The 53,302-nt window shown below is 65.3% G+C and carries 63 protein-coding genes, 4 tRNA genes and 4 pseudogenes (1 of these 71 cut by a window edge); 39 read left to right on the top strand and 32 right to left on the bottom strand.

Translation table 11 applies throughout. From position 1 onward, the window contains the following. Positions 1–164: pseudogene (locus DB708_RS12610) on the bottom strand (alpha/beta hydrolase); the annotation flags it as partial. A gap of 19 nt (positions 165–183) precedes the next feature. Next, complete coding sequence (locus DB708_RS12615; RefSeq protein ID WP_108922298.1) at positions 184–963, bottom strand: pyrimidine reductase family protein; 780 nt, start codon at positions 961–963, stop codon at positions 184–186. Positions 964–997: 34 nt separating this feature from the next. Between DB708_RS12615 and zapE the strand changes: the two genes are divergently transcribed. Further along, a complete protein-coding gene (zapE, locus tag DB708_RS12620; protein WP_108922299.1) occupies positions 998–2,098 on the top strand; it encodes a cell division protein ZapE in 1,101 nt (366 codons plus the stop codon). Here the strand turns inward: zapE and DB708_RS12625 are convergent. Beyond that, positions 2,076–2,624, bottom strand: coding sequence for a GNAT family N-acetyltransferase (locus DB708_RS12625; protein ID WP_108922300.1), 549 nt, complete (start codon positions 2,622–2,624; stop codon positions 2,076–2,078). The two genes, zapE and DB708_RS12625, sit on opposite strands and share 23 nt — an antisense overlap. Then, the gene (locus tag DB708_RS12630; RefSeq protein WP_108922301.1) at positions 2,612–3,136 is read right to left on the bottom strand and encodes a hypothetical protein; all 525 of its coding nucleotides are present in this window, start codon (positions 3,134–3,136) and stop codon (positions 2,612–2,614) included. The genes DB708_RS12625 and DB708_RS12630 overlap by 13 nt, the downstream gene beginning before the upstream one ends. Before the next feature lie 168 nt (positions 3,137–3,304). Here DB708_RS12630 and DB708_RS12635 point away from each other — a divergent pair, with 168 nt between their 5' ends. Continuing rightward, positions 3,305–3,634 (top strand): DUF732 domain-containing protein, encoded by a 330-nt coding sequence (locus DB708_RS12635; protein WP_108922302.1) that lies wholly within the window; start codon positions 3,305–3,307, stop codon positions 3,632–3,634. An 8-nt stretch (positions 3,635–3,642) separates the two neighbouring features. On the opposite strand, the gene DB708_RS12640 is transcribed toward DB708_RS12635, so the two are convergent. Beyond that, positions 3,643–4,251: a hypothetical protein gene (locus DB708_RS12640; protein ID WP_108922303.1), complete on the bottom strand. Its 609-nt coding sequence runs from the start codon at positions 4,249–4,251 to the stop codon at positions 3,643–3,645. Between the two features lie 90 nt (positions 4,252–4,341). Here DB708_RS12640 and DB708_RS12645 point away from each other — a divergent pair, with 90 nt between their 5' ends. From DB708_RS12645 to DB708_RS12655, 3 genes are all read left to right on the top strand, one after another. Next, positions 4,342–4,716, top strand: a complete 375-nt coding sequence (locus DB708_RS12645; protein ID WP_108922304.1) for a DUF732 domain-containing protein — start codon at positions 4,342–4,344, stop codon at positions 4,714–4,716. A gap of 32 nt (positions 4,717–4,748) precedes the next feature. Beyond that, positions 4,749–5,684 carry a cytochrome c oxidase assembly protein gene (locus DB708_RS12650; protein WP_108922305.1) on the top strand — a complete coding sequence of 312 codons (936 nt, stop codon included), beginning with the start codon at positions 4,749–4,751 and terminating at the stop codon, positions 5,682–5,684. Between the two features lie 189 nt (positions 5,685–5,873). Further along, positions 5,874–6,524 carry a hypothetical protein gene (locus DB708_RS12655; RefSeq protein WP_133251005.1) on the top strand — a complete coding sequence of 217 codons (651 nt, stop codon included), beginning with the start codon at positions 5,874–5,876 and terminating at the stop codon, positions 6,522–6,524. 35 nt (positions 6,525–6,559) lie between these two features. Here the strand turns inward: DB708_RS12655 and DB708_RS12660 are convergent, their stop codons facing one another. From DB708_RS12660 to DB708_RS12670, 3 genes are read right to left on the bottom strand one after another with little or no spacing between them, the layout of a single operon-like run. Continuing rightward, a complete protein-coding gene (locus tag DB708_RS12660) occupies positions 6,560–7,267 on the bottom strand; it encodes a cation transporter (RefSeq protein WP_108922307.1) in 708 nt (235 codons plus the stop codon). Further along, positions 7,264–7,611, bottom strand: a complete 348-nt coding sequence (cmtR, locus tag DB708_RS12665; RefSeq protein WP_108922309.1) for a Cd(II)/Pb(II)-sensing metalloregulatory transcriptional regulator CmtR — start codon at positions 7,609–7,611, stop codon at positions 7,264–7,266. The genes DB708_RS12660 and cmtR overlap by 4 nt, the downstream gene beginning before the upstream one ends. Positions 7,612–7,659: 48 nt before the next feature. Beyond that, a complete protein-coding gene (locus tag DB708_RS12670; RefSeq protein WP_108924139.1) occupies positions 7,660–8,820 on the bottom strand; it encodes a glycosyltransferase in 1,161 nt (386 codons plus the stop codon). 162 nt (positions 8,821–8,982) lie between these two features. Between DB708_RS12670 and DB708_RS12675 the strand changes: the two genes are divergently transcribed. Next, positions 8,983–9,666 carry a GAP family protein gene (locus DB708_RS12675; protein ID WP_108922311.1) on the top strand — a complete coding sequence of 228 codons (684 nt, stop codon included), beginning with the start codon at positions 8,983–8,985 and terminating at the stop codon, positions 9,664–9,666. Between the two features lie 70 nt (positions 9,667–9,736). Next, positions 9,737–10,834 (top strand): glycosyltransferase family 4 protein, encoded by a 1,098-nt coding sequence (locus DB708_RS12680; protein WP_108922313.1) that lies wholly within the window; start codon positions 9,737–9,739, stop codon positions 10,832–10,834. On the opposite strand, the gene DB708_RS12685 is transcribed toward DB708_RS12680, so the two are convergent. Continuing rightward, a complete protein-coding gene (locus tag DB708_RS12685; protein ID WP_108922315.1) occupies positions 10,831–11,862 on the bottom strand; it encodes a polysaccharide deacetylase family protein in 1,032 nt (343 codons plus the stop codon). The two genes, DB708_RS12680 and DB708_RS12685, sit on opposite strands and share 4 nt — an antisense overlap. Before the next feature lie 128 nt (positions 11,863–11,990). On the opposite strand from DB708_RS12685, the gene DB708_RS12690 reads away from it, so the two are divergent. From DB708_RS12690 to DB708_RS12700, 3 genes are all read left to right on the top strand, one after another. Continuing rightward, positions 11,991–12,323, top strand: coding sequence for a DUF732 domain-containing protein (locus DB708_RS12690; protein WP_165839814.1), 333 nt, complete (start codon positions 11,991–11,993; stop codon positions 12,321–12,323). Positions 12,324–12,488: 165 nt separating this feature from the next. After that, positions 12,489–12,962: a GtrA family protein gene (locus tag DB708_RS12695; RefSeq protein ID WP_235616751.1), complete on the top strand. Its 474-nt coding sequence runs from the start codon at positions 12,489–12,491 to the stop codon at positions 12,960–12,962. A gap of 65 nt (positions 12,963–13,027) precedes the next feature. Continuing rightward, positions 13,028–13,381, top strand: a complete 354-nt coding sequence (locus DB708_RS12700) for a VOC family protein (protein ID WP_108922321.1) — start codon at positions 13,028–13,030, stop codon at positions 13,379–13,381. Between the two features lie 10 nt (positions 13,382–13,391). Here the strand turns inward: DB708_RS12700 and phoU (DB708_RS12705) are convergent, their stop codons facing one another. The 3 genes from phoU (DB708_RS12705) to phoU (DB708_RS12720) all read right to left on the bottom strand — a co-directional run bounded on the left by phoU (DB708_RS12705) (position 13,392) and on the right by phoU (DB708_RS12720) (position 16,386). After that, positions 13,392–14,066, bottom strand: a complete 675-nt coding sequence (phoU, locus tag DB708_RS12705) for a phosphate signaling complex protein PhoU (protein WP_108922323.1) — start codon at positions 14,064–14,066, stop codon at positions 13,392–13,394. Between the two features lie 5 nt (positions 14,067–14,071). After that, positions 14,072–14,374 (bottom strand): DUF3349 domain-containing protein, encoded by a 303-nt coding sequence (locus DB708_RS12710; protein WP_108922325.1) that lies wholly within the window; start codon positions 14,372–14,374, stop codon positions 14,072–14,074. A 1,367-nt stretch (positions 14,375–15,741) separates the two neighbouring features. Beyond that, positions 15,742–16,386 carry a phosphate signaling complex protein PhoU gene (gene phoU / locus DB708_RS12720; protein WP_108922329.1) on the bottom strand — a complete coding sequence of 215 codons (645 nt, stop codon included), beginning with the start codon at positions 16,384–16,386 and terminating at the stop codon, positions 15,742–15,744. Positions 16,387–16,502: 116 nt separating this feature from the next. On the opposite strand from phoU (DB708_RS12720), the gene DB708_RS12725 reads away from it, so the two are divergent. The 3 genes from DB708_RS12725 (at position 16,503) to DB708_RS28080 (ending at position 19,202) form a co-directional block, all read left to right on the top strand. Beyond that, on the top strand, positions 16,503–16,802 hold the full coding sequence (locus DB708_RS12725) for a DUF3349 domain-containing protein (protein ID WP_108922331.1): 300 nt from the start codon (positions 16,503–16,505) through the stop codon (positions 16,800–16,802). Between the two features lie 58 nt (positions 16,803–16,860). Continuing rightward, positions 16,861–17,688 carry an enoyl-CoA hydratase-related protein gene (locus DB708_RS12730; protein WP_261859513.1) on the top strand — a complete coding sequence of 276 codons (828 nt, stop codon included), beginning with the start codon at positions 16,861–16,863 and terminating at the stop codon, positions 17,686–17,688. A gap of 275 nt (positions 17,689–17,963) precedes the next feature. Beyond that, positions 17,964–19,202, top strand: coding sequence for a PPE family protein (locus DB708_RS28080; protein ID WP_108922335.1), 1,239 nt, complete (start codon positions 17,964–17,966; stop codon positions 19,200–19,202). 61 nt (positions 19,203–19,263) lie between these two features. Here the strand turns inward: DB708_RS28080 and DB708_RS12740 are convergent, their stop codons facing one another. Then, positions 19,264–20,190, bottom strand: a complete 927-nt coding sequence (locus DB708_RS12740) for a hypothetical protein (protein WP_108922337.1) — start codon at positions 20,188–20,190, stop codon at positions 19,264–19,266. Positions 20,191–20,464: 274 nt separating this feature from the next. On the opposite strand from DB708_RS12740, the gene DB708_RS28365 reads away from it, so the two are divergent. After that, positions 20,465–20,665 (top strand): ORC-CDC6 family AAA ATPase, encoded by a 201-nt coding sequence (locus DB708_RS28365; RefSeq protein ID WP_420873717.1) that lies wholly within the window; start codon positions 20,465–20,467, stop codon positions 20,663–20,665. Positions 20,666–20,842: 177 nt separating this feature from the next. Here the strand turns inward: DB708_RS28365 and DB708_RS12745 are convergent. From DB708_RS12745 to DB708_RS12755, 3 genes are all read right to left on the bottom strand, one after another. After that, positions 20,843–20,917, bottom strand: a tRNA-Val gene (locus DB708_RS12745). Positions 20,918–20,930: 13 nt separating this feature from the next. Next, positions 20,931–21,004: transfer RNA gene (locus DB708_RS12750), tRNA-Cys, on the bottom strand. Positions 21,005–21,032: 28 nt separating this feature from the next. Next, positions 21,033–21,105: transfer RNA gene (locus tag DB708_RS12755), tRNA-Gly, on the bottom strand. Between the two features lie 180 nt (positions 21,106–21,285). Here DB708_RS12755 and DB708_RS12760 point away from each other — a divergent pair. The 4 genes and pseudogenes from DB708_RS12760 (at position 21,286) to DB708_RS12775 (ending at position 22,962) form a co-directional block, all read left to right on the top strand. Continuing rightward, a tRNA-Val gene (locus tag DB708_RS12760) sits at positions 21,286–21,357 on the top strand. Positions 21,358–21,507: 150 nt separating this feature from the next. Continuing rightward, a complete protein-coding gene (locus tag DB708_RS12765; protein ID WP_108922339.1) occupies positions 21,508–21,726 on the top strand; it encodes a hypothetical protein in 219 nt (72 codons plus the stop codon). A gap of 50 nt (positions 21,727–21,776) precedes the next feature. Continuing rightward, positions 21,777–22,067 (top strand): hypothetical protein, encoded by a 291-nt coding sequence (locus DB708_RS12770; protein ID WP_108924141.1) that lies wholly within the window; start codon positions 21,777–21,779, stop codon positions 22,065–22,067. Between the two features lie 56 nt (positions 22,068–22,123). Further along, a pseudogene (locus DB708_RS12775) lies at positions 22,124–22,962 on the top strand (enoyl-CoA hydratase/isomerase family protein). 13 nt (positions 22,963–22,975) lie between these two features. Here the strand turns inward: DB708_RS12775 and DB708_RS12780 are convergent. Together DB708_RS12780 and DB708_RS12785 are read right to left on the bottom strand one after the other, a co-directional pair. After that, positions 22,976–23,776 (bottom strand): MBL fold metallo-hydrolase, encoded by an 801-nt coding sequence (locus tag DB708_RS12780; RefSeq protein ID WP_108922341.1) that lies wholly within the window; start codon positions 23,774–23,776, stop codon positions 22,976–22,978. Positions 23,777–23,989: 213 nt separating this feature from the next. Next, a complete protein-coding gene (locus tag DB708_RS12785) occupies positions 23,990–25,558 on the bottom strand; it encodes a long-chain-fatty-acid--CoA ligase (RefSeq protein ID WP_108922343.1) in 1,569 nt (522 codons plus the stop codon). Positions 25,559–25,715: 157 nt separating this feature from the next. Between DB708_RS12785 and DB708_RS12790 the strand changes: the two genes are divergently transcribed. Next, entirely contained in the window at positions 25,716–26,900 is a 1,185-nt protein-coding gene (locus DB708_RS12790) for an acyl-CoA dehydrogenase family protein (protein WP_108922345.1), read from the top strand. A gap of 9 nt (positions 26,901–26,909) precedes the next feature. On the opposite strand, the gene DB708_RS12795 is transcribed toward DB708_RS12790, so the two are convergent. Beyond that, positions 26,910–27,839, bottom strand: a complete 930-nt coding sequence (locus tag DB708_RS12795; RefSeq protein WP_201263510.1) for a LysR family transcriptional regulator — start codon at positions 27,837–27,839, stop codon at positions 26,910–26,912. 103 nt (positions 27,840–27,942) lie between these two features. Between DB708_RS12795 and DB708_RS12800 the strand changes: the two genes are divergently transcribed. The 3 genes from DB708_RS12800 to DB708_RS12810 all read left to right on the top strand — a co-directional run bounded on the left by DB708_RS12800 (position 27,943) and on the right by DB708_RS12810 (position 30,535). Next, positions 27,943–28,731, top strand: coding sequence for an SDR family NAD(P)-dependent oxidoreductase (locus DB708_RS12800; RefSeq protein ID WP_108922347.1), 789 nt, complete (start codon positions 27,943–27,945; stop codon positions 28,729–28,731). An 18-nt stretch (positions 28,732–28,749) separates the two neighbouring features. Then, entirely contained in the window at positions 28,750–29,691 is a 942-nt protein-coding gene (locus DB708_RS12805) for a catalase family peroxidase (protein ID WP_108922349.1), read from the top strand. A gap of 61 nt (positions 29,692–29,752) precedes the next feature. Next, positions 29,753–30,535, top strand: coding sequence for a sulfite exporter TauE/SafE family protein (locus DB708_RS12810; protein WP_108922351.1), 783 nt, complete (start codon positions 29,753–29,755; stop codon positions 30,533–30,535). A gap of 6 nt (positions 30,536–30,541) precedes the next feature. Here the strand turns inward: DB708_RS12810 and DB708_RS12815 are convergent, their stop codons facing one another. Together DB708_RS12815 and DB708_RS12820 are read right to left on the bottom strand one after the other, a co-directional pair. Then, complete coding sequence (locus DB708_RS12815) at positions 30,542–31,636, bottom strand: glutamate--cysteine ligase 2 (protein ID WP_108922353.1); 1,095 nt, start codon at positions 31,634–31,636, stop codon at positions 30,542–30,544. 54 nt (positions 31,637–31,690) lie between these two features. Beyond that, positions 31,691–32,122, bottom strand: a complete 432-nt coding sequence (locus tag DB708_RS12820) for an anti-sigma factor antagonist (RefSeq protein ID WP_108922355.1) — start codon at positions 32,120–32,122, stop codon at positions 31,691–31,693. A 152-nt stretch (positions 32,123–32,274) separates the two neighbouring features. On the opposite strand from DB708_RS12820, the gene DB708_RS12825 reads away from it, so the two are divergent. Next, entirely contained in the window at positions 32,275–32,895 is a 621-nt protein-coding gene (locus tag DB708_RS12825; protein WP_108922357.1) for a TetR/AcrR family transcriptional regulator, read from the top strand. Here DB708_RS12825 and DB708_RS12830 read toward each other — a convergent pair whose 3' ends face one another. Together DB708_RS12830 and DB708_RS12835 are read right to left on the bottom strand one after the other, a co-directional pair. Next, complete coding sequence (locus tag DB708_RS12830; RefSeq protein ID WP_108922359.1) at positions 32,896–33,561, bottom strand: DedA family protein; 666 nt, start codon at positions 33,559–33,561, stop codon at positions 32,896–32,898. It lies immediately after the preceding gene. Continuing rightward, positions 33,558–34,412, bottom strand: coding sequence for an SGNH/GDSL hydrolase family protein (locus tag DB708_RS12835; protein ID WP_108922361.1), 855 nt, complete (start codon positions 34,410–34,412; stop codon positions 33,558–33,560). Before DB708_RS12835 ends, DB708_RS12830 begins: the two co-directional genes overlap by 4 nt. Positions 34,413–34,514: 102 nt before the next feature. Here DB708_RS12835 and DB708_RS12840 point away from each other — a divergent pair. The 3 genes and pseudogenes from DB708_RS12840 to DB708_RS12850 all read left to right on the top strand — a co-directional run bounded on the left by DB708_RS12840 (position 34,515) and on the right by DB708_RS12850 (position 38,079). Further along, a pseudogene (locus tag DB708_RS12840) lies at positions 34,515–36,153 on the top strand (acyl-CoA synthetase). Then, positions 36,154–37,236: a permease gene (locus DB708_RS12845; RefSeq protein ID WP_108922363.1), complete on the top strand. Its 1,083-nt coding sequence runs from the start codon at positions 36,154–36,156 to the stop codon at positions 37,234–37,236. It abuts the pseudogene before it with no gap. Positions 37,237–37,275: 39 nt separating this feature from the next. Continuing rightward, on the top strand, positions 37,276–38,079 hold the full coding sequence (locus DB708_RS12850) for an IclR family transcriptional regulator (protein ID WP_108922365.1): 804 nt from the start codon (positions 37,276–37,278) through the stop codon (positions 38,077–38,079). Positions 38,080–38,087: 8 nt separating this feature from the next. Here DB708_RS12850 and DB708_RS12855 read toward each other — a convergent pair whose 3' ends face one another. Genes DB708_RS12855 through DB708_RS12875 form a run of 5 tightly spaced genes read right to left on the bottom strand, consistent with a single transcriptional unit; the run spans position 38,088 to position 41,722 of the window. Further along, positions 38,088–38,813 carry a class II aldolase/adducin family protein gene (locus DB708_RS12855; protein ID WP_108922367.1) on the bottom strand — a complete coding sequence of 242 codons (726 nt, stop codon included), beginning with the start codon at positions 38,811–38,813 and terminating at the stop codon, positions 38,088–38,090. Next, on the bottom strand, positions 38,810–39,616 hold the full coding sequence (gene hcaB / locus DB708_RS12860; RefSeq protein WP_108922369.1) for a 3-(cis-5,6-dihydroxycyclohexa-1,3-dien-1-yl)propanoate dehydrogenase: 807 nt from the start codon (positions 39,614–39,616) through the stop codon (positions 38,810–38,812). Before hcaB ends, DB708_RS12855 begins: the two co-directional genes overlap by 4 nt. Further along, positions 39,613–39,879: a dihydrodiol dehydrogenase gene (locus DB708_RS12865; protein WP_108922371.1), complete on the bottom strand. Its 267-nt coding sequence runs from the start codon at positions 39,877–39,879 to the stop codon at positions 39,613–39,615. The genes hcaB and DB708_RS12865 overlap by 4 nt, the downstream gene beginning before the upstream one ends. Continuing rightward, positions 39,876–40,430, bottom strand: coding sequence for a 3-phenylpropionate/cinnamic acid dioxygenase subunit beta (locus tag DB708_RS12870; RefSeq protein ID WP_108922373.1), 555 nt, complete (start codon positions 40,428–40,430; stop codon positions 39,876–39,878). Before DB708_RS12870 ends, DB708_RS12865 begins: the two co-directional genes overlap by 4 nt. After that, on the bottom strand, positions 40,427–41,722 hold the full coding sequence (locus tag DB708_RS12875) for a Rieske 2Fe-2S domain-containing protein (RefSeq protein WP_108924145.1): 1,296 nt from the start codon (positions 41,720–41,722) through the stop codon (positions 40,427–40,429). The genes DB708_RS12870 and DB708_RS12875 overlap by 4 nt, the downstream gene beginning before the upstream one ends. Positions 41,723–42,035: 313 nt before the next feature. Between DB708_RS12875 and DB708_RS12880 the strand changes: the two genes are divergently transcribed. From DB708_RS12880 to DB708_RS12900, 5 genes are read left to right on the top strand one after another with little or no spacing between them, the layout of a single operon-like run. Next, a complete protein-coding gene (locus DB708_RS12880) occupies positions 42,036–42,977 on the top strand; it encodes a Rieske (2Fe-2S) protein (RefSeq protein ID WP_108922375.1) in 942 nt (313 codons plus the stop codon). Between the two features lie 22 nt (positions 42,978–42,999). Beyond that, a complete protein-coding gene (locus DB708_RS12885) occupies positions 43,000–43,485 on the top strand; it encodes a hemerythrin domain-containing protein (protein WP_108922377.1) in 486 nt (161 codons plus the stop codon). Positions 43,486–43,518: 33 nt separating this feature from the next. Further along, positions 43,519–44,292 (top strand): protocatechuate 3,4-dioxygenase subunit beta, encoded by a 774-nt coding sequence (pcaH, locus tag DB708_RS12890; protein WP_108922380.1) that lies wholly within the window; start codon positions 43,519–43,521, stop codon positions 44,290–44,292. Next, on the top strand, positions 44,285–44,830 hold the full coding sequence (gene pcaG, locus DB708_RS12895) for a protocatechuate 3,4-dioxygenase subunit alpha (RefSeq protein WP_108922382.1): 546 nt from the start codon (positions 44,285–44,287) through the stop codon (positions 44,828–44,830). The genes pcaH and pcaG overlap by 8 nt, the downstream gene beginning before the upstream one ends. Next, positions 44,827–46,056, top strand: coding sequence for a lyase family protein (locus DB708_RS12900; protein WP_108922384.1), 1,230 nt, complete (start codon positions 44,827–44,829; stop codon positions 46,054–46,056). The genes pcaG and DB708_RS12900 overlap by 4 nt, the downstream gene beginning before the upstream one ends. Positions 46,057–46,119: 63 nt before the next feature. On the opposite strand, the pseudogene DB708_RS12905 reads toward DB708_RS12900, so the two are convergent. Continuing rightward, positions 46,120–46,743: pseudogene (locus DB708_RS12905) on the bottom strand (TetR/AcrR family transcriptional regulator); the annotation flags it as partial. A 141-nt stretch (positions 46,744–46,884) separates the two neighbouring features. Continuing rightward, complete coding sequence (locus tag DB708_RS12910) at positions 46,885–47,685, bottom strand: class I SAM-dependent methyltransferase (RefSeq protein WP_108922386.1); 801 nt, start codon at positions 47,683–47,685, stop codon at positions 46,885–46,887. Between the two features lie 54 nt (positions 47,686–47,739). Between DB708_RS12910 and fdxA the strand changes: the two genes are divergently transcribed. The 5 genes from fdxA to DB708_RS12935 are packed head-to-tail and all read left to right on the top strand — an operon-like array spanning position 47,740 to position 50,545. Further along, entirely contained in the window at positions 47,740–48,096 is a 357-nt protein-coding gene (gene fdxA / locus DB708_RS12915) for a ferredoxin (protein WP_108922388.1), read from the top strand. Positions 48,097–48,107: 11 nt separating this feature from the next. After that, on the top strand, positions 48,108–48,767 hold the full coding sequence (locus DB708_RS12920; protein ID WP_108924149.1) for a helix-turn-helix transcriptional regulator: 660 nt from the start codon (positions 48,108–48,110) through the stop codon (positions 48,765–48,767). Between the two features lie 2 nt (positions 48,768–48,769). Then, positions 48,770–49,195: a hypothetical protein gene (locus DB708_RS12925; protein WP_108922390.1), complete on the top strand. Its 426-nt coding sequence runs from the start codon at positions 48,770–48,772 to the stop codon at positions 49,193–49,195. Positions 49,196–49,245: 50 nt separating this feature from the next. Beyond that, entirely contained in the window at positions 49,246–49,593 is a 348-nt protein-coding gene (locus DB708_RS12930; protein ID WP_108922392.1) for a cupin domain-containing protein, read from the top strand. 4 nt (positions 49,594–49,597) lie between these two features. Beyond that, positions 49,598–50,545: an NAD(P)H-dependent flavin oxidoreductase gene (locus tag DB708_RS12935; RefSeq protein WP_108922394.1), complete on the top strand. Its 948-nt coding sequence runs from the start codon at positions 49,598–49,600 to the stop codon at positions 50,543–50,545. Between the two features lie 12 nt (positions 50,546–50,557). Here the strand turns inward: DB708_RS12935 and DB708_RS12940 are convergent, their stop codons facing one another. Further along, the gene (locus DB708_RS12940; RefSeq protein ID WP_201263511.1) at positions 50,558–51,253 is read right to left on the bottom strand and encodes a helix-turn-helix transcriptional regulator; all 696 of its coding nucleotides are present in this window, start codon (positions 51,251–51,253) and stop codon (positions 50,558–50,560) included. A gap of 96 nt (positions 51,254–51,349) precedes the next feature. Here DB708_RS12940 and DB708_RS12945 point away from each other — a divergent pair, with 96 nt between their 5' ends. Next, entirely contained in the window at positions 51,350–51,793 is a 444-nt protein-coding gene (locus tag DB708_RS12945; RefSeq protein WP_108922395.1) for an Rv2617c family stress response/phage resistance protein, read from the top strand. An 18-nt stretch (positions 51,794–51,811) separates the two neighbouring features. Here the strand turns inward: DB708_RS12945 and DB708_RS12950 are convergent, their stop codons facing one another. Then, on the bottom strand, positions 51,812–52,312 hold the full coding sequence (locus tag DB708_RS12950; RefSeq protein WP_108922397.1) for a DUF1990 family protein: 501 nt from the start codon (positions 52,310–52,312) through the stop codon (positions 51,812–51,814). Positions 52,313–52,342: 30 nt separating this feature from the next. Here DB708_RS12950 and DB708_RS12955 point away from each other — a divergent pair, with 30 nt between their 5' ends. Continuing rightward, positions 52,343–53,245, top strand: a complete 903-nt coding sequence (locus DB708_RS12955) for an aldo/keto reductase (RefSeq protein WP_108922399.1) — start codon at positions 52,343–52,345, stop codon at positions 53,243–53,245. Between the two features lie 24 nt (positions 53,246–53,269). Continuing rightward, on the top strand, positions 53,270–53,302 hold the start of the coding sequence (locus DB708_RS12960) for a PaaI family thioesterase (RefSeq protein ID WP_409347595.1). The gene runs 591 nt beyond the window's last position; the window shows 33 of its 624 coding nt (coding positions 1–33); its start codon is at positions 53,270–53,272; its stop codon lies beyond the right edge, outside the window.

The following is a 53,302-nucleotide window of genomic DNA, read 5'->3' on the forward strand; positions in this document are numbered from 1 at the left end:
GGCGGGGGCTTCGTGGTGGCCGCGCCCTGCGGCCGGGCGCCGGCGTTGGTCGCGAAGCGCGGGTCGGCGGCCAGGCCCGGGACGCAGCCGGTCAGCAGGGCGGTCACCGCGACCAGGGTCGTCGCGGACCTGATGTGCCGACTCATGCCGACCACAGTAGCCATCCCGGGTGGTATCGCCGGGCTAAGCCCGCACGTAGCGCGTGTACAGGTAGCCGGCGTCGTCGCTCAGGATGTGGGTGCAGCCCATCTTGGTCATCACCTGGCCGGGCCCCGTCGCGATACGCCGGGCCAGCCCTCCCACGAGATACGGCGCGATCGTCAGGCACAGCTCGTCGAGCAGATCCCGCTGTATGAAAGCGCCGAGCAGCATCGGCCCGCCTTCGGTCAGCACCCGCCGCAGTCCTCGAGCCCGCAGGATCGCCAGCAGGGCGGTCTCGTCGACTTCGCCGGGATCGCGGCCGGAACAGTCGATGACCTCGGCCAGGTCGCCGAGCAGGCGACGGGTCTCGTCGGCCGCCGCACTGCAGGTGAGAACCAGGGGCGGCACTTCGGTCCGGGTGAACACCCCCATATCCCGATCCAGGGCACCGGACTTGGTGACGATGGCCAATTGCGGCACTTCGCTTTGCCCGCGGGCCTGCCGGCGCTGGCGCTCGGCGATTCCCGCGTGCGCGCCGGAATAATTCTCGACCCGCACCGTGCCCGCACCGACGACGATGACGTCCGCGAGTTCGCGCAACAGAAAGAAGATCAGCCGGTCACCGGGGCCCGCCATCGGGCCGGTCTTACCTTCGGCGGTGGCCCCACCGTCGATGCTGGTGATGAAGTTCGCCCGCACCCAGCTCTGATCGGTGTCCGGATAGGCGTAGAGCGCAGGGAGTTCGCCCTCGTCGAGTTCGCGCCCCGATCCGAAAAGGGTCAACGACGTCTCGGCGGCTCTGCCGCTGCCAGACTCGGGCATGAGGACGATTGCAGCACGCCGTTAGAGTTTTCGCATGCACGGGTCCACCTCAGCGGATGGTTCTTCGCCGGTGGACCATCTGGTGGATCGGCATCCGAGTGTCTCGCCGGAACGGCTGATCGCCCAATTGCGGCCGCCGCCAACGTTCGCCGATGTGAGCTTCGCGACCTATCGCCCGGATCAGGCGGAACCGACCCAGGCCGCGGCGCTCGCGGCGTGTCAGGACTTCTGCGGTGAGGCCGTGCAGCGGCGTGCGGGCCGGCGCAAGCTGTTGGGCAAACGGGCGGTGTTGCCGGGTGTGGGCATCTACCTGGACGGCGGATTCGGCGTGGGCAAGACGCATCTGCTGGCCTCGGCCTACTACCAGTTGCCGGGTCCAGGGCCCGACGGCTCGCCGGATGCTTCGACCCATGCCCACGCTCGTCCCAAGGCGTTTGCGACATTCGGGGAGCTGACCCAACTCGCCGGGGTGTTCGGCTTCACCGAATGCATCGACCTGCTGGCCGATTACACGGTGCTGTGCATCGACGAGTTCGAACTCGACGACCCGGGCAACACCACGCTGGTCTCGCGGATGCTGTCGTCGTTGGTCGAGCGGGGTGTGTCGGTGGCCGCCACCTCCAATACGCTGCCCGAGCAGCTCGGCGAGGGCCGTTTTGCTGCCCAGGACTTTCTGCGTGAAATCAACACGCTGGCAAGCATTTTCACTACCGTGCGGATCGAGGGCCCGGACTACCGGCATCGCGGCCTGCCGCCCGCCCCGCAGCCGCTGTCGGACGACGAGGTCGTCGCACGTGCGGCCGGCGTTCCCGGGGCGACGCTCGACGACTTCGATGCGTTGCGTGCGCATTTGGCGACGATGCACCCGTCGCGGTACCTGACCTTGATCGAAGGTGTGACGGCGGTGTTCCTGACCGGTGTGCACGGTATTGGTGACCAGAACGTCGCGCTGCGGTTGGTATCGCTGACCGATCGCCTGTATGACGCCGGCATTCCGGTGGTGGTGTCCGGCGCGAAACTGGACACCATCTTCAGCGAAGAGATGCTGGCCGGCGGTTACCGAAAGAAATACCTGCGGGCCACCTCGCGGCTGTTGGCGCTGACCGCCCCGGCTAGCCAACCTCGCGAATCATGACGTAGTCGTTTTCGAGGTGGGCACCTACTCGAAACGTCCTGGTGCCATTGATATTAAATCCGCTCTTGGCGTAAAAGCGTTGGGCGCGTTGGTTTGCCTTGCTGACACCCAGCCACATGCAGCGCACACCCCAGTCGGCCGCAATCGCCAGCGCAGCGTCCATCAGCGCCGCCGATGCTGTGCTGCCGTGGTAGTCGGGCAGCAGGTACAGCTTCGACAGCTCGGCCGCCGGGCGGATCTCGACGGCCTGTTGCACGCCGGCGTCGTCGGAGACGCCGCGAACCACCATGGCGTAGCCGACGATCCGGCCGTTGCGGCGGGCGGCGACAATCGCCCGGTCCGGATCGCCGAGATACTCACCGAAGCGAGCGGGCGACAGGTTGACGTCAACGAACGTCGCGATGTTCTCCGGCGTCGCCGTGGGCGGACACGCTAGCGGAAAGGTAAGGGCCGCGACGCTGGCCAGTTCCGCGATATCGACGGGATCCGTCGCGACCCGGCCGATGGTGAGGGTCAGAGGTTCCACTGCGCGAGGTGCTTGCCGGTTTTGCGGTCCAGCAGCACGACGTTGGAGACCGGGTCGCGGTAGGCATCCCAATACACCCCGCCGCGCACGATCGCCCCGTTCGGCGCGTTGACGAGCACGTTGTCCAGGGCGTCGGGCGCATCGGTGGCCCGCGGCTTGTAGGCGTCGGCGAACGGAGTCACCCCGTCGAAGCTGAACGCGGTCGCCATGACGAAGGGGTTGGGCACCTGGATCGCGCGGACCGTCACGTCGGCGCGGTTGGGCGTGCTGCCGGGGAAGCTTTTGATCGGAACGCCGCTGCGGGTGTAGCCGAATCCGGGCGGCGGGTCGCAGGGGGACACGCTGCTGACGGTGACGTCGGCGATGTAGGTCCCGGTGTCCACCCGCAGCGTGTCGCCGATGTGGCCGATCGGCGCATCCTGAGCCTGCGCGCGCGGAGCGGCAACCCCGGCCGCGGTGAGGCCCGCGGCGGCGACGAGCAAGGTCGACAGGACGATCAGCCAGCGGCGCATCTTCGAATAATTGCACACCGCCTATCGCGAACGGGAGGGGTTAGACCGGCCGCTACCGCGCCCGATCGGCCGCCTTGACCAGGGCTCCGGTCGGTCGCGACGGCCTTTTGTCGCCGGTTACGGCGGCGGGATGCGAGTTTGCCGCTGGTCTGCGACTATCAGGGGGCTATGAGACGCCTTCTGATGCTGGTGAGCGCCGTCGCCATGGTCGGCATGCCCGCCCCGGCTTACGCCGACGGCATGGACGACCAATTTCTCGCCGCGCTCCAGGCGTCCGGTGTCACCTTCCCGGACCCGGCTCGGGCGATCGCGGCGGGCAAGTGGGTGTGCCAAGCGGTCGGCCAGGGCACGCAGATGGTGGATGTCGTCAAGACGGTGGAAGACCGTAACCCCGGCCTGCGCGAGGACAACGCCGCCAAGTTCGCGGCGATAGCTGCCACGGCCTATTGCCCCAGCGCGCTGCCGCACACCAGCTCTAACAGCAGCGGCCCCCAGTAACAACCGGGCTACTCGGTTTCGGCCGTGTCGGTGGTGGGTGGCGCTGCGCGTCCCCGGCCAGGTGCCCGCCCCAGTTCCAGGGGACCCATTCCTGTCGCCGTGCGTGGGGGAGTCGTCGGACTCCGTCGCTTGCGCCAGTGGCCGGCTCCCGAAATGCGCCAATCGGCTGCCCATCTCCACTCGTAGATTTGCGGCGTGCCCAGATTCGAGGCGATCGCGGCCATCCGAAGGTTGGCGTTGTCAACGGCCATCCAGGACGCGATGACCCAGACGTTGTCGAGTGACTCTTCGGGAATCTCGAAGCCCCAGGACATTTCGTCGTCATTGCAGCCCATCGACGGGCGTATCGCCGGCTTGGGCGTCGGCGCGTCGAATGGTTTACCGTCCGCTTCAAGGTCGAGTCCCACTTCGTAGCGCACGGTCGGGCCGACCATTCGCATGCTCACCTGCAGCCGGGCAATGTTCTTCCGGCGGGGCGGCAGGCGGTCGATCACCAGCGCGACGCCCTTGGCGCCCGCTCTTCGGCGGTGCGCGGGCAGCCGATTCCATGCGGCAATCAGCGCGACCACAGCGATGATGCCGACAAAGACGTCGAGAACAATCAAGATGGCAGCCACGTCGTCCTAGCCAACACCATCCGAGCTTGCGGCGCTGCGGCGCCTCGGCGAGATGCGTGGTTCCCACAACTCTGGGAGAATCGGCGAGTTATGAGACGCCTCATGATGCTGCTAAGCGTCGCCACGACGATTGTCCTGGCGGTTCCGGCGCACGCCGACCCCAGCCCGAGCCCCAGTCCCGCGCCGGACCCGGCCGCCGATGCCGCCTTCCTTTCCGAGCTCAAGGACGCCGGGCTGACGTATCAGGACCCGGCCGCTGCGATCTCGGCGGCCAAGACGGTATGCGAGCTCGTCGACACCGGACACTCGGACCAGGAAATCGTCAACAACCTTCAGCTGCACAATCCGGGATTTGCCGATACCGGCGCCGCCAAGTTCACCGCGATCGCCGCCGGCTCGTATTGCCCCAAGTATCTGACCGGCGAGGGTCGCGGACCCAAGCCTGAGGGTGCCGCCGGCAACTGAGCGCCGCTTGCGGCCCGCATACGCTAGGGGCTATGCCCCTCGATCCGGGCCCGCTGACATGGGGCGCCTTGATACAGACCTGGTATCTGGACCCCACCTCCGCGGCGGTGCTCGTGATGGTCGCGGGCACCTACGCGTGGTGCTACCGACGGGCCCGCGGCGGCGCACGATCTGTCGAACCGGCGGCGGCCGGATGCTTCGGCGTCAGCATTGTGCTCTGGGCAGTGGCCACCGTCAGCGCGATCGGAAGCTACGCCTACTTGCTGTTCTGGATGCGTGCGCTGCAGGTACTGCTGCTGCTGTATGTGGTGCCGTTCTTCCTCGCGCAGGGCAAGCCGGTCAGCGTGCTGCGTGACGCGCTCGGCGTGGACCGTATCGAGAAGCTGCTGGGGACCCGTTGGGCCCGAATTCTCGTGCACCCGTTGACGACGTCGCTGGCGATGCTGGCCACGCCCTGGCTGCTGTACCTGACACCGTGGTACACGGCGGCTCTGCAAAACGAATGGATCGGCGCGCTTACCCGAATAGTTTTGGTAATCGTAGGGTTTGGATACTTTTACGCCCGGCTGCAATCCGATCCCGTGCCTCGCAAATACCCCCAGCTGATCTCGCTGCTGATCTCGGTCGCCGAGACCCTCGGTGACGGAGTCCTGGGGTTGGTCATTTGGCAGGGCTCGTTGATCGCCGCGGCGTATTACTCGGCCTTGCACCGCTCCTGGGGCCCGGACCAACGGCTCGATCAGACCATCGGAGCCGGCGTGCTGTGGATTCTCGGAGACGTGGTCGGGTTGCCATTCGTGCTGCTGCTGATGCGCGCGCTGTCTCGCGACGAACGGGCGCACGCGGTCGAGGTCGACGCCGAGCTGGATCGGACGGAAGTGGTGGGCAGCGACGACGCCGACGCTGCGCCCGCGGGGTTGTGGTGGGAGAACGACCCGCAAATGCGCGAGCGATTCCGCCGCGGCTAGCGGCCGACAAGCCGTCGGCCGTCATTCAGATTCCCGCAATGCGATCGACGCCTTCGCGGTAGCGCTCGGCGCGAGGGTGTGGTTGGTTAATTGGAAACTATTTAAGGGGATTCACTTCGAGTTCATCCGGGGATCGGCTATGTTGCCCGGGACGCTGGCAAATCGGTACGACACCCAAAGGAGTCAATGGTGAAGAAGGCATCTGCGGTCGCAGCCGGTCTGGCGGCAACCACTCTGGTGATCGGCGTGGCAGTCACCGGATGTGGCGGCGACAAGTCGTCTGGCCCATCGTCGTCAGCGAAATCGTCGTCGACGACTACTTCCGCGGCGTCCTCCTCGGCCGCACCGACATCGAGCAGCGCTGCCGCCCAGCCTTCGGACTACAACAACCTGCTGATCAAGGCCACCGACATTGTCGTGCCGGGGGACAGCTTCAGCCCGCCCAAGACGCGGCAACTGACCGACCCGGCATCGGGCATCGAGGGCGTGTTCGCGAACCAGAATGGCGCGCGCAGCATCACCGACTCGCTGCTCGTCTACCCCGACCCGGGCGCGGCGGACAAGGACCGTGATTCGCTCACCAAGTCTTACGTCGATCCTCAGAACGGCGCGATCAAGGGCGGAACACCGGCGCCGGTCGATGTGGGTGTCGGCGGCACGATCATTTCGGGACCCTCGGCCGACGGCAGTAAGGCGAAGACGTCGGTGATCTTCGGTGAAGGCAAGGTGGTCGCCCTCATCGAGTTCGAGAGCGCGCCGAACGACCTGGTGCCGGCGGACATCGTCCTGGATGTGGCGCGCAAGCAGGACGCGGCCATCAAGGCCGGACTGCCCGGCTAGACAACGAAAGGCGCTGCAGCGCGCCGTGTTTCAAGTCAGCAGCAGTGCTCGCCCCGCCATGCCGTGCGGCCCTCCTTGACGGCGACCGCGGCGATCACCAACGCCACGACCGGATCGGCCCACGACCAGCCGAACAGATAGTTCAGCAGCAGCCCGACCAGCAGCACGCCGGACAGGTATGTGCACAGCAGTGTTTGGTTGGAGTCGGCGACCGCGCTGGCCGAACCGAGTTCTCGGCCGGCGCGCCGCTGTGCGTAGGACAGCAACGGCATGACCACTAGCGACACCGCCGCCAAAATGATTCCGGCGGCCGAGGTTCCAGCGGTCTGTCCGCCGAGCAGGGAGCGAATCGACTCGAGCGTCACGTAGCCGGCCAATGCGAAGAATGACAGCGCGATAACCCGTAACGCGGCCCGTTCGCGGGCCTGCGGGTCGGTGCCGGAGAACTGCCAGTACACCGCTGCGGCAGAGGAGACTTCGATGACCGAGTCCAGCCCGAACCCAATCAACGCCGCCGAGGACGCCACCGCGCCCGCCGAGAGCGCGACGACCGCCTCGATGATGTTGTAGCTGATTGTCGCCGAGACGAGCAGGCGCACTCGTCGCGACAACACGGCACGGCGTTGTGGCTCAACGGTATTCGTTGTTGCCGGGGTGCAGCACTCGTCATGGCAGCAGTCTGTCGCCGGCGCGGAGAGCGGCAATGCGCGGCCAGTTCGGCCCAAGGCGTCCCCGTCGTTCATCGCGCCGTGCCCGCCTTGCTCGGCGCGGGGTCGTCAACGCACGGCTGATCGGTGTCGACGGCGAGCACCACCTGGACCAACTCACCCAGTGCGCGGGCAAGGTGCGCATCGGCTAACGCGTACCGGACCTGTCTTCCCTCGTAGGTGGCCACCACCAGGCCGCAACCGCGCAGGCAGGACAGATGGTTGGAAACGTTGGAGCGGGTCAGACCCAGCCGGGACGCCAATTCGCCCGGGTAGCAAACATCATCGAGCAACGCCACCAGAATCCGGCACCGCGTCGGATCGGCCAGGGCGCGCCCCAGCCGGGCCAGCGCGGACTCCCGCTTCTCACAAGTCAGCATGCAGAGAACAATACAGCGTTCGCTGAAATAAAGCAGTACCTCCAGCGGTCAGCGTCCCGTGCGGGCGCTGTCTTCCAGCAGATCGGCGGTGCTTGCCACGCTTTCTGTCGGCGTGGCCATCAGGGCGGCAATCGCACGTGCACGAGTGGCGTAGTCATCAGTGAGGATGCCGCCCAGCGCCGCGACCAGTGAACCCAGGGTGGTCGCCCGAAAATCCTGGCCGGAGCCGACTTTCAGCCGTTCCACGGTCGCGGCCCAGACCTGTTGATCGTCGACGCCGAGCCAGAGGATCAACGTGGGAATGCCGGCTCGCATGCCCGCGGCCGTGGTTCCGGCGCCTCCGTGGTGGACGACCGCGCGGCACGCCGGAAAGACGGTTGCGTGATTCACCTCGTCGACAACCTTGACGTGGTCGAAATCCGGAACGCCGGTGAAGTCGTTGGGGCCGCTGCAAATCAGCGCCCGCTCGCCCAACTGTGCGCAGGCCGCGGCGATCGCCCCGACGGTGTCGGCGGAGGTGACCCGCACGCCGCTACCGAAGCCGAAGTAGATCGGTGGTGTCCCGGCGTCGATCCAGGACATCGCCTCGGCGTCGCCATCGGCCGGCAGCTCAAGGGTCGGTGAGCCAACGCAGGGCCGCCGCAGGCCCTGCTCGGCCCACTCGGCGGCCAGGCCGGGAAAGCAGAGCCTGTCGTAGGCCTGGATCTCCAATGCGGTGTGCCCAGTGGTCTCCGGCAAGCCGAGTTCGCGGCGCTGGGCCTGCGCGGCGTCGGTCGCCAGACGCACCAGCATGTCATTGCGGGGCGCGGCGCCGTCCGGGAAGAAGTGCAACGCGGCGGACGGAATGCCTTGGTAGCGCGCAACATTGGCGGCAAGGCCCTGCTCGCTTTTACCTGTCAACACCAGGTCGGCGCCATCGGCCAGCGCCAGCAACGTCGTGCCCCACTGAACCCACGCCGCTTTCAGGTGATCCGCGAAGGCCGACATCATCATGATCGGGTTCTGCAGCGTGGTGGGCGCGAAATCCTCGTTCTGCGGCGGGTTCGGCCCGAACGCCCCCGCGGCAAGCCCCGCCGATTCCACAAAGCCGATCATGTTGGGTGTGACCGCTAAGGACACGTCGTGACCCCGACGCAGTAGCTCCCGTCCGACGGCCGCGAAGGGCTCGACGTCGCCGCGACTGCCGTAGCCGGCGAGTGCGAATTTCACGGGCAGAACCTTGCCGGTCGGGCCGGTCGGGCGCAAGCCGGGACCGCGGCGGCCGAGGTGGTGGCGAGGTCATAGGAATCTCATATTTTCTGCCGCCGGATTCCGCGTTGCGCCGTCAGTTGGCGGCGGTCAAGGATCCGATGCAGTAACTTCGGTGCGATCATGGAAGCTCTTTTGCTGGCGCTTGCCGGTCTGGCCTTCCTCGACTCGCTGAATGTCCTCAATGTGGGTGTCGTCTCAGCCGTCGTCTATGCCAGCCGACTCGATCGTCGATCGCCGGTCCCAGGCGGCTTGAGCTTTATCGCTGGTTTGTTCGCGATCACCACCACCTTCGGTGTCTGCACCGTACTCGGCCTTGGCTTCTTGACGCATTCGGTCGACTTCAAAATCACACCGGCATTTCGCTTTTGGGGCCAGCTGCTGCTGGGCGTGGTGCTGATGTGTCTGGCCTACTTCCCGTTGACCGCGCAAACATCGGCGCCGGGATGGGCGCTGGCGGCCATGCGGCAACGCCCCTGGTTGCTCGGAATTCTTGGCGCCGCGGTCGGGATGGGGCAGGCGCCGACCTCAATTCCCTACATCACCGGATTGGCCACACTCGCCGCGGTGCATCCGCGACCGCCGGCCTGGCCGCTGCTGATCTACGGCTATTGGACGCTGGCCCTGACGCCGTCGGTGCTGATCCTTTTTCTGGCCACTCGAAAGACGAAGCGAGCGGTCCGGATGCAGCGCGGGATCGTGCGCGGAATGACTCGCTACGGACCCATTTCGGTGCGAATATTGTTTTTGGTCGTCGGGGTTGGACTAGTAGCGGACGCCCTGCTATTTCGCAGCGTCCTGTGGTGAAGCTAGCTTGAGCGCCGACAACTCGGGTGGATGACGCTGGGATTGAGGTACGCCGGGTGAGACGCAGTTGATGGCAGCACCGCGTCACCCGATCCGCGTGCTCACGATCGGTAACGCTCCGGCCGGGCCCAACAGCCGCGGCGGTATGGCGACGGTGATGCGGCTGCTGATCGAGGACACCGACTCGCGGTTCCGTCTTCGCCTGGTGCCTACCTATGTCGACGCCTCCGTAGCGGCGCGGCTATGGACCGGTATAACGGGCATGCTCAAGGCGTCCCTGCGGCTGCTCTTCGGCTCGGTCGACGTGCTGCATGCGCACTATTCGTTGCGCGGCAGCGTCGTCCGCAAGTCGGTGCCGTTATTCGTCGCGCGGGTGCGCGGCGTCCCGACAATTGTTGATTGCCACAGCTCACACTTTTTCACCTGGCTCGATGGTCTCTCGCCGCTGCAGCGACGTGCGGTCTACGCCGCGTTGCGTGCCGACTATTCCGTGGTGCTCGGTCAATCCCATCTGCAGAAGTCGTGTGTGCGTCTCGGGTTCGACGAAACCAACACACGAGTGCTGTACAACCCCGTGGTCCTGCCCGCCGTCGAGCCGTCGCCGCGCACCGTTGGGCCATTGCGGGTGGTGTCGCTGGGCAGATTGGGCGCCAACAAGGGAAGCTATGACCTGGTTCGCGCAATTGGTCTGCTGCCCAACGATATTCGAGCCGACCTGCGGGTCACGCTGGCCGGCGACGGTGAGGTGGAGCGGGTTCGCGCGTTTGTCCGTGCCAACTCGCTGGACGACGTCATCGATGTCGTCGGCTGGGTCGACCCGCAACGCCGCGACGAGCTGTTGGCCGAATCGGCGATCTTCGTATTGCCCAGCTACAGCGAGGGTCTTCCGATGGCGGTGCTGGAGGCGATGGCCAACGGCGTGGTCCCGGTGACCACCGCGGTCGGTGCAATCGCGGAAGTGGTGACCGACGGGGTGAGCGGTGTGCTGGTCACGCCCGGCGATCCCGTCCAGCTGGCGGCGGCGCTGCAATCGCTCATCACCGATGGCGATCTGCGAAATCGGCTCGCCGCCGCGGCCTACGCACGTGCCCGCGAGCTCGACATCGACCGCTGGCGGGAGGCGCTGCACGATCTGTGGCTCGCTGCCGCGTCCCGCGGCTCGCGCTAGCGGCGGGGCAGCCCGCCCGAGACCAGGAGCCGGAAGTAGTCGAAAGACGAATTACTGCCCAGCGCCAGCCGCGGCAACGCCATCGGGTCGCTGTGACGGTCGGCGAATCCCGGCGTGGTCGATAACGCCCAGCGCACGCCGCGCTCGCGCAGCACGTTTTGGGTGCGGCCGTCGAAATCCTGCGGCCGACCATTAGGGTAAGCGAAAATTGTTGGTGTGCAGCCAGTCTCACGCTCTAGCGTGATGCAGGAATCCGTGATCTCCTGTTCGACCTTGTCGTCGCCGCAGCGCGCAAGAATGGGGTGGGTCACCGAATGCGGGTGCAGCGTGACCAGGCCGTCGGCGACCATCTCCCGGGCTTCATCCCAGGAGAGCATCCGGAACGGACCACCGTCGCCGTCGCGGTGGCCCAGCGCATCCAGAATCTTGTCCAGCACCGCGATCCGTTGCGCGTCGGGCAGGTCTTTGCATCGCTGCACCGCGGCCGCATAGACCTTGCCGCGGTTGGCATTCCCGACAAGCGATCTGGTGCCCAGGCTTAGTGCAGCCAGATCAGCCTCGGTCGCTTTGGTGCGGGCGATCGCCAGCCAAAGCCGGTCGGGCCATAGGGTTTCGTCGCTGTCCATCGGGCCCGTCGCCAGGAACACCGCGGCGGGCAGTCCCAGCTCGCGCAACACCGGGGCCGCGTGGGTGGCGAGGTTGCGGGTGCCGTCGTCGAAAGTGATGGCCATCGCCCGTGGCGGTAACGTCCCCGCGGCAAGGCGCTCGAGGGCGTCGGCGAGTGGAAGGACGTTGAAGTGCTTACGGATGTATTCGAGTCGGCGGCGATACGTCGCCGAGTCGAGTACATGCCAGCACGCCGGCGACAACGGTTCGTCCTCGACGCCATGGAACATCACGATCGCGAGCCGATCGCGGTGTCGCCGCCGGGTCAACGCCGGGACGCCGGCGGCGCAAAGCAGCCCGGCCGCGAGGCTTTTGACGGTCTCCCGTGTCGCGGGTGGGGCGAGATCTGTCAGTCGTGCCATCAAGTGCGGAACTCTAGCCACCCTCGCCGATCCGGCTCCGGCAGCTCGCGTTGCTACATCCAGTCGCGACAGCAGCCGTTCGCCTGCAGTTCATTCAAAAGTTCGGGTGTGATCCTATGCTCACATCCATGAAAACAGCACTAGCGGCATCACTGATCGCCCTACCCGCCCTGCTGTGTTCCGTGCCAGCAGTCGCCAACGCCGACCCGGAGAATACGCCCGACTACATCTCCTATCTCGACCAGAACAACATCAAGTACAACAGCCACGAAACGATCGTTCACGTGGGAACCACTCTGTGCAACGAGCTGCGCAACGACATCCTCCCGCCCGATCAGGCGTTAGCGCGGATCCAGAACATGGGGTACAGCAAGCAGCAGACGAAGGTGATCGCCTTCGCCGCGGTCGAGGCGTTCTGCCCGGACATGGACGTGGACGCCCAGAAGGCGCCCAAGTCGTAAACGCGCCGCAAGGCCGTTATGGGTATTTCGGGTCGCCACCCATCGTTTTCGTGACCGTGATGTTATTTGCGCCGAAGTTTGCTGAGGCGCCGGGCCAGCAGATGGTCCGCGAAGAATTGGCCGACTGATCACATGGCCGAAACCCGGTCATGGCACGGTGGCCGCGTGCCAGCCGAATCGCGGGTTAGCCCATCACGCGCGGTCGACCGATTCCACAAGTCTTGTGCGGCGGTCGTCGGTCGGCTCCCGTTCGGGCTCGGTTCGGTCATTGCGCCGACGTTCCTCGGCTTCTGCGTGATCAACGGCTTTACCTTCAGCGCCGACCTCGCGCTGCTCACCTTGCTGCGCAGCGGGCTCGGCCTCGCGGTGCCGATCGCCGTCACGGTCGCCTACGCATGTGCCTTCGCGCTCAGTTACGTGCTCAACCGCACCTTCAACTTTGCGTCCCATGGCGCGGTCGGCCCACAGGTCGCGGTCTACGTCGTGGTGGTCGTCGTCAACTACCTGGCTTTCATCCTTGGGGTGACGAGCGTGTTATCGGCCATCGGCGTGCAATATCAGCTGTCGCGAATCGTGGCGGGCATGTGCGAAGCGGTGTACATGTACAGCGCGATGAGATGGGTCGTCTTCCGTCGCTGACCCGCGGCGCACAGCGTGCATTCGCTGCCTAGTGTGGAAGTGACTCAGTGCGAAGGAGGCATCCGTTGAGCGGGCACGAAGTAAAGATGATCATTCTGTCGACCGACGACTTGGACGAATCGATCCGGTTCTACAGCGAGACCCTGGGCATGGCACTGAAGTTCCGCGATGGCGCCCACTTCGGGGCACTCGATGGTGGGCCGGTCACTCTCGCACTTGCGACGGACGTCGACCATCCCATACCCGGTCAGGTTGTCGTCGGTATCAAGACCGCTGATGTCGATGCCGCGGCGAAGGCGGTCCAGGCCAGCGGTGGCGGCATCGTGAAGGGCCCGTACGACGACGCCCACGAACGCCGTGCCGTGGTGTACGACAACAAAGGCAATGGGTTGGTGTTCTACAAGCCGCTGGCCCGCTGAAGGACGCGCATCACGCGGTGGGGCGCTGCTCGACTTGTTGTTGGGCGAGGTGAGAGCCGTTGGCTTGGAAGATAACTCGTTGACCCACCGTGACGGCGTGGTCCGCGAAGCGCTCGTAATAGCGGCTCAGGAGAGTGACATCGACCGCGGCGGCGACGGTGTGAGACCACTGCCGATCCATCAGGGTCGTGAAGACAAGCCGGTGTAGCTCGTCCATCGCGTCGTCGTCGGCGGCGAGTTTGGCAGCGTGATCAGGATTTCCGGAAAGCACGACATTCGTCGCGTTCCGGCTGAGATCCACAGCGATGCGGCCCATTTCGGCGAAGCAAGACTTGATGTCATCGGGGATCGCGGTGCCGGGGTGGCGGCGGCGGGCAGTGTCGGCGACATAGTGGGCCAGCGCGGCCATCCGGTAGACGTCGGCGACGTTTTGCAGGCTGGCCAGAATTGCCCGCAAGTCCGTGGCGACCGGCGATTGCAGCGCCAGCAGTGTGTAAGCGTCGTTTTCGGCCTGCGTGGCCCGGGCCATCAATTCTGGATGGGCGCTGATCACGGCTTCGGCCAAGACGATGTCGGCGCTCAGCAGGGCTTCGGTGGCCTGCGCCATCGCGGTGCTGCTCAGATCGCACATGTCAGCAATGCTCTGGCTCAGCGCGTCGAGCTGGTTATGGAACGCGGTCCGCATCTGGTTTAACTCTTACGTTCCGGCGGCCAGCCGATGGCTTCCAAGCGACGCTGCACCCGATCGAGCTCGTCGGCCGAGGGTGGCTCGTTGGTGATCCGTGTGATGGCTGAGCCGATTTCAGCCGTGTCGATTTTCAACTCGTCGCGGGCTGCCAGATGTGCAGCGACCGCTGCCACGTCGTCGTCGGTGAGCCGACGGCGAAGCACGGCCAGCAGCGCGAAGGAGTCCGCCGCGGGGACCCCCTGCGGGTAGCCGGCCCGGACGAACTCCACCATCTTCATCACCACGTCGGCGAGATTCACACTCATGGATGGCGGATGCCACGAATCGGTCCGGTTAAACGTGAACGTTTGCCCACACGACGGTTGACCAGAGGGGCCGTGACCTGCGTTGTCGCGAGGCGTCTGCGGTACGAGTCGCAGATCTCGGCAAGAAGTCACGAAAACGGCACGCGAATCGGAGGCTGAAGCTAGCATCGTTTAATGGCCGACGAGGCGGCCACCGGGAGGATCCTCGGTGGCCGCTTCACTTAATTTTTCCGGCCGACAGCCCTCGCCCCTGCCAAGCGCAAGGCTTTGTGCCGTGCCTGCGCGCACGGCTTCACGTCCCCGAATTTGCTTGCATCCCAAGGTAATTGCGGTGAGCCGTAGCGGTTCTGTGGCGTCCCGGTGAAGGTGGGGCGGCGAGCGCTCGACGCCCGCCGGCGCCGGTGCGGGAACACCGGGGCGCAGGGAGATCCTCAGGGTCGGCGCAAGCTGGCTCAACCGAAACGCTGATGGCCGCTGCGGCGCGAGTGCGGTGAAAGGCACCCAGCCTGATAGCACACGCCTTGGCGCTGGGTACCGAGAAATTGGCCAGATCATTGAGAATTCTGATCCTGCCGCCGACATGCGGCCAATTGATCTTGATGTCTAAACAATCGATCTTGATGACTTGGAATTCGAACTTGACGCCGCCGATAATTTGTAGAAGTTTTATGGTTTAGTTCCGCTCAGTTGGTGGTATTCGCGACGCATTCAAATCAGGCTTTCGGGTGGGAGGTCAGAATGGAGACGGTCGGAGCTCTGTTTATTGCTTCGGTTGGCGCGTTCCTGCTAACTATCGGTATCGGAAGTTCTGATTGCGTCAGCCAATGCTTCGGCAACGGCGCGGGCATGCAGTGCACCTCCTGCGACTCGCCCAAGGATGGCGAGAGCCGCATGGCCACCTTGTTTGAGTAGATAATCACTGCTCAGAGCGATTTCATCTGGATTGGTCCGCTGCTGCCAGGCGATCGGCGCGGACCGGGAAGTGGTACCCGTAGGGTTCTCGCCCACCCGCCCTCCGTGGTGGCGGCTGCATTCAAGATCATCCAGCAAACAATGGCCGCCGACTGTTGAGCTGACTCTTTGGGCGACCAATAAATACTTGATAAAGCCTCGAGTCTGTTATTTGGGCGAGATCCGTACCAGTGAATTCCCATCGGTCATGAAATAATCTTTGAGTCCGTTCAATTTCAGAAATCCATACCCGTAACTGATGTGTAGGTGCGCAATCGCTGCAGGAAAAGTCTGGAAGTCTGTGAAATCCACAGAATTCATACCTGCGGGCTCGGGTGCCGCGGAGAGTTACAACTTTCGGAATGTACTCCGCGTGGTCGATGGCTGGTGTTCTGCCTGCGCGCGCCGGAATTGCGTCAGTTGCTGGGACCGCCGGTGGCTTGGAAGATGACCCGGCGGCCGATTTCTACGGCGTGGTCGGTGAACCGCTCGAAGTACCGGCCCAGCAGCGTCACGTCTACGGCGGCTGCCACGCCGTGCTGCCAGTCCCGGTCCATCAGCACCGTAAACAAGTGCCGGTGCAGCTCGTCCATGGCGTCATCTTCGTCGGCCAGTCTGGCCGCTTGTTCGGGATCACCGGACAACACAACATCTTTGACGTCACCGCCGATACTGACGGCGATGCGGCCCATTTCAGCGAAGTAGCCTTTGACGTCGTCAGGGATGGCGTGTGCGGGGTGCCGCCGACGGGCGGTTTTCGCGACATGGAGCGCCAGGGCACCCATCCGGTCGACGTCGGCGACATTCTGCAAGCTGCTGAAGACCGCGCGCAGATCCGTGGCTACGGGAGCTTGCAGCGCCAGCAGGTTGAAGGCGTCGCTCTCGGCCTGGGCGGCGTAGGCGAGAAAATCCTCGTGTTCGCTGATCACGGTTTCGGCCACGCCGATGTCGGCTTCAAGGAGGGCCTGGGTCGCCCGTTGCATCGCGGTGCCCGAGATGCCACACATGTCGCCGATGCCGTGCTTCAGCGCATCGAGCTGCTGGTGATAGGCCGTCCGCATCGGTCAACGTTAGTCCGCCAGCCGGCGACGCCGCTGATTCGACACCATGGACACAGTTGGTCACCCGAGCTGTAGTTTGAGGGTCTAATCGGGCCTACAACTGCATTGGGGACGTAATGGCGAATCTGGGCGATCTTGCCGCCAGAATCGTGGCGTTCATCCGCGCCGGCTACCCGCAGGGCGTGCCGCCGACCGATCACGTCCCCTTGCTGGCATTGCTGCGGCGCAGGCTGACCAATGACGAGGTAACCGAGGTGGCCATCCACCTCGCGACCAGCGGTGAGTTGAACGTCGACGTCGCCGATATCGGTGCGGCCATCACCCGGGTAACCGACGAGCTGCCCTCCCTGGATGATCTCGACCGGGTGCAGCGACGGTTGGATGCGATCGGCTGGCCCGCCGAACCCGATTCTTAGAGTTGTCCTCGGATCGGTCAGACTCAGCAGGGCACGAGGGGCGAGCAGAGGAGCCGAGGTGGCCGACAAATCGCGAACCGAAGAGCCGCAGTTGAAGGTGCAGTGCGACGGCAGTGTCGTGGTGCTCACGATGAACAACCCGCGGCGCAAGAACGCCCTGACGCCGGCGATGATCACTTTGATGGCGCAGGCCTGGGATGAGATCGACGCCGATGACGGCATTCGCGTGGCCATCCTGACGGGAGAAGGATCCTCGTACTGCGTCGGCGGTGACCTCGCCGATGGATGGATGGTCCGGGGTGCCAAAGACGGCACTGGGAACGACGCTGTGCCGGAAGGGAAGTCGGCCGGCAGCATCATCAGTGCGGGTCTGCTGTTGAGTCGCTCCCTGACAAAGCCGTTGATCGCCGCCGTCAACGGCGCCTGTCTTGGCGGAGGCTGCGAGATGTTGCAGCAGACCGATATTCGAGTCGCCGAGGAGCATGCGACGTTCGGGTTGCCCGAGGCCAAGTTCGGCCTGATCGCGGGAGCCGGCTCGACGGTCCGCCTCAAGCGCCAGATTCCCTACACAAAAGCCATGGAGATGATTCTGACTGGCGAGCCCCTTACGGCCGCCGAGGCGTATCACTTTGGCTTGGTGGGCCATGTCGTGCCCACGGGTCAATCGTTGGAGAAAGCGCGCGAGATCGCCGCCCGCGTTGTGGCCAATGGGCCACTGGCCGTGCGCAACGCGAAGGCATCGATCCTGCGCAGTGGATGGATCGACGACGAGGACGCCCGCAAGATAGAGCAGCGCTTCGTGATTGAAGTGATGCGTTCGCAGGACGCCAAGGAAGGTCTCACCGCCTTCGCGGCCAAGCGCGAACCACGCTTCAACGGTAAGTAATCAGCGAATTTTCTTGGGCTGCAGGAAGATTCGCACTTCGAGCTGGCGGTCGTCGTGGACACGCGGGCGCGCGAACAACGGTCGGGTCCCGGTGATCATGAAGCGGCCCATCAGCGGCTAGACATCGCCCCCTGCTGAGCCATCGAGTTCGGGAGGGGTTTATCTATCGTTGATTCGGCGTTTTTACTTCCTTCGCGGGTCGTTATGAAACATACTGACGTTCCCATCAGTTGCGGTGTAACGGGCACACCCCCTAGTCGCGAGGCAAAGACGCCATGGATTTTGGGTTGCTCATGCCGGAGATCAACTCCGGTCGCATGTATGCTGGTCCCGGATCGGGCCCGATGCTGGCCGCCGCGGCGGCCTGGGATGCACTGGCCGAGCAGCTGGAATCGGCTGCCAACGGCTACTTTTCGGAAGTCTCAGGTTTGGCCGGGCAGACATGGTTCGGCCCGTCGTCGATGCGGATGACCGCCGCCGCCACGCCATATGTGGCCTGGATGCAAGCGGCCGCCGCCCAAGCCGCCCAGACCTCGGCTCAGGCGTACGCGGCGGCCGCGGCTTATGAGGCGGCGTTCGCCATGACGGTGCCCCCACCGATGATCGCGGCCAACCGGGCCCAGCTGATGGCTCTGGTCGCGACCAACTTCTTCGGGCAGAACACCCCGGCGATCGCGGCCACCGAAGCCCAGTACGGCGAGATGTGGGTCCAGGACGCCACCGCCATGTACACCTATGCTGCCGACTCGACGACCGTGAGCACCCTGACGTCGTTCGACGAGCCGCCGCAGACCACCAACCCGTCCGGGCAGGCGGATCAGGCCCGGTCGATGGCCCAGAACGCGGGCAATCTGACCAGCGCCCGCACCCAATCCCTGGTGCAGCAGGTGTCGACTAACACGGTGCAGCAGGTGTCGGCTAACCCCACGTCCCAGCTCACCGACTACGTCGTCTCCCTTCCGCCCGGCCAATCTGCCAACGTCCCGCCCGGCAGCGTCATCACCGTCGGGACCAACACCGAGATGCTCGTCAACGCCGGCACGGTCCTGGTGTCGCCCGACAACGCCCTCGGCGGCTTCCTGGTCCACGCCGCTAACGCTGCCTCCATCACCCTCCAACCCGGCACCGCGTTCTTGGCCGGACCTGGATGGTCGGAGGGAGGTGTCGCGGTCACGCCCGGCCTCATCACCGTTGGCCCCACGCCCGTCACCCTCACCTCCACCCCGCTGTTCCCCATACTCGGGTCCACCGGCACCCTGAACGCCGGCTCCGTCATCCTCGGTCCGGGAACAAGCCTCACCACCGCCGCCAACTCCGCCACCGGCGCGACCATCACCAACGTCTCCGGCACCGTCACCTACACCGCCACCAGCCCGATCCCCGGGCTCGTCACGGCGGCCAGCTCACCCGGTCTGGCCGGAACCGCCGGGATTCAACCCCAGCTCAACACCGAGGGACTTGCGGACTGGGCCCGCCGCCTGACCGAAGACCAACTTGCGGCCGGCTTAGGTTAAGGACATCCCACCCGACGTACTCACTCGCCCGCAGTCGTGGTCTGGGCTGGCGGTGGCTGTATTACGGAGCCTCACCTGACTCACCCTTTGGCGGCGGGTTGCTGGCAGGCAGGTCCGAGGGCTCACCGTTAGCCTGCTGTGAGGGGACATAGCTTCCCGGCATTGCGAATGCGATCGAAACGAAAATTATTGAGGGGACGACCATGCACAAGACGATCCCGATGGCGAAGTAGAAAATTGAATGCGAGTCCGGCAGCCAGGGATAGAGTACTGTGAATCCAAGGGCCACAAGAAGATACACGATGCAAGGGGTCGAGACCCAAAACCGCGCACGTTTAGAGTCGACTACACCGCGCCGCCCCGACGCAACCCTAATGAGGGTCCGCAGCACCATCGCGGTGCAAACAATGAAGCAAATACAAACAATTGCTACTCCGAATCCCTGTGCGTCTGTGCAGATTTCGTCAAGTTCGCCGCGCATCTCGTCGATGAAGTTTATTGCGTTATATGCCAGCAGAGTCAGCGGCCCAAGTATGACAACCAGAGCGGCGTAGCTTGCGCGAGTGGTAAATTCCGCACTGTCGCCGCCCCAGTCATGCCGAGCGATTACCCAGGCGAGGCCCGCCACAAGTAGCACCGCACCGACTCCGAGGAGTCCCGCCGCAGGCATAAAATCTAGCCAGGCCCGCTTGCAAACCTCTTGGTAATCCGAGTGCTCGTCCGGTTTTATGGCAGCGATGGAGCCGAAGAGGTAACTGTCCAGCCCAAGGACTATGACTCCCAATCCCAAATAAACGACAGCGTTTTCTGCGGCTTCGAGATTGGCACGCTTCATAGTCAGGAGTGTTGTTATTGCGAGGAGCATGAATCCCGCGAGGACGCCAGCGAGCTGGGCGTTGGGCGTTGAGACGTCAATAACGCTCCATGGATGCTGCTGGGACACACACTTGTCGCTCAGGGCTGAGTACGTAATCACACTGATGCTCATGTCATCTCCCAAGCTAGATGGCAGACGAGTCGCTTGATTCGTATTTTATGAACGCACACTCGCCGCGCGCAGCATTATGTGTTAGAACGTGTTCGATTCAGACGTGGGACGATGCCTGTGAAGTTCCATGGAGCGCTGGCCGCTCTTGAAGGTTGCATCGATTGACCGACGGGGTTCCGCCTTCGCAGCTAGACGCGACCCACGAGAATCTTTCACAAAGCTGGGGTGATCAATCGACCAGGCGCATACGCTTCCAGCGTCGAATCCTGCCCTGATGCGTGCATACAGGCGGTCGGAGGGTGCTGACGACGAGACACTCTCCAAGACCTTCGTCAGTACTCCACCTTTAGAGGCGATGCTTTGCTCACCCCAACACCAGAGCGTTTACGGGCGGAGAGGCACCGGCAAGACTCACGTTCTGAGCTACCTGACGAACACCGAGCGTGGTTCCGCCAGTAGCCACTGCAACGAGTGACCGACTAGGCACGCTTGAGGGACGCTCCGCGCAATCACGATCTACGGCATCTACCACGTGACGCTCGCTTCACGGCGGCACGGACGGGGCGCTGCGGGGTGCCCGGTTGGCGCCAATGACCGAAACCCCGACCAGCGTCAACGGTGGCCGCGGTGGCACTCTGAACTGCAAGAACCCTGGTGCGCGATACTGGGATTGAACCAGTGACCTCTTCCGTGTCAGGGAAGCGCTCTCCCGCTGAGCTAATCGCGCTGGGCAAAAACTTTGGAGGTGGAGACGGGAATCGAACCCGTGTGCACGGCTTTGCAGGCCGTTGCCTCACCACTCGGCCACTCCACCGCTGGGATTGATGCCATGTGCACCTTCGAGCGGATGACGGGATTCGAACCCGCGACCCTCACCTTGGCAAGGTGATGCGCTACCAACTGCGCTACATCCGCGCGCAACGGACGAGATCGTCGCCCGGTGCGAAGGACGACGATAGTCCACCTACGCGGGCGCGCACAAATCTCTTGGTACGTTGTCGCTCTAGGTTATAGGGCGACTCGTGAGGGCGCATATTGCTGTGCTTGCGACCGGCGGTTCGTGCTAGTCTTCGACGTCGTTCGCCTCTTGGCGCCGGTCCCGTGGCTCAGTGGGAGAGCGTCCGCTTCACACGCGGAAGGTCGCTGGTTCGATCCCAGCCGGGACCACAAACATCGTTACAGGTCACAGGGCGTTTCGCCCAGCCGTCATTCCCCTTGAGCCATCGGCTAGGCCGATACCGAATTCCGCCCTGGCATGCAAGCTACATCTCACCCAGACTGAAGCTGCGGTATTCCCCAGCCCAGAGAGCAGGCGAGATGACTTCCTTGGAGCTAACAGGCACGGGGACAGCAGATTTCAGCGAGGGCGGCGTCTACTTCACCGGAAACGCCACCACGCTGATCTGCTACAACGACTTCTCGGTGTTTCTCTCCGGCATCGATGACTTCAAAATCGCCGCCGAGGCCTCGTCGGCGAAGAAGAAATTCGTCTACCTCGCCCACGGCGAGACCTACACGTTTACGCCCAGCGCGTGACGACAACAATCAGCACCAGCACCAAGCCAACACCCGCAGAGGAGCGAACCATGAGTAACCAGGAAGGGATCGGCATCCTGAAACTCGAATGCCCGCAGAGCCATCCCGTCGGCAGGATCCTCAAGGAAGCCCCCCACCAGCAGGTCGTCTTCGATCCGGGTGTTCAGGTCGGGCCGCGCCGATTCTGGCCGGACGAACAGGATCAGCCGCAGTTCACCACGCGCTGTCCGCAATGTGACAAGGCCGTGGGAGACGCCTCGACCGCGCTGCAAGACAAGCATCGCAACCTGGTCATGAGCATGTCCGAGATCAGCGAGATCGCCACGCTGCCTTTCGTGTAGGCCCCTCGCGCATACTGTAAGAGTTTCAGTAGCGAGCGCGATCCTGGAGGAGTCCCGTGGCGCAGACCCTGCCGACACCGCAGAGCACACCCCGCCCCCCGGACGGGGATTGGCTGGGCACCCCTTACTTGTCATTCGAGCGCGAGGGACCGATCGCAGTGTGCACGATCGATCGCCCCGAGGCGCGCAACGCCATGACGCCCGCCATGTACTTCGGACTCCGTTATGCCGTAGGCGTTGTCAATTCTGACCCGGCCTCTCCGGGTTGCTGATCACCGGAACCGGAGACGTGTTCGCGCCCGGCGGTGACATGACCGGCGGGGGAGGCGTGGACGACTGGATCACCTTCGGCGCCGCGCTGGGGATGGACGTCACGCCGTTCGACGCCGTGCGGACCTCGGCCAAGCCCATCGTGTCCGCCGTCAACGGGCTATGCCAGGGCGGCGGCATGCAGATCGCGCTGTGCAGTGACTTGTCCGTGGTGAGCGAGCGCGCGACCTTCCGGGTGCCCGAGCTGTTCCGCGGCTACGCCGACACCTACTACAGCCAGATGCTGGTCCGCCTGATCGGGCCGGTGCGCACCCGCGACCTGATGTTCACCGGCCGGGTGCTGTCCGCGCAGGAAGCTCTCGACTGGGGCCTGGTGACCAGGGTCGTGCCGCACGAGAGCCTGTTCGAGGTGGCCCGCGAGCTGCTCGCGCAAAGCTGCCGGACCGCGCCGCGCGCCCGCAACGTGATCAAATCCAGCATCGACAGCTATCTGGGTCTCTACGACCGCATCGGCATGACCGCCAGCCTGATGGACACCGAGGCCCGTGAGGGAGTCCGCGCATTCAAGGAGCGGCGCTCGCCCGACTGGGTGCATCCGGAGCTGCGGACGCCGGGACGCCTCTGACGGCGTTACCCGCCTACTTCAGGTCGATCCACTCGCCGTGGGTGGCGGTGCGCAGCACCCGTTTGATCCCGGCCTGGTCGAATGCCGCGGCGAATTCGCTGGGACCTTCGCTGAAGTGGGCCCAGCCGTCGACATGGGCCGGAATCACCACCTGGGCGCCGAGGACCTCGGCGGCCGCGGCCGCGCGTGCCGAGGTCAGCGTCAGCGGTCGCCCGCGTTCCTTGGTCGGCACACTCGCGGCCCCAGCGAACAGCACCGCGATGTCGATATCGCCAATGCGGTCCGCCACCTCGCCGACGGCACTCAACGAGGCGTTGTCGCCGCTGAGATAGATGGTGGGCAGTTTGGGCCCGTACAACACGAAACCGGTCACCTCACAGTTGACGTGGCCTTCCATGTCACGCACCCCGTCGGCCGGGCCGTGCACGGCCGGAACCGCTTGTGCCGCAATGCGTCCGAGTTCGCCGGGTAGGTAGAAGGACTGCCACGGCTGCAACCCCACCGCCGGAGGGCCGAAGCGGCGCGCGGCGCCAGGGTTAGTGACGATCAGCGGTGCGGCCTGCGCCAGCCGGCGGCCGGCAGTGTCAAGGTTGTCGGGATGCTGGTCGTGGCTGATCAGTACCACGTCGATGCGCCCAAGGTCCTCGGCGCTCACCGCGGGACCGGTGAGCTTCGTCAGGTAGTCGTGGGGGCCGGGCGGATCGAACGTGGGGTCCATCACGATCCTGCGACCTGCGATATCGATGACTGTCGTGGGGCCGCCCAGCACAGCGATCGCGCAATCCTGTCGCTGCGCGTCTACTACCTCGCCCATGGCGCCCCTGATTGCATTCGCAGAGAATCGATATCGGGTTGAAAGCAGGCTATAACATCGGGGCCTACGCAGCGCGGTGAGTTCGATTTTCACCCGGGTATCCGGCCGGATCGGCGCCGGTGCCACCGCGAGCGGGCAGCATCTTGTCTGGGCGCAGGCCGGGCTGCCCGAGACTCATATCGCCCTGTAGTCCGGGGTTCGGTAAAGCCAGGTTCACACCTTGCGGGCGCGATCCTTCCAATATGGTTCGCGCAGCTGGTTTTTCAGGATCTTTCCGCTCGCATTGCGGGGCAGCTCATTCACGAAATCAACCGTTCGCGGACATTTGTAACCGGCCAGATGTTTGCGGCAGAACTCGATGATCTCGGCAGGCTCTAGCTGGGCGCCGGTGACCACGATCGCCTTGACCGACTCGCCCCATTGATCGTCGGGCACACCGATGATCGCGGCATCGGAGATTCCGGGATGCTCTTGGAGCACGCTTTCCACCTCGGGCCCGTACACGTTCTCGCCTCCGGTGATGACCATGTCCTTGAGCCGGTCCTCGATGAAAAGGTAGCCGTCGTCGTCGAGGCGCCCGATGTCACCCGTGCGCAGCCAATCGTCGGCAGTGATGGTGTCTGCGGTGGCCTCGGGCCGATTCAGGTATCCGATCATCCGCTGATCGCTGCGCACCCACACCTCACCGGACTCACCGTTGCGCACCCGCTCGCCCGAATCGGGATCGACAATACGAATTTCGTTGCCCTGAGCGGCTTTTCCGGCCGACATCAGCAATTCAGGCCGACTGGAATTGCGATGGTCCTCGGCATCCAGCGCGGCGATCGCACCACACAACTCCGTCTGCCCATACACCTGCACGAAGTTCATCCGGGGCCACGCCGCGAGCGCTCGCTGCAGCAGCGGCACCGGCATCGGCGCCGCTCCATAGACCAGGTAGCGCAGACTCGACAGCGCGGCGGTGGCCGCCTCTCCGGCATCCAAAAATCGGGCGATTACCGGAGGTACCAAAAATGCATGCGTCGCACCGGCTTTCACCGCGCCGATCAGCGTCGCGGCATCCGGCTCGCGGGTCAAAAACGTCGGCACGCCCGCGCGTATGCCGAAGAACGCGTACGCGATGCCACCGACGTGGAACAACGGCATGGCCACCAAGTTGGCGTCGCCGTCCGAGAACGGAAACGGCGGAGACAGATTCACGATGTGATTGACCACCGCTCGCTGGGTCAGCTGCACACCCTTGGGGCGCCCGGTGGTGCCTGAGCTATATATCGTCAGCGCCGTGTCGGTGTCGGCAACGTCGGGATCAACATCGGCGGGTGACGCCGCGGAAAGCAAGGACTCGTATTCGTCGTCGTCGCCGCCCACCACGATGATGCGTTCCACGCCCGGGACTTTCGCGCGGATCCCGTCGACCGCGGGCAGCAGCTCGGCGCCGACGAAGACCACGCGCGCGCCGCTGTCATTGAGCACGTGGACGAGTTCGTCGCCGATCACCCGCCAGTTGACGATCGTGGCCACCGCGCCGATCGACGTTGCGGCGAGCAGGGTTTCCAGACAAGCGGGGTGGTTCTTGTCCAGGAAGGCCACCACCTGGCCGCGCCGCAGGCCGGCGTCCCGCAGCATTCCGGCGGTCTGCCGAATCCGCATAGCCCACTGCGCCCATGACCACTGCTGCCCACCGAAGTGGATTGCGATGTCGTCGGGTCGGTGCCTCGCGTGCTGCTCGACCATGCCGACGAGCGTCTCCGTCGTGCCGGTGCTGACGTCGGTTGCTGGCATTAGTGCTCCGCTCATCGAAGTCCGTGGGGTCCCGAGTTCAGTCAAGCCAAGGCTAGTCACCCTGTCCACATGCCGTTCCATTGAGAGTGGGTGCCTCTATCCTGGGAGCAAGCCGGTCATGGCGTAAGCCATGTTGTGGAGCGAATGATCAGCTGTGATGAGTCACAGCGTCCTGGCATGCGATCTTCCGACACACGAGGAAGTTGTTGCCCTCGCCCGCGCATTGCAGCCGGTTTTACGCAGGCACGCCGCGGCGGGTGAATCGCTTCGCCGGCTACCCGACCCGGTCGATGCCGCACTGTCCAAGGCAGGGATGTTCCGGCTGCAGACGCCCAAGCGCTTCGGCGGCTTCGCCGTCGGCGCCAGCACCGTGCTTGAGGTGGGCGAGGTGTTGGGGGAGGCCGACGCCTCCGCGTCCTGGCTGGTCGTGCTCGGAGCGACGGGGAGCTGGATGGGCGCCCGGTATTCGCCGCAGGCGCAAGAGGAATTTTTCGGCGTGAATCCCGACGCGCGGTTCGCCGGGTCCACCCATCCCGGGACGGCTCAGCGAGTGCCGGGAGGACTGAGCGTCTCCGGGCGTTGGCCGTTCGCCTCGGGCGCTCATCACGCGGACTGGGCGTTACTGGGCGCCGTCCTCCCCGGCGAGCCGGAGGAGGCGATGCTGTGCGCAATGCCGGCATCTGAGATGGCGCTGGAAAATACTTGGCGCACTGTCGGTATGCGGGGAACCGGCAGTGACACCTGGGTCGGGGAAGATGTCTTCGTCCCCGACGATCGGACAGTTTCCCTCGGCGCGATAGCCGAGGGAAACTGGCCGCTTCCGGTCGACGAGCCGATGTACCGGCTGCCGTCCGCGCCGGCGGTGATGGTGCCGCTGCTGGGTCCGCTGTTGGGAGTCGGCCGCGCGGCGCTGCGTTTTGTGGTGGACAAAGCGCAGACCAAACCGCTTGCCGGTACCACGATTTCACGTCAAAGCGAATCTGTTGGGCTGCAAATACGTATCGCCGAGGCGGCGATGCGTATCAGCACGGCGCGACTGCACATTTACGACATGGCCGCCACCCTCGACGCGGCCGCCGCCGCAGAGCAGACCGTTGACTACGCCGCTCGCGCGGAGTTTCGCGCTCGGCTCGGCTATGCCGCCCAGCAGGTAATCGAAGCGCTGTCCATCCTGGTCGATGCGCATGGAGCCGGAAGCTTCGCGGAATCCAACCAGCTGCAACAGTATTGGCGCGACGCTAACACCGCGGCGCGGCACGCAGGCTTGCAGGCAACCGTCGGCTGTGAGGTCTACGGAAAGTCGATGCTGGGTATATCGGAGCGCATCAGTAGCACGGTATGAACCGCGTATTCACGTGGTTGCCAGGGTGATTCGCGACCGGTAAGGGTCACTGAAGGGAAGCCAGGCCTCGTCAAGATCGGGAAGATCGGCGGCGCTTGTCAACGCGTCGATCACGCCGCGGACGGTTTCGCGATTCTCGATGCGGCGCCACACCAGCGACCACGTCCAGAACGGCGTGGGCGCGGCAACGGGGCGCTGCACCAGGTCGGCTGGCAGCCCGGCGGTTTGGGCCTTGGGGGAACTCAGCACTGGCCGGCCCAGCCTGCGAACATGTTCGAAAAACATTGGGGCGGCCAAACCGCCGTCGCTGATCCGCACCGTGCGAGCGCCGGTCTCTCTGGCGAACTGCTCACCGTACCGGTTCCACGAAAACCAGCTGCCGGAGTCGGCATCGAGCAACACGACCGTGTCGGCCGCATCGACCGGAGAGGCATCCGAGCCGACGCTGACCGCGTAAAGCTGTTCTGCGCCAATCAGATGCGCGTTCAGTCCATGCCTGTCCAGGTCGGCAGAACGCACCCCGCAGATCGCCAAATCGATGCCGCCCTCGGCGACCCGGGCCACCTGGGCGTGCGAAGGCAGCACCCACGTGTCGATGTGCACCTTCGCCACCGCCGCCGTCCGATCGGTCAAATCCGGGGGAAGCCACTGCGCGTAGCCAACTCGCACGGGTTCGGCCAGTGACAACCCGATTGCCGACCGGCGCAACTGATCTGCCTGATCCAGCAGCGTGCGTGCCGAAGGAAGCAACGCCGCACCGGTTGCTGTAAGCGTTACAGAGCGGCGGTCGCGATCGAATAATCGCACCCGCAGATCCCGCTCCAGCACCTTGATTTGCTGCGAAAGCGACGGTCCGGCAATGCATAAACGTTTCGCGGCGCGACCGAAATTCAGCTCTTCGGCGACCGCTACGAAATAACGAAGATGACGCAACTCCACACGGAAAATGCTAGTGCGACACTGGGAGTTACGGCCTAGCAGAATCGTGTTGACAACGTATGTAACCATTGCTGGGCAAACCCTCTGATAAAGGAATTCAATCATGGCCAAGGTTGATCGCGCTCGTCGTCGCACGTTCGTCGTGACCGGTGCAGCGTCGGGCATCGGCCTAGCTACCGCGCGGCGCCTGCTCGCCGAGGGCGCAACCGTCGTCGGAGCCGACCTGGAATCCCCACCCGATATGGGCCCAGACTTCCACTTCGTGACGGCCGACGTGACCGACGAAGCTGCCATCGAGGCCGTGCTGGCCGCCGTACCCGACCGCCTGGACGGGATCTTTCACGCCGCCGGTGTCGCCGGGGGCGGCCCGGTTCATCTGCTGGACCGCGCGGAATGGGATCGGGTGATCGGGATCAACCTCACCGGCACGTTCCTGGTGGCCAAGGCGGCCCTGGCCAAGATGATCGAACAGGAAAGAGTCGACGGTGAGCGCGGCTCAATCGTGACCGTCGCCAGCGTCGAGGGATTGGAAGGCACCGCGGGCGGCAGCTCCTACAACGCCGCCAAGGGTGGGGTTGTGCTGCTCACCAAGAACATTGCGCTCGATTACGGTCCCAGCGGTATCCGGGCGAACGTGATCTGCCCCGGCTTCATCGATACACCGATGGCCCAAAGCGTTTTCGGCCTGCCAGGGATGGAGGGTCCGCTGGCCTCCATCACTGAAGAACATGCGCTGCAACGGCTCGGCCGGCCGGACGAGGTCGCGGCCATGGCGGCGTTCTTGTTGTCGCTCGATGCGTCATTCGTCAGCGGCCAGGCCATCGCCGTCGACGGCGGCTACACCGCGGGTCGCGATCACGGTGTCGTCAAACTCTTCGGTTTTCCTGATTGATGCCTTTAGGATTCGCAGATGGGCAGCCCTGTCTCCGCTGACGACGCGATCGATGCGATTCGCGGTACCGGGGGAGCACAACCCGGCTATCGCGCGCTGCATGCCAAAGGCATGCTGTACCGCGGCACATTCATCGCCACCGGTGACGCGGCCGAACTCTCTCGCGCGAAACACCTCGACGGCTCCACGATTCCCGCGCTGATCCGCTTCTCCAACGGCTCCGGTAACCCGAAGCAAGCCGACGGCTCGCCGGGAGTTCGCGGGGCGGCGGTGAAGTTCACCCTGCCCGACGGGTCCACCACCGACGTGTCGACGCAGACCGCCCGGCTATTCGTCTCGAGCAAGCCGGAGGGCTTCGTCGATCTGCTCAAAGCGATGCGACCCGCTCTGACGACACCGTTGCGGATGGTCAAATACTTCGTCACGCATCCTCGACTGCTCGGCGCGTTGCCGGTGCTGCGCGACGCCAACAAGGTGCCGGCCAGTTATGCCACCATCGAGTATCACGGGCTGCACGCATTCCGCTGGATCAGCGCCGACGGCAACGCCAGATTCGTTCGCTACCACCTGATCCCGGCCGCGGGCGAGAGCTACCTCTCGGGGTCCGACGCGCACGGTGCGGGCTCCGACTTCCTCACCGAGGAGCTGAATACGCGTCTGGCACAAGGGCCGGTGCGATTCGATTATCGCGTGCAGATCGCCGGGCCACAGGACTCGACGGTCGACCCGTCGGCGCCCTGGCGAAGCGTCGAGACGGTCACCGTCGGCACCCTGGAGATCACCGGCCTGGACACCGAGCGCGAGCACGGCGGCGACATCGTCGTGTTCGACCCGATGCGGGTCACCGACGGCATCGAACCATCCGACGATCCGGTGCTGCATTTCCGCAGCCTTGCGTACTCGGCCTCGGTCAAGCTGCGCACTGGAGTAGACCGCGGCGCGCAAGCACCTCCGGCCTGACGAAAAGGCGCTCAGCTGCACGATTGTCGGCTCAACGCGATGGCCGACTAAATTTTCCGAAGTGTTGACTTCCCATGTCGTCGTGATCGGCCTGGCCGGGTTCGCCGCTGGCGCAATCAATGCGTTGGTCGGATCGGGGACCTTGATCACGTTCCCGACGCTCGTCGCTCTCGGCTTTCCGCCCGTCACATCCACCATGTCGAACGCGGTCGGTCTGGTCGCCGGTAGCGTCTCGGGCACCTGGGGTTACCGCGCCGAGCTGGATGGTCAGTGGGATCGATTGCGTTGGCAGATCCCGGCGTCGCTGGTCGGTGGCGTGCTGGGATCGTTTTTGCTGCTACACCTGCCCGAGAACGTATTCATCAAGGTGGTGCCCGCGCTGCTGGTGCTGGCTCTGGCGCTGGTGGTGGCGGGGCCGCGGATTCAATCCTGGGCACGGCAGCGTGCCGAGGCCGACGGGCGCCCTGCCGAACACGTCTCACCGCGGCGGATGGCGCTACTCGTATTCGGAACGTTTGTGGTCGGCATCTACGGCGGCTACTTCACCGCCGCACAGGGCATTTTGCTGGTCGGTGTCATGGGCGCGCTGTTGCCGGAGTCGATGCAGCGCATGAACGCGGCAAAGAATCTTCTGGCCTTGGTCGTGAATGTTGTTGCAGCGGTTGGCTATACGTTGGTGGCTTTCGATCGGATCAGTTGGCCGGTGGCCGGAATCATCGCGGCGAGCTCACTGGTCGGCGGAGTGGTCGGGGCGCGCTACGGGCGTCGGTTATCGCCGGCCGCATTGCGCTTCGCGATCGTGACTGTCGGCCTGATCGGGCTGTATCGGCTGCTGACGGTGTAGCCCAGCTCAACCCTGGGTGGCAGCCGCAGCTTGGGCGATGACGTCCATCACGTCGCCTCGCCTCTCCCATGCCTTGCGCTGCCGCATCGCCCCGTTGCCCTCGGCCAAGACGCGGTCGAGTTCGGCCTGCACGTGGTCGTATTCGCCCAGCTCATCGAGCGCTGGACGCACCCGTTGCACCAGTGCGTCGAGCTGCTGACGGGCCGGCACCGGCGCGTGGTCGTGGGCTGAGTCGAGCAATTGACCCGACAGTCCGTCGTGAGCGGCCTTCCAGTACGCCGCCCGCAGTGCGGCCGGCGGCAGGCGCGCGCCGTCATCGCCGCGGCCATCCGCTTCGAGTGCGGTCATCACCGCGGCCCTGATCAGGGTGGCAAGCAGCACTGTTTCCTCGACCGTCGCCGGGACGTCGGCCACCCGCACCTCGACGGTCGGGAAGTTGGCCGACGGGCGCACATCCCAATAGATCATCTGGTGATCCAGAATCACCCCGCTGTCGATAAGCATGCGCACCGTGCGGTCGTACTGCTCGGGTGAGGCGAAGAACGGCGGCGGGCCGGCGGCCGGCCAGCGCCGCCACAGGATGCTGCGCCAGCTCGCATAGCCGGTGTCGGCGCTGCGATACACCGCCGAATTCGCTGACAGCGCAAGCAAAGACGGCAGCCACGGCCGCAGCCAGTTGCTGACCTTGATGGCGGCCGCCCGGCCCGGAACTTGGACGTGCACATGGCATCCACTGATGCCTTGCTCGTGGGCGATCATCCCGAACTCCGCACCGATTCGCCGATAACGCTCGGTGTCGGTGACCGGGAACTCGTGCGGGGTGACCGGCGGCAGCCCCAGGGCAAGCAGCCGAACTCCGCTGGCCTCGGCGGCCTGGGCCGCGGTGCGCCGCAGCAGTTTGAGCTCCGCGCTGAGTTCCGCACTGCTCGCGGCCACCTCGGAGGTGGTTTCGACTTGGCAGCTGCTCAATTCCAGCTGCAGTTTGACGCCCCGCTGCTGAGCCGCCGCGGCCACCTCGTTGTTGACTGGAGCCGGTTCGCCAGTCTCGGGGTCAACGAGGAGAAACTCTTCTTCCACGCCAAAGCTGGGTAGATGATGCATCCAGCTCAATCAACCTTTCGACCCGAGACGCCGATTGCGGCTCAAGACATGTCGCTAACGAGCCAGCGCGGAATCCGCGGTCGGGTAAATGGGCAGCACGCCGCCGAGCCCGCAGGCGTCGACGATACGGGCGACGATCCTCTGCGGGCTGACCAACCGCACTTCGACTCCGCGGCGGCGGCAGTTTTCTGCTTCCTCGGCCAGCACCTCGACCGCGCAGCAGGCGATGAAATCCAGTCCGGTGACGTCGACGATCAGGGGGCCGGGGGAGGCGACGCCGCTGGCCGCCTCGCTGACCAGATGACGCCATGTCTGCTCGTTGGCGGCATCGATCTCGCCGCCCGCGTAGATGAGCACAGCCGGGCCGCGGCGATCGGTGGTCGCCCGCAGCGTGCTGTGCGGGTCGCCGAGTTCATAGACCAGCCGCGTGCTGAGCTGAAGGTGCGGGCTCGAGGTGGGGGGTGCGAGATCGGCAGTTGTCTTCATTTGGGGACTCCTAATCCGACGCCTCCGGCGCCGCGATGGATGTCCGTCCTTGTGTCTGAAGACAGACTTTCCGCGAACTGCGGATCTCCTTTGTATAACGAGACAGGGCGGTCTGTCTACCTGGCGGGCATAAGAGTATCGTAAGCCGAAATATGGCAACCTCCGACAACGTGCCGGCACCTCCGTCTGCTCGTGAACGGGTCTTGAACGCGGCATACGACCTGTTCAGCCGGCGTGGGATTCATGCGGTCGGCACCGATGAGGTGATCGACCGAGCCGGGGTGGCCAAGGCCACGTTGTACCGGCATTTCGCCACCAAGAACGACCTCGTGCTGGCTGTCTTGCAGCGCCGCGAAGAGATCTGGACGCACGGGCTGATCGAGGCGCAGTCCGAACAGCGCGGCGATACACCCGAGGAACAGCTGCTGGCGATCTTTGACGTCATGCACGATTGGTTCCAGCTCCGCGACGGCTACGAAGGCTGCTCATTCATCAACGTGCTGCTCGAGCTGGGCGCCGATCACCCCGCCGGCCAGGCCAGCATCGCGCACATCGACCACGTCCGCGACATCGTGCGCCGCCGTGCCGTCGCGGCGGGGCTCACCGACGTCGAGGACTTCGCGTCGTCGTGGCACATCCTGATGAAGGGGGCCATCATTCTCGCGGCGGTGGGTGACCTGGAAGCTGCGCGACGCGCCCAGAAGATGGCGATAGTGCTGATCGAGCAACACCGGCCGGTCGAGGTCACCGAGATTGGGGAGGCGGCCGGTTAGTCAGGCGGCGTCGGCCGCGGCGGTTCCGGTCTTGCGTTCGTGTTCCGCCTCGAGTTCAGCGATCGCGCGGGATGTCCGCTCACGCAGCAGGATTGCGGCGATACCGCCGATCACGACCGCAACGACGAGCGCGATCCAGGAGGAGCGCTCCAGCCATCGTTCGGCGGCCATGCCCGCGAAATAGACCAGCGCGGTCGTGCCACCCGCCCAGCAGATGGCGCCTGACACGTTGGCCGCCAGGAAACGCTGGTAATGCATTTTCAGCGCGCCGGCCAGCGGTCCGGCGAAAATCCGCAACAGTGCGATGAAGCGCCCGAAGAACACCGCCCGAATTCCCCAGCGATCAAACAAGCGCTCGGCCAGCATGACGTGCCCCGGGCCGAAGTGCTTCGGGAAGCGCTTGCCCAGCTTGTCGAAGAGCGACATGCCGAAGCGCCGCCCGATCGAGTAGCCGATCGAATCGCCGATCACCGCGCCGATCACGGCGGCGACACCGACACCGATCGGGTTCACGGCAAGGTCGTGATGAGACGACATCAGCGCCGCGCTGACCAGAACGATCTCACCGGGCAGCGGCACACCCAGGCTCTCTACCCCGACCACGCCCCCGACCACGAGGTAGACCGCTAGCGGCGGGATGGAATGCAGCAAAGCTTCCACGTTCATGCGTCAAGGATGCCTGACTGCTGTCGGCGCCGCGCCGCAATGTCGTTGGTTGGTGCGGTGTCGTGCGCCGTGCGGACGGGCTGCAGCTCCGGGCGCTTGGGAAATCGACCGTCGGCCGCGGACAAGCCGCGCATCCGGCGCCAGAGCCAGGGGAAGAAGTTGTCCTGCGTCCAGCGCAGCCTTCCGTAAGCACCGTCGGCAATCGACAATTGCGTGGGATTCGGGTGCGCTGCGGCCCAATCATGGCTGCTGTCAGGCAAATTGAGGGCCTCGGCGGCGGCGGCGGCGAATAGGATGTGGCCCTTGGGGGAGGCGTGCACGCGATCGAAACTCCAGGTATCCCAGTCGCGCATCGAGGCGGCGTTGTACAGGTCAATGAGCCTGAAACCGTAGCGCCCGGCGGCGACCGTGATCGCGTTGTTCATCCGGTCAAGCCGTTTGGACACGATGCGGCCGAACGGCAGGAATTGTGCGACGTTCGGGAAAGTCGTCGTCAGCACCGTCGCGCCCGATCTGGCGAGCGCGGCGTAGACATAGTCGAGCTCGGCCAGGGCACGCGGAAACTGTCGCCCAGGCTGGATGACATCGTTCATTCCGACGCACACGGTGATCAGATCCGGCTTCATCGCCAGGGTCTGCGGAACCTGCTCGGTGAGCACGTCACCCAGCTTCTTGCCGCGGACCGCGAGGTTGGCGTACTGCAAACCGGGGTAGAGCGTGTCGAGCATGACGGCTAGTCGGTCGGCGAACCCCAGGAGGCCGGTGGTTTCGTCGCCGTCCCAAAGGCCTTCGGTTTGACTGTCACCGATGGCGACGTATCTGGAGTATCCGGCCCGCGTAGCTCCGTACACGATGCCGAGACTAATCCCGTTCCGAATTCGGATGCGTGATATCCGCCCCGAAACGCTGTTGTAGCGTGGCTCTCGCCGGGTCTGTCGGCGTGAGGAGAGTCAGTGGAATTCAATCTCGCCCAAGTGTTCTCGGCGGTAGCCGCTGCAAATCCCGATCGCGACTGCATTGTATTTGGACACCGACGATTCACCTTCTCGCAAACTGACGGACGTGCCCGCCGGCTCGCGCGCGCTGCACGAGTGGGGGTTCGGCGCGCGCCGGGAACGCCGCGAGCTGGCGGCACATGAATCGGGCCAAAGCCACCTCGGGCTGTACATGGCCAACTGCAACGAGTTCCTCGAGGGCATGCTCGGTGCGTACCAGGCGCGGGTGGCCCCGTTCAACGTGAACTATCGTTACGTCGCCGACGAATTGGTCTATCTGCTGGGCAATGCCGGCGCCGACGCGGTGATGTACCAGGCGCGCTTCGCCCCGACCCTGGCCGAGGCGCTGGAGAAATCCCAGCTGCCGCCGATGCGGCTGATCCACGTCGACGACGATTCCGGAAACGGCCCGTTGCCCGGGGCGGTGCGCTACGAGGAACTGCTGGCCTCGGTGTCCGACGAGCCGCTCGACCTCGAGTTGTCGCCCGACGACCTCTACGTCCTCTACACCGGCGGCACCACCGGGCTGCCCAAGGCGGTGCTGTGGCGCCAGAGCGACATCTACCTGAACGCGATGGGTGGCCGGATATTCGGAACCGGAGAGATGGTGGCCAGCCTGGAAGAGATCGTCGAGCGATCGCGGGCCGACGGCCCCGGCTCGATGACGTGCGCGCCGCTGATGCACGGGGCGGCGCAATGGGCGGCGTTCATCAACCTGTGCGGCGGGCGGCCGTTCGTGATGGCCCCGACGACCACCCACTTCGATCCGGCCGAAGCGCTGGCGCTGGCCAGCCGGGAGGGTGTGGTGTCGCTGTCGATCGTCGGCGACGCCTTCGGGCGGCCCCTGGTCGATGCGCTCGAATCCGGGGATTACGACCTGTCCGGGCTGCTGATACTGGTCACCGGCGGAGCAGCGCTGAGCGCGCCGCTCAAGCAGCGATTCGTCGACCTGCTGCCGCAGCTGACAATCCTCGACGCGGGTGGATCGTCGGAGTCCGGCTCGCAGATGGGGCAGGTGTCCAGTCGTGCCCAGGGCGGCAGCGGACGGTTTGCTCCGAACCCGGGCGCGGTGGTGGTCAGCGAGGACATGACCCGGATTCTGTCGCCGGGGGAGGACGAAATTGGCTGGCTGGCCCAGCAAGGTCTGATCCCGCTGGGCTACCTCGGTGATCCGGAGAAGACCGCGCGGACGTTTCCGGTGATCGACGGGATCCGGCATTCCGTTCCCGGCGATCGCGCCCGCTGGTTCGCCGACGGCGAGATCGAGCTGCTGGGCCGCGATTCGGTCACGATCAATTCCGGTGGCGAGAAGATCTTCGCCGAAGAAGTCGAGGCCGCCATCGCCGAGCATCCCGCCGTGTACGACGTGGTGGTGACCAGCAGGCCCAGCACCCGGTGGGGAAACGAGGTGGTCGCGGTCGTTGCGCTGGCCAACGGTCAGCAGGCCGACCCCGACAGCATCATCGCCGAAGCCGCCCGTCATCTCGCACGCTACAAACTGCCAAAAGCCGTTGTCTTTCGCGACCGTCTGCAACGGTCACCGTCCGGCAAGGCCGATTACCGGTGGGCGAAAGCTCAAGTTGCGCAGGAAAACTGAATGAGCCCGGGTACGTGGACCGAGTTTGTAGCGCCCCGGCTGCAGGGGCGTGGGCGCGTCGCGACAGGTGTTCTGATCACATCGGCCGTCTTCGTGGTCGGGCTGCTCTGGGCGAAGTGGACGCCCTATCTCGCCGAAGCCCTGGCCGCACAGCGGACGCACCATTGGCCGGGCTCCAGCATCCTCGGTGTCGGCGGAGTGCGCGCCGGGGATGCACCGACATGGCATGCGGCCACGACCTTCTTTCACGCCTACTTCGCATCGATATGGCCGGCACTGGTGGTGGCCCTGCTGGTCAGCGCATCGGTCCAGGCACTCGTGCCGCGATCGTGGCTACCGTGTGTGCTGAACCGCCGCCGCATTGTCTCGAGCGCGTTGGCAGGCGGAGTTGCGAGCATGCCGTCGATGATGTGCACGTGCTGCGCCGCCCCGGTGGCTGTCACGTTGCGGCGCAACGGCGTCACGCGCACCGCGGCCATTGCCTACTGGCTCGGGAATCCGTTGCTGAATCCCGCAGTACTTGTTTTCTTGTTCTTTGTCGCTCCCTGGCAATGGACGCTGACCAGGGCGGTGGTTGGCGTCGCGACGGTGGTTGGAGTTGCGGCGTCGGTGGGGCTGGTCACCGGTGCGTGGGAGGCTGGGCATCGGGTGCCCGAGGCGGTCGCGCCGTCTGAGGCCGAGTCCGCGGGGGCAGCAAGTAGATTCGTGCGTTCACTGCTCTGCTTGTGCCTGGTGCTGTTGCCGGAGTACGCAATCATGGTGCTCGTCGTCGGGGCGTCCCGCGGCTGGCTGGTCACCCTGACCCAACCTCCGCACCAAGGCCTACTGATCGTCCTAGTCGTAGCGATTGTCGGCACGCTCATCGTCATTCCGACAGCGGGGGAGATACCGATCCTGCAGAGCCTGGCGCTGCTGGGCGCCTCCTCGGGGACCCTTGGTGCACTGCTGATCACCCTTCCTGCCATCAGCGTCCCCGGCGTCGCGATGGTCGCCCGCAGTTTCGGATGGAAGGCCATCGCGACGGCGACAGTAATGGTTGTCATGGCGGGGTTGCTCGGCGCAACCGTCCTGAGCGTGCTGTGAGTCGCCCAACCTGGATGTTGTTCCGAGTACCGTGAACTCGTGCAGAAGAAGGGGCATCAGGACGCCATCGAGCCCGCCGCCGATTCGCCTGTGCCGCAGTACCCGATCGAGTCGGTCGACAATGCGCTTCGGCTGCTGCTCTTGCTGGGCGAGCAGCCTCAGATCCGGCTGAGCGAGGCAACCCGCTATCTGGGTGTGGCATCGTCCACCGCGCACCGGCTGCTGGCGATGCTGGCCTACCGCGGGTTCGTCCGGCAGGACCCGGTGTCGAAGGCCTACCTGCCCGGTCCGTCGCTCACCGGTGTGGCGTTTGCGATCTTCAGCCGCATCGACATTCAGGGCTCCGCCACACCGGTCATGCGTGGCCTGTCCGACCAGCTTCGGGAGACGATTCACGTCGGGATGCTCGACGGCGCCAACGTCCGCTTTGTCGCCGCGGTCGAGGGCCCGGCCGCGGTACGGGTGGCATCCCGGTTGGGGCGGACGATGCCGGCGCATTGCACCTCGACTGGCAAGGCCATGTTGGCCCAGCTGCCGCAGCCGGAATTGGGTGTGTTGCTGCCGGACGAGCAGTTGGAGCGCATCACCGCTGTATCGATCGGCAGCCGTGCCGAGCTGGAGGCTGAACTGTCCTGCGTTCGTGAGCGGGGCTACGCCATCAACTGCGAGGAGAGCGAGGACGGTGTCGCCTCGGTCGCGGTGCCGATACCGACTCATGCACCCGGTTTGCGGCTCGCGCTCAACGCCGCCGCGCCGCGGCATCGGCTCGACAATTCACAGCACGCATCGGTGGCGGCCGCACTTATCAAGGCGGCCAAGGAGATTGGCGATCAGCTGGTCTGAGCGGCGCCTCAGTCGGCCGCAAGCCGTGCGACCTCGTGGCGCCAGGCCGCATCGGCGGTGAAGGCGGCTCCCAAATCGGGCAGGTCGTCCCAGTCGGCATCGTCGATGTCGTGCAATGTGCCTCCGGCCGACAGCACTCGCAACGACATCTGGGCCAACGCGTCGAGGCTGATCGCCTGCAGCACCGCCTGCGGCACAGTGGCTGCGGCGCTGGTGATCCCGTGGCCGCGGCAGATCACCACCGGTAGCCCGCGCATCGCAGCGACCATCTCCTTGCCCAGTGCGCTGTTGCGGATCAACACGGCGCGTTCGTAGACGGGCACGCCGCGGCGGGCGAGCCAGGCGCCGGGAATGTCGTATGCCCCGTAGATCGGCCGGATCGGGACGCCGGCGAGATCCGCGGCGACGACCGCCGGCGGGTGCAGATGCGCGACGGCTCGGTGCCGCGAATCCGCCTGCATGGTTTCGACGTGGATGGGCAGTTCGTTGGGGACGCGGTATCCGTCGAGTTCGCCACTTCCGCCGGCGCTGCCGTCGAATCGGATCAGGCGGATATCGCTGGGCGCGGTGTCGGCCACGCCGGTGTCGGCGTCGCTGCGGCAGCGGACGAGAAGATGATCGTCATCGACGCGCAGACTCAGGTGGCCGAGCATGCCGTCGACCAGGCCGCGGGCCGCGGCGACTCGGCAGCCCTGGGCGACCAGGGCGCGCTGACGGTTCAGCTCGTCGGTCACGGTCGTTCGACTTTTGGTGTGCCGATGCCGAATCCGCCGTCCGGGTGGATGGTCTCACCGGTGATGCCGCGGGATCGGCCGGAAGCCAAGAACACGAACGACCACGCATGATCCGCGCCGGACAGTGCGACGTTCAACGGGGTGCGTGCGGCGACGTCGCGTGCCCGGTTGGGGTAGTCGTCGAGGCGGGTGTCGTTGAGCCCCAGGCTGGTCAGGCCGCGCAGGTCGGTGTTGACCGTGCCGCCCGGAGCTACCCCGTTGACCCGGATCTGCGGCGCCAGCTCATGCGCCAGCGAGGCCACCAGCCCGCGCACGGCAAACTTCGACGACACGTACAGCACGCCGCCGCGGCCGGGGTGGTACGACGACGCCGACTCGGTCAGCACGATCGACGGCTCAGCGCCATCGCGCAGCGCAGGGACCGCGGCCTTGACCGACTGCAGGTGGCTCAGCACGTTGGTGCGAAACATTTCGTCGAAGGCGTCGGCGAGGTTGTCGGCATCGAGATCGGCCACGCCCTGGTAGAAGTCGAAGACTCCCACGCAGTTGACCAGGATGTCGAGCCCGCCGAACGCATCGACTGTCTCGGTAACCGCGCGATGGTTGGCCTCGCCGGTGATGGCGTCACCTTCGACCACCCGAATCTCGGGTAGCTGTGCGCGCAGCAGTTTGCACTTCTGTGGATCACGTTCCAGCACAGCCACTCTGGCGCCCTCGGCGAGGAAAGCCTCGACAACGGCCCGCCCGATTCCGGATCCGCCGCCCACAACCAGGGCACGCTTACCGTCCAACCACGCGGTCATGACTGCGGGCTTTCCGGGTCGGGCAGCAACGGCGCACCGGAATTCCCCACCATTGCCGCCATCGTCCGGGGGTTCTGCCACGTCAGGGCCTCCACCTCTAGGGCGTCCAGGCTGATCCACCGGCCGGTTCTGGGCGCGCCGATCAACAGCCTCGAACCATTGCGGGTGTCAACTCGGCGCACCACGACCTCGGTGAATTCGTTCGCGACCGTGAGTGGTTCGCCGACCGTGCCGGCTAGCAACTGCTCGAGTTGATCATTCACAGGAACACCGCCAAGTTCTGCATCCGCAATACCGCCTCGTCGGCAATGATTGTGCGCCGGGCGAGCTTGTATCGACCTTCGCACCAGCGCAGCAGGTCTTCGCGACCGCACGACATCAAGGCGCTTTCGTTGACGTCGCCGCGGCTGCGGAACAGCAGTTCGGCGGATTCGACCACCAGCTGTGCTGCATCCCCTTCGGTTGGGTCGGATTCGAAGGTGCGCACGTTGGTGATGAAGTGGCGCAGCCGCGACGGTGGGTCCTCGGCCCACACGTGCTCGGTGCCCATCCGCGCGACCCGCTGGGTCAGCGAGTACTTGTCTTCGTCGAAATGCGCCATCCCCGGTGCGGTGTCAAACCCGGCGCCGCGTGCCGTCGTGACGCGCACCGGCATCACGTAACGGATGTCTTCGGTCAGCGTGTCCAGCCACTCCTCGTATCGCTGGGCGTCCAACAGATAGGCCTCGTCCACCAGGAACTGATGCGCCTGAAGATGCCGGGCGTCATCAAAGGGCAAGGACGGCAAGGCTTTTCTTGATGAATGTGGGCTCATGCGCCGGCTCCCTGCAGATAATCGGCCCACAGCTTCAGCAACTCGCGCTGGTTGTACTCGTTGTAGCCGACCTGCGCGCGCCCCGGGCCGTGGAAGGATTCGGCGGGCAGCGCATCGACCACCGGGCGATCGTCAGACAGCAGGCCCATTCGGCTGTTCAGCAGCAGCCGCCGTGCCATCGAGCCGCCCGCGGTCGTGGTCAACGACACCCAGTTCTCCACGTCGTCCTGTTCGAACATTCCGCTCGAACCGAAACACATCAAATACGCCTTGTAGGAGTCCTTTTTGTACTGCGGGGGAGCGGCGGAGTCCACCGCGAACCACGAGCACACTTCGGTTTCATTCTCACTGATGGGTTGCCACAGGCGGATCGAAATGAAAGGCAGCACCTGGTCTTCCCGGTCGTGCACCTTGGGCCAGTTATGCACGAAGCTCAAGTTGGGAAAGCAGGTCGCCGCCGAAATCATGAACCCGTCCTCGCCGACCACCCGCTGCTGCTGGGGCGTCCACACGCCTTTGATCCGCTCGATCATCTCGTCGGGATAGCCGACGTATCCCATCCGCTCCTCGAAGCTGCCCGGCGGCAGCTTGTACGTGGTCCCGCCGCCGCGATGCGCCCAGTAGGTGGCGCCGTCCTTGCGCTTCTGCGCCTTCGGCTCCCGGAACAGCCCGATCTCGACGATCGATGCGTGCGTATGCGGCGTGTGGTACATGTCGCCACAGAAATTCTCGGCGCCGATCTTCCAGTTGGACTTGATCCGCCAGCGTTGTGGCCCATGCATTTCCAGACCCGCGACGCTCTGCTTGGTGTAGAAGTCCAGATAGAAGGTGAAGTCGCCGAGGAAGTCCTCCAGCGGTTCCGCGTGCGGATCCAGGTTGATGAAGAGCAGGCCGTTATAGCTGGCGAAGTTCGGCGCCGGCAGCAGATTGTTGGCGCTGCGCGCGAAGCCCTCGTCGCCCCCGTAGGCCTCGCGATGAAAGGGCAGTCCCGTGAGCCGGCCGTCGTTGCGGTAGGTCCAGCCGTGGTATGGGCACCGGAAGTTGGAGGCGTTGCCCATCTCCGCGCGGCACACCTGCATACCGCGGTGCAGGCACATATTGAACATCGCCCGGACCTTGCCGCCCGCGTCGCGGGTGATGATGAATGAATCGTCGAGAACCCGACGCACCACGTAGTCGCCGTCCTGGGGGATCTCCGACTCGTGGCCCACGAACGTCCAGGCCCGGCTGAACAGCCGCTCCTTCTCCAACGCGAACAGCTGCTTGTCGTTATAGATGTGCGCGGGGATCATGCCCCGGCGCACGCTCTCGAACAGGCCGTCCTCGAAATCGGCGTCTACCACGGGAGCCTCGCTCTGCTCTACAGAAACTACTTCGGCTAAATAGAATCCTGGACGGCGCTCTGCTGGTCAAACAGCAGGAACTTGCGAGGTTTCACGGCGCTCTGTGCGGAAACTCCGAGCTAGCCCGCAAGGAAGTTGCCAGAGGTTACAGTTACCGTGAGCATATGTCTACGCCGCACAGGGTATGTGAACTCTCAGGCTGTTCAGCGCCTATCGCCTAGAGATCCGCCGTACAGCTGCGTTGGGGAAGGAACTTGGTGCTATGGCTGATCGATCCGGAGGTCGCCTGCGAAAATTCGGACCGCGTGTGTTGTCCGCCGTCGGGCGCCAAGAGTGGCTGGACCGGCCCAGCTATCGGCTGGAACACCTGCTCAGCTTCGCCTTCAACGGGCTGGGCCGCGCCCGCAACGACGTCGTGAACGCGCTGAACGGCGTCTGGCTCGGGCACCCGGTGCACCCGCCGCTGGCGTCACTGACCAGCGGGGCGCTCGCCACCACCGTTGCCCTGGATGCGCTCAGCGTGCTGCCGGGCCGCCCCGCCCAGGAAATGGTCGACGCCTCGCGGTTCGCCTCCCGTGCCCTCGGCGTCGGGATCCTGGGCAGCATCGGTTCGGCCATCACCGGCGCCACCGACTGGCAGCACACCCACGAAGAAGACCGCAGGGTCGGGCTGGTGCACGGCGTGGTGAACCTGTTCGCGACCGGGCTCTACGCGCAGTCCTGGTGGGATCGCCGGCAGGGCCGTCATCGTCGCGGCATCGCACTGACCGCGCTTGGCTATGTCGTCACCGTCGGTGGCAGCTATCTCGGCGGCGCCCTGGTGTTCGAATCCGGCATCGGCATCGATCAGTCCGGCCGGCGGCTGCGCACCAAAGAATGGACCCCGGTGCTGGACGCGAGTTCGTTGAACGGGAAGCCGGTGCGGGTCGAGGTCGACGGGGTGGGGCTGGTGGTATGCCAGACCAAGCCCGGCGAGGTGTCGGCGTTCGGGGAGTTCTGCCCGCATCTGGCGGCTCCGATGGCCGACGGCTGGGTGGATCGCGGCCGGATCGTATGTCCTTGGCACGGTTCGTGGTTCGCGGCCGAGTCGGGTGATGTTCTGCGTGGCCCGTCGGCAGCTCCGCTGCCGTGTTATGAGGCCAGGTTGGCCAACGGAATGGTCGAAGTCCGCGGCGAGGCGCAGCCTAGCCTCGACGGGTCATAGGGGATTGGAGCGAAGGAGCAACGTGAACGCGTACGAAGTGTTGAAGGACCACCATGTCGTGATCAAGGGTCTCGGTCGCAAGATCAGTGACGCACCGGTCAACAGCGACGAACGCCGTGCACTCTTCGACGAAATGCTGATCGAACTCGACATCCACTTCCGCATCGAAGACGACCTGTACTACCCAGCCCTGGCGGCCGCCACCAAGCTGATCGCGGTGGCGCATGCCGAGCACCGCCAGGTGATCGACCAGCTTTCCGTGCTCCTCAAGACCCCGCAGACCGCGATTGGCTATGAAGACGAATGGAACTCGTTCAAGACGGTGCTCGAGGCGCACGCCGACGAAGAGGAACGCGACATGATTCCCGCGCCGCCCGAGGTGAAGATCACCGACGCCGAGCTCGAGGACCTGGGCAACAAGATGAACGCCAGAATCGAGCAGTACCGTGGCTCCGCGCTGCACAAACTTCGCACCAAGGGGCGCGCCGCGCTGGTACGCGCTCTGTAGCTGCGGGCCGATTGGCGAGTAGCGTCACGCTTCGTGAGGGCCGCACCGCAGGGCGTCGCGTCGCAGGGTGACATCACGGCGGAGATCGCCCGAATCGCGGCCGCCTGCGAGCACACGAACGCCGGCGCACAAGATCAGCCGCGGCTGAACTATCCGCCATACCGCAGCAGCATGTTGCGCCACCCGAAACAACCACTGCTGCTTACCGATCCCGAGGAGCTGGAGCGCTGCGCGCCGTGCTTCGGGGAAGTCGACTTCCACCCGCTCGACGCCGATCTGACGGCCGGCCAGCCGGGCGAGCCGATCGGGGAGCGCATCATCGTGACCGGGCGGCTGCTGGATCGGTCCGGGCGACCGCTCGCGGGCCAGCTAATCGAAATCTGGCAGGCCAACGCCAGCGGTCGCTACCGCCACCAGCGCGACCAGCACCCGGCTCCGCTCGACCCGAACTTCATTGGTGCCGGTCGCTGCCTGACCGGGCCCGACGGGACGTATCGATTCCTGACCGTCAAGCCCGGTCCCTATCCGTGGCGTAATCACCACAACGCGTGGCGCCCGGCGCACATCCATTTCTCGCTGTTCGGTACCGCGTTCACCCAGCGCCTGATCACCCAGATGTACTTCCCGGGCGACCCGCTGTTCGACCTGGATCCGATTTTCCAATCGGTTCTGGATCCTGCTGCGCGCCAACGCCTGATCGCCGGCTACGACCACGATCTCACCGAGCCGGAATATGCCACCGGATATCGATGGGACATCGTGCTGGCGGGCAGCTCCAGCACCTGGACAGAAGCCGAACATGACTGAACTAGCCAGTACCCCGGGGCAAACCGTCGGCCCCTTCCTTCATCTCGGGTTGCCTTGCGACACCGAGATGGTTGACGACGCGGATGTCGGCGCGCTCCGGCTGCACGGCACGGTGTACGACGGGGCGGGCAAACCGATCCCGGATGCCCTGATTGAACTCTGGCAGGCCGACACCGCCGGGCGCATCCCCCGCCGCTCGCTGCGGCGTGACGGCTTCACCGGGTGGGGCAGGGCCGCAACGGATGCCGCCGGGTGCTATAGCTTCACCACGGTGACGCCGGGAAGCGACGGGCGGCCACCGTTCTTCGCGATCACCGTCTTTGCTCGCGGGCTGTTGAATCGACTGTTCACTCGCGCCTATCTGCCCGGCGCGGATCTGGCTGCGGACCCGCTACTGGCCACCATCGCTGCCGAGCGGCGGGCCACCTTGCTCTGTGTTGGCGAAAGCGGCTCGGGCCGAACGGATTACCGATTCGATATTCATCTGCAGGGTCCACACGAGACCGTGTTTCTGGCGTATCGGGACGCTGCGGTATGACCAATCTGTTGTGGCCGGGCGACCACCGGGCCGGCGAGCACCTGACCGATCAGTCGCTGCTGCGGTCGATGGTCGCGGTGGAATCCGCGTGGCTGAGCGCCCTGGCCGCCGCGGGTTTGGCGCCCGCCGGCGCTGCAAGCGCCGACCTGTCAAACCTGGTGGACCAAGGCGATATGGAAGGGCTCGCAGTCGCCGCCGAGGACAGGGGCAATCCGATCGTAGGCCTGGTCGAGCTGCTGCGTGAGCGAGCCGAGCCTGCCTTCGCCCCGTGGATCCACCGCGGGCTCACCAGCCAGGACGTCGTGGACACCGCGCTGATGCTTGGCGTGCGCGCCGTGGTGGACGAGCTGAGAACGCAGCTTTGCGAGCAGGTTTCGACGCTGGCCGCACTTGCGGACTTACATCGGGCCACCCCGATGGTGGCCCGTACGCTCACCCAGCAGGCCGCGCCGACCACGTTCGGCGCCAAGGCGGCCGGCTGGTGCAACGGTGTCATCGACGCCTGCGAGCAGCTTTGCGGGCTGATGACCCCGATCCAGGTCGGTGGGGCCGTCGGAACGTGGTCGGCCACGACGGAACTCGCCACACTGCTCACCGACGCGGCAGACCCAGCGGGAATATCGGAGCGGGTAATGCAAACCGCTGCAGCGGCTTTGGGTTTGGGGGTGCGGCCACCGTGGCATGCCACCCGGACGCCGGTGACCGCGGCGGCGGATGCCTTCCTTGGGTGCACCGATAGCTGGGGCCGGATCGCCTCGGATGTGGTCACCCTGGCACGTCCGGAGATCGGCGAATTGAGCGAACCGGCCGCCGGCAACCGTGGCGGCTCGTCGTCGATGCCGCACAAGCGCAATCCGGTGCTGTCCATCCTGATACGGCGGACGGCGATATCGGTGCCGCAGCTGGCCGCGACCCTGCACACCGCGGCGGCGCTGGCCAACGACGAACGCCCCGATGGCGCATGGCATGCCGAATGGGACACGCTGCGAACCCTGGCCCGGCGGACCCTGAGTGCGGGCTCCCAGTGTGGCGAGCTGCTGGCTGGGCTGGTCGTGCATGCCGGGCGGATGGCCGAGAATCTGAGTGCTGCAGATGTTCTCGGTGAACAACGCGCGATCGCCGACCTGGCCGGGAAGTCGCCGACGCCAAGCTATTTCGGCGCGGTCGACCGGTTGATCGACGCCAGCCTAGCTCGCGCCGAGCGGATATCCGGCAAGCGGCCGTGAGGTGTTGGCGGCGATGTCCCGCAGCGACAGCGCAGCATGCGCGGCGCCGGCGTTGCCGTCCTGGTAGATGCTGGCCAGCCAGATGTGCACCAGCGTGTCGATCACCCGGTCCTGGCCGATCGCCGGGGATTCGGTGGTGAACGTCGCGGTCATCAGCCGCTCGCTCAACATGTTCAGCGCGATCGATAGGTCCTCGGCTCCGACGGTGGCCGGGGCGACGCCCCGTTCGCGCTCGGCCGTGATCGCGACGGTGGTAAACGAGATCCACTTCTGCATCAGCGTCGACCAGAGCTGGCGGACCTCGGGGTTGGTGGCCTTGGCTGCCGCGCCGGCCACGGCGACCGCGCGGTGTGAGCCCGACACTTCGAAGAACGCCTCGATGCGGTCGCGCCACAGCGTCGCGGGATCGCCGGTCAGCTTGTCGCGAAGTTTCTTCAGCGCCGCGTGTGCCTTGTTGTTCATGTGGTCCAGCAACGAAAGCAGCACCGCGTTTTTCGACGGGAAATAGAAGTAGAAGGTGGGGCGGGAGATGCCGGCACCTTTTGCCAGATCGTCGACGGAGAAGTCGGCCAGCGGCCGCTCCTGAAGGAGTCGCTCGGCGGTGGCCAGGATGGCCTGCTCACGGTCGTCACCCGAGTGATGCGAGGAACGGCGACCGCGGGAGACGTGCGCGTACCCGGTGTGCATCGAGGGGTCGGACACGGCACATACCCTAGGGGTGCACCGATATATGCCAGGCAAATTGTTGATGACGACGAACAATAATGTCGATTAAGTTCAGCGCGTTGCCGGCGCGATCGGCGCCGGTGGCGAATTTCGGAGTCGACCTTACTCGTGCTCCGGCTTACGGGCGATGATCGCGACGGCGGTCAGCTGGTCGCGGTGCTTGCGGAACGTGTGACGCATCGTCAGCACCCGCTTGCGCGCGTCCGGATGCAGGAGCAGGTTTCTGGCAAACCGCAGCGCTCCTAAAAGCCCTTCGTCGGCGATGATCCGGCGTGGCTGCAACAGCGCCATCGGTGCGGTCACCACCCGGTCGACGATCAGTCCGTGGTCCGACAGGAGTTGTGACCATTCGGCAATGGTCAACGGACGCGCGTTCACCTTGATCGCGCGGGCAAGCGCCTGCCGGATCTCCGTGCTGATCTCCTCGGGCACGGTGTCGGGTGTCAGCGCGAGTTCGTGGATCGCGTAGCGGCCGCGCGGTCTCAGCACCCGCGCGGCCTCGGCGACGATCGCGTGCTTGGTGGCATCGCCCTGCATCGTCAGCATCGCCTCGCCGAGGACGACGTCCCGACTGGCGTCGGGCAATCCGGTGTCGGCCGCGTCGGCGACCCGGACCGTGCCGGTCCCGGCGTTCAGCCCGGCGATGACGTCCCGAACGCTGTCGGCCGCATCGGGGTCCTGTTCGGCGCCCACGTACGACCGCGGTTGCCGGTTGAGAATCTCCGCTGCGGTGCGGCCGAGGCCCGGCGCCAGCTCAAGCACATCGGCGTCGGTCACCTCGGCGCCGGCCAGCATGGTGCGGGTGAGCCCGACGCCACCCGGGCGAAGGACTCGTTTCCCCAGCCGCGCAAGCAGCCAATGTCCCTGGACGCTGTCATCTGCGCGACTTGACATGGGAGCCATGGGCTTTCCCGTCCTTCCTGGTTTTCACAACTTTGATTGTGTAAACTCTATCGCATGACCTACGTTATCGGGAAGCCCTGCATCGATGTGATGGATCGGGCATGTGTGGACGAATGCCCGGTGGACTGCATCTACGAGGGTGGCCGAGCGCTCCACATCCATCCCGACGAATGCGTGGACTGCGGCGCGTGTGAGCCGGTCTGCCCGGTCGATGCGATTTACTACGAAGACGACCTGCCCGAGGAGTTGCGGTCGCACCTGGCCGACAATGAGGCGTTTTTCTCCGAGACCCTGCCGGGGCGCGACGCTCCACTGGGGTCACCGGGCGGAGCGGCCAAGCTCGGTGCACTGGGCGTCGACGCTCCGTTGGTGGCCGCCGAACCGAAGGCCGACGTTTCCGAGGGAGCGTGAGGAGGATCGCCATGTCAACGGGGGAGTCCGCGGGTCGTCGTCGTGAGGTGCTGCGGACGTTGCGGACATCCCGGGATCCGCTGACCATCGTCGCGATCGCCGATGCGTTGGGCGTGCATCCCAACACCGTTCGCTTCCACCTCGACAGTCTTCTCGGCGACGGCCAGGTGGAACAGGTCGAGCCGGGGCGCAAGGGGCCGGGGCGTCCACCGCTGATGTTCCGGGCGGTCCGCCAGATGGATCGCGGCGGCACGCGGCACTACAGGTTGCTCGCCGAGATACTGACGATGGCCTTTGCGGCCGACCAGGATTCGGGCGCCAGGGCGCTGGCCGCCGGGCGGGCGTGGGGGCGACAACTCGATTCGAGCGTGGACTCGTCGCCCGGGGACGCCCAGAGTCCGCAGGCCTCGATCGATCAGCTGGTCGATGTGCTCGACCAGCTTGGCTTTGCCCCCGAGCGCCGCCGGGCCGACGGGGAACAACAGGTCGGTCTGCGGCACTGTCCGTTCCTCGAGCTCGCCGAAACCCGTGCCAGCGTTGTGTGTCCCGTCCATCTCGGGCTTATGCAAGGAGCCCTGGAAAGCTGGGGTTCCCCGGTTGCTGTCGAGCGCCTCGATACGTTCGTCGAACCGGATTTGTGCGTCGCCCACCTCGAGATGCAGGAGGCCTAGCGATGAGCACCGAAATGGCGATCGCCGTCGCGATCACCTTCGTCTGGCTTGGCATGGTGTTGGCCATCTCGTTTTTGGAAGCCCCGCTGAAATTCCGGGCGCCCAACGTGACCTTGCAGATCGGACTTGGCATCGGGCGCTTGGTTTTTCGCGCACTCAACACCGTCGAGGTCGCATTCGCCATCGTCATCCTGGCGGTCGCGGTGGACGGCCCGATGCCGTCGCGGATCATCGTCGCATTTTGCGTCGCGTTCGCCGCGCTCGCCGTGCAGTTGATCTCGGTGCGGCCCCGGCTGACTCGCCGCTCGGATGCGGTCCTCGCCGGATCGGACGCGCCCCGCTCCCGAGCTCACTACGTCTATGTCGCTTTCGAGGTGGTCAAGGTGGCGGCGTTGATTGTGGCGGGGATACTCCTATTGACCGCATAGACGTCTCAACGCCCACCGACAGCCCACCGCCACACCGAGGGGACTTACCAATGGAATCAATCTCGCTGACCAGCCTGGCCACCGAAAAGCTGGCCGAAGCCCGGCAGTCGCACAGCGGACGCGCCGCACACACCATTCACGGCGGCCACGACCATGAACTCCGGCAGACCGTGCTCGCGTTGCTCGCCGACCACGACCTGTCCGAACATGACAGCCCCGGCGAGGCGACGCTGCAGGTGCTGCAGGGTCACGTGCGTCTGACGGCGGGTGGCGACTCCTGGGACGGTAAGACCGGTGACTACGTCGCGATTCCGCTGCAACGCCATGCCCTGCACGCGGTCGAGGATTCGGTGATCATCCTGACGGTGCTGAAGAGCATCCCCTCTGTGGCACACTAGCTGTATGTTATTCACTTCCTGGTCAAAGGATTTCGGCCTGCGGGTGCCTATTGTTAACGCCCCGATGGGTGGGGTCGCCGGTGGTCGGCTGGCCGCCGCGGTGACCGCTGCCGGAGGTTTGGGCATGGTCGGCATGGGCAGTTCGGCGACCAGGAAATCGTTGGCGACCCAGCTGCAACATGTCGACGGGCGATTCGGAATCGGCTTGGTGGACTGGGTGATACGCGGCCAACCGGGGCTGCTAGAGGATGCCCTGGCGGCGCGCCCGGTTCTATTGTCGGTCAGTTTCGGTACCGACTGGTCCTGGGTAGCCAAGGCGCATGACGTCGGAATTACCACCGTCACACAGGTATTCGATGCTGCCGACGCCCTTCGGGCTGTTGACGGGGGAGTCGACATCGTGGTCGCGCGCGGCGCGGAAGGTGGCGGTCACGGTGAGGTGAAGCTCGCGACGCTGCCGTTGCTCGATGCCGTGTTGGAGGCAGTGTCGGTGCCGGTGCTCGTGGGTGGCGGAATTGCCTCGGCGCGCAGCCTAGCTGCGGTGCTGGCGGCGGGAGCCAGCGGCGCGTGGGTCGGCACCCGGTTGATGGCGTGTGCGGAGAGTCTGAGCAGTGACGGTAGCCGTCGTGCCGTGATCGCAGCCAACGCCACCGATACCGTCGTCACCCGGATCTTCGACATCGCCGAGGATCTGGCGTGGCCGACGCGGTTTCCGTCGCGGGTATTGGCGAACGACTTTGTCACGCGCTGGACGGGTAAAGAGGACGCGCTTGCCGACGACCAAGCGGCCCGCGACGAGCTGGCCGCCTCGATCAAAGCCGACGACCGCAACGTTGCCGCGGTCCACACCGGTCAGGCTGTCGGCATGATCCGTGACGACGCATCGGTAGCCGAGGTCATCGACGGAATGTGTTCGGGCGCAGAGAAATTGCTGACAGGCTGGGGCCCGTAGCGGTCACGGCGTTTATTCATCGCCGCGGCGGAGCACGACACAGCATCGGTCCGGCCCGGGGTAGAGCCGGGCATCGGGGCAGTGCGGCGCCAACGCCTCGGTGACGCCGGTGATCAGCGCGTGGTTCATGTCGCAAGCCAACTGCGTCTGCTCCTGGGCCAGCGCATGGAACGGGCAGTTGGCGAGTTCGACCGCGTCGTCGGCAACTCGCGGTTCGTAGCCGTATTCGCGCAGCACGCCGATCGCCGACTCCAGTGCCGTCGCGGCATCCGCGGGTGCGTGTTGGGTGGCGCCGATGCGCTGGCCGTAGTCGTGGGCGACCCGGTTCAGCACCGCGACGACCGGTTCCCCGGTCGTCGCCGAGTCCGCGATGGCTTGCGCCATCAGTCGCCCGGCCAGTTCGTACTCCCGTTGCGGAAGGCTCACCGCGATGTCGCGCCGCACCCTGCGGTACAGCTTGGACGTCCGCCCGGCGCCGGGGCCGGATCGCCCCGCCAGGCGCGCATAGTCGCTTTCCAGCAGCCCTTCGGCGGTCAGTCGGTCCAGATGGAACTTGGCCTGATGATGCGGCACCCCGACGGCGTCGGCGGCCTGTTCGCGGCTGACCGCTGTCGGTTGCGAACAGACGAATTGGTAGAGGCGACGGCGCCCCGGATCGGCGAGTGCTCCGATGCCGGCGGAGTCGCGCGCTAGCGAGTTTTCCTGCACTGCAACCGCCCATTTCTAACGGACAAAACTCTTGACGATACAGTCTACAGATTCTAACGTACGAATGAGTATCTGTTAGAAATGAGAGGAAAAATCATGAGTACAGAGCAAGTCAGCGCTACCCCGCCGCTCACCGATCAGTTGAAGGACCCGGCGTTCTCGGCGTACTTCGCGCTTCGCACCGTGTTCACGATCGCGCCCATCGTGTTCGGGCTGGACAAGTTCTTCAATGTGCTGACGTATCCGCATCACTGGAGCATGTATCTGGCCGGCTGGATCCATTCCCTGGTGCCGGTGACCGCCGATCAGTGCATGTACCTGGTCGGGGTGATCGAGATCGTGGCCGGTGTGCTGGTTGCGGTCGCGCCTCGAATCGGCGCCTGGGTGGTCGCGGCCTGGCTGCTCGGCATCATCGTCGACCTGGTCACCGGGCCCGGCTTCTACGACGTGGCGCTGCGCGATTTCGGGTTGCTGGTGGGCGCGATCGCGCTGGGCCGGCTGGCGCAGGGCGTGCACAGCGGCAGCATCGGATCCCGCTGACCCGACCGGGTCGGACGGTCACACCCCGCGCAGGTAGCGCTTGGCGATGACGCGCTGAGCCACCGACACCACCGGGCCACCGAGCTTGCTCCACCAGGTGGCCGGCCGGGAGAACGCGGACACCTCGGCGAAGACCGCTGAGGTGTCCGGGTCCCGGCGGACGACGAAGCGTTCCTCGCCGGATTCGGGATGACCTTCCAGCGTGCCGTAGGCGAAACCGCGGATGTCGGGCTCGTCGATCACGTACACGACCCGGCACGGCGCGGGCAGAAAACCCATCCGGACCAACACCACCGTGTCGACGGCCGCGACCTCGGAGCTGGCCTTCACTCGCAGCCCGGCGCCGTGTTGCATGCCCCAGCGCATCATGGCCTCGGCGGCCCGCTCGAAACGCTGCCGGCCGGTACCGATCTGTTTCTCGACGTGTAGGTGGCCGTATCCAGCGGGCAGGTCGCCGGCGGCGGTCGCACCCACTTCGGAGTAACTCAGCGGAAGTTCCTCGAGTGCTGCTAGGTCCACACGCCCAGCTTGCCACGCCGAGATGCGCGAATGCGCTTGAAGCGTAAGTTCGTAGGCGTGACCGCACAAAACTCGAAAGCTGTTGCCGGAGCATCAGGAACGTTCACCTTCGGCGGCGATCTGACCGTCAACCGCCTCGGTTTCGGGGCAATGCGCATCGTCGGTAAGGGGGTCTGGGGCCCGCCCGCCGATCGCGATGAATGTGTCCGGGTGCTGCGACGCGCCGTCGAACTCGGCGTGGACCTCTTCGACACCGCGGATTCCTACGGCCCCTACATCTCCGAGGACATCATCCGCGAGGCGCTGTACCCCTACGACAACCTGGCGATCGCAACCAAGGCCGGGTTCTTGCGGACGGGCCCGGATGTCTGGATCGAGATGGGTTACCCGGCCTACCTGCGGCAGGAATGCGAGATGAGCCTGCGCCGCCTGGGCGTCGAGGCCATTGACCTGTTCCAGCTGCATCGCGTCGACCCCAAGTGGCCGTTGGCCGACCAGGTGGGCGAGCTGGTCAAGCTGAAGGACGAAGGCAAGATTCGGCATATCGGGCTGTCCGAGATCGATGTCGACCAGCTCAACGAGGCGCAGGCGATCACCCAGATCGTGTCGGTACAGAACCTGTACAACCTGACGGTCCGCAAGGCCGAACCGCTGCTCGATGCCGCCACCGAACAGGGCGTCGGCTTCATCCCGTACTTCCCGCTGGCAGCGGGGCCGCTGGCCGCTTCCGACGGCCCGCTGCAACGCATCGCCGCCGACCACCACGCGTCGCCGTCGCAGCTGGCCCTGGCCTGGCTGCTGAAGCGCTCGCCGGTGATGCTGCCGATCCCGGGAACGTCGAAGGTGGCGCACCTGGAGGAGAACGTGGCCGCCGCCGAGATCACGCTCAGCGACGACGAGTTCGAGACCCTGGCGGCTGCTGGAGCGCGGTAGGCGGCCACCCAATACGGTGTTCTGGTGGCCGGCGACCATCCGAAACACCCCGGTGGG

It is taken from the genome of Mycobacterium montefiorense (assembly GCF_003112775.1).
GTDB classification, from domain to species: domain Bacteria; phylum Actinomycetota; class Actinomycetes; order Mycobacteriales; family Mycobacteriaceae; genus Mycobacterium; species Mycobacterium montefiorense.

Excerpts from the sequence above, each read along its gene's own strand:
- DB708_RS12680 (WP_108922313.1), top strand. The coding sequence starts at position 9,737 with ATGGCAGCACCGCGTCACCCGATCCGCGTGCTCACGATCGGTAACGCT.
- zapE (WP_108922299.1), top strand. The coding sequence starts at position 998 with ATGCACGGGTCCACCTCAGCGGATGGTTCTTCGCCGGTGGACCATCTG.
- DB708_RS12875 (WP_108924145.1), bottom strand. The coding sequence starts at position 41,722 with ATGATCCCCGCGCACATCTATAACGACAAGCAGCTGTTCGCGTTGGAG.
- DB708_RS12645 (WP_108922304.1), top strand. The coding sequence starts at position 4,342 with ATGAGACGCCTCATGATGCTGCTAAGCGTCGCCACGACGATTGTCCTG.
- DB708_RS12770 (WP_108924141.1), top strand. The coding sequence starts at position 21,777 with ATGAGTAACCAGGAAGGGATCGGCATCCTGAAACTCGAATGCCCGCAG.
- DB708_RS12660 (WP_108922307.1), bottom strand. The coding sequence starts at position 7,267 with ATGAACGACGGGGACGCCTTGGGCCGAACTGGCCGCGCATTGCCGCTC.
- DB708_RS12630 (WP_108922301.1), bottom strand. The coding sequence starts at position 3,136 with ATGCGCCGCTGGCTGATCGTCCTGTCGACCTTGCTCGTCGCCGCCGCG.
- DB708_RS12675 (WP_108922311.1), top strand. The coding sequence starts at position 8,983 with ATGGAAGCTCTTTTGCTGGCGCTTGCCGGTCTGGCCTTCCTCGACTCG.
- DB708_RS12790 (WP_108922345.1), top strand. The coding sequence starts at position 25,716 with ATGAGTCACAGCGTCCTGGCATGCGATCTTCCGACACACGAGGAAGTT.
- DB708_RS12930 (WP_108922392.1), top strand. The coding sequence starts at position 49,246 with ATGGAATCAATCTCGCTGACCAGCCTGGCCACCGAAAAGCTGGCCGAA.
- DB708_RS12780 (WP_108922341.1), bottom strand. The coding sequence starts at position 23,776 with ATGGGCGAGGTAGTAGACGCGCAGCGACAGGATTGCGCGATCGCTGTG.
- DB708_RS12925 (WP_108922390.1), top strand. The coding sequence starts at position 48,770 with ATGAGCACCGAAATGGCGATCGCCGTCGCGATCACCTTCGTCTGGCTT.
- phoU (WP_108922323.1), bottom strand. The coding sequence starts at position 14,066 with ATGCGGACCGCGTTCCATAACCAGCTCGACGCGCTGAGCCAGAGCATT.
- DB708_RS12920 (WP_108924149.1), top strand. The coding sequence starts at position 48,108 with ATGTCAACGGGGGAGTCCGCGGGTCGTCGTCGTGAGGTGCTGCGGACG.
- DB708_RS12825 (WP_108922357.1), top strand. The coding sequence starts at position 32,275 with ATGGCAACCTCCGACAACGTGCCGGCACCTCCGTCTGCTCGTGAACGG.
- DB708_RS28080 (WP_108922335.1), top strand. The coding sequence starts at position 17,964 with ATGGATTTTGGGTTGCTCATGCCGGAGATCAACTCCGGTCGCATGTAT.
- DB708_RS12945 (WP_108922395.1), top strand. The coding sequence starts at position 51,350 with ATGAGTACAGAGCAAGTCAGCGCTACCCCGCCGCTCACCGATCAGTTG.
- DB708_RS12615 (WP_108922298.1), bottom strand. The coding sequence starts at position 963 with ATGCCCGAGTCTGGCAGCGGCAGAGCCGCCGAGACGTCGTTGACCCTT.
- DB708_RS12690 (WP_165839814.1), top strand. The coding sequence starts at position 11,991 with ATGAAAACAGCACTAGCGGCATCACTGATCGCCCTACCCGCCCTGCTG.
- pcaG (WP_108922382.1), top strand. The coding sequence starts at position 44,285 with ATGACTGAACTAGCCAGTACCCCGGGGCAAACCGTCGGCCCCTTCCTT.
- DB708_RS12955 (WP_108922399.1), top strand. The coding sequence starts at position 52,343 with ATGCGCTTGAAGCGTAAGTTCGTAGGCGTGACCGCACAAAACTCGAAA.
- DB708_RS12650 (WP_108922305.1), top strand. The coding sequence starts at position 4,749 with ATGCCCCTCGATCCGGGCCCGCTGACATGGGGCGCCTTGATACAGACC.
- DB708_RS12740 (WP_108922337.1), bottom strand. The coding sequence starts at position 20,190 with ATGAGCATCAGTGTGATTACGTACTCAGCCCTGAGCGACAAGTGTGTG.
- DB708_RS12910 (WP_108922386.1), bottom strand. The coding sequence starts at position 47,685 with ATGGCTCCCATGTCAAGTCGCGCAGATGACAGCGTCCAGGGACATTGG.
- hcaB (WP_108922369.1), bottom strand. The coding sequence starts at position 39,616 with ATGACCGCGTGGTTGGACGGTAAGCGTGCCCTGGTTGTGGGCGGCGGA.
- DB708_RS12805 (WP_108922349.1), top strand. The coding sequence starts at position 28,750 with ATGGGCAGCCCTGTCTCCGCTGACGACGCGATCGATGCGATTCGCGGT.
- cmtR (WP_108922309.1), bottom strand. The coding sequence starts at position 7,611 with ATGCTGACTTGTGAGAAGCGGGAGTCCGCGCTGGCCCGGCTGGGGCGC.
- DB708_RS12765 (WP_108922339.1), top strand. The coding sequence starts at position 21,508 with ATGACTTCCTTGGAGCTAACAGGCACGGGGACAGCAGATTTCAGCGAG.
- DB708_RS12725 (WP_108922331.1), top strand. The coding sequence starts at position 16,503 with ATGGCGAATCTGGGCGATCTTGCCGCCAGAATCGTGGCGTTCATCCGC.
- DB708_RS12820 (WP_108922355.1), bottom strand. The coding sequence starts at position 32,122 with ATGAAGACAACTGCCGATCTCGCACCCCCCACCTCGAGCCCGCACCTT.
- phoU (WP_108922329.1), bottom strand. The coding sequence starts at position 16,386 with ATGCGGACGGCCTATCACCAGCAGCTCGATGCGCTGAAGCACGGCATC.
- DB708_RS12785 (WP_108922343.1), bottom strand. The coding sequence starts at position 25,558 with ATGCCAGCAACCGACGTCAGCACCGGCACGACGGAGACGCTCGTCGGC.
- DB708_RS12900 (WP_108922384.1), top strand. The coding sequence starts at position 44,827 with ATGACCAATCTGTTGTGGCCGGGCGACCACCGGGCCGGCGAGCACCTG.
- DB708_RS12870 (WP_108922373.1), bottom strand. The coding sequence starts at position 40,430 with ATGAGCCCACATTCATCAAGAAAAGCCTTGCCGTCCTTGCCCTTTGAT.
- DB708_RS28365 (WP_420873717.1), top strand. The coding sequence starts at position 20,465 with ATGCGTGCATACAGGCGGTCGGAGGGTGCTGACGACGAGACACTCTCC.
- DB708_RS12635 (WP_108922302.1), top strand. The coding sequence starts at position 3,305 with ATGAGACGCCTTCTGATGCTGGTGAGCGCCGTCGCCATGGTCGGCATG.
- fdxA (WP_108922388.1), top strand. The coding sequence starts at position 47,740 with ATGACCTACGTTATCGGGAAGCCCTGCATCGATGTGATGGATCGGGCA.
- DB708_RS12710 (WP_108922325.1), bottom strand. The coding sequence starts at position 14,374 with ATGAGTGTGAATCTCGCCGACGTGGTGATGAAGATGGTGGAGTTCGTC.
- DB708_RS12815 (WP_108922353.1), bottom strand. The coding sequence starts at position 31,636 with ATGCATCATCTACCCAGCTTTGGCGTGGAAGAAGAGTTTCTCCTCGTT.
- DB708_RS12800 (WP_108922347.1), top strand. The coding sequence starts at position 27,943 with ATGGCCAAGGTTGATCGCGCTCGTCGTCGCACGTTCGTCGTGACCGGT.
- DB708_RS12685 (WP_108922315.1), bottom strand. The coding sequence starts at position 11,862 with ATGGCACGACTGACAGATCTCGCCCCACCCGCGACACGGGAGACCGTC.
- DB708_RS12935 (WP_108922394.1), top strand. The coding sequence starts at position 49,598 with ATGTTATTCACTTCCTGGTCAAAGGATTTCGGCCTGCGGGTGCCTATT.
- DB708_RS12880 (WP_108922375.1), top strand. The coding sequence starts at position 42,036 with ATGGCTGATCGATCCGGAGGTCGCCTGCGAAAATTCGGACCGCGTGTG.
- DB708_RS12830 (WP_108922359.1), bottom strand. The coding sequence starts at position 33,561 with ATGAACGTGGAAGCTTTGCTGCATTCCATCCCGCCGCTAGCGGTCTAC.
- DB708_RS12845 (WP_108922363.1), top strand. The coding sequence starts at position 36,154 with ATGAGCCCGGGTACGTGGACCGAGTTTGTAGCGCCCCGGCTGCAGGGG.